This is a genomic window from Halobacillus sp. A1, assembly GCF_024189295.1.
Taxonomy (GTDB): domain Bacteria; phylum Bacillota; class Bacilli; order Bacillales; family Halobacillaceae; genus Halobacillus_A.
The window spans coordinates 1-54,004 of the sequence record NZ_JAIZEN010000019.1 but is presented as its reverse complement, the minus strand read 5'-3'; the positions used below and the strand labels follow the sequence as shown (position 1 = coordinate 54,004).

62 protein-coding genes and 2 pseudogenes are annotated in these 54,004 nt (G+C 40.9%); 44 read left to right on the top strand and 20 right to left on the bottom strand.

Annotated features, from left to right (window positions below):
* The first annotated feature begins 301 nt into the window (after positions 1 to 301).
* The 4 genes and pseudogenes from LF817_RS16300 (at position 302) to LF817_RS16285 (ending at position 2,374) form a co-directional block, all read left to right on the top strand.
* Positions 302 to 880 carry a transposase gene (locus LF817_RS16300; RefSeq protein WP_253936871.1) on the top strand — a complete coding sequence of 193 codons (579 nt, stop codon included), beginning with the start codon at positions 302 to 304 and terminating at the stop codon, positions 878 to 880.
* A gap of 19 nt (positions 881 to 899) precedes the next feature.
* Positions 900 to 1,424 carry a magnesium chelatase domain-containing protein gene (locus LF817_RS16295; RefSeq protein WP_253936870.1) on the top strand — a complete coding sequence of 175 codons (525 nt, stop codon included), beginning with the start codon at positions 900 to 902 and terminating at the stop codon, positions 1,422 to 1,424.
* A gap of 47 nt (positions 1,425 to 1,471) precedes the next feature.
* Positions 1,472 to 1,966 (top strand): annotated as a pseudogene (locus tag LF817_RS16290) (ATP-binding protein); the annotation flags it as partial.
* 30 nt (positions 1,967 to 1,996) lie between these two features.
* Positions 1,997 to 2,374, top strand: a complete 378-nt coding sequence (locus LF817_RS16285) for a magnesium chelatase subunit ChlI family protein (protein ID WP_371925081.1) — start codon at positions 1,997 to 1,999, stop codon at positions 2,372 to 2,374.
* Positions 2,375 to 2,542: 168 nt separating this feature from the next.
* On the opposite strand, the gene LF817_RS16280 is transcribed toward LF817_RS16285, so the two are convergent.
* The 3 genes from LF817_RS16280 to LF817_RS16270 form a co-directional block, all read right to left on the bottom strand.
* Positions 2,543 to 2,737, bottom strand: coding sequence for a hypothetical protein (locus LF817_RS16280; protein ID WP_253936869.1), 195 nt, complete (start codon positions 2,735 to 2,737; stop codon positions 2,543 to 2,545).
* 461 nt (positions 2,738 to 3,198) lie between these two features.
* Entirely contained in the window at positions 3,199 to 3,384 is a 186-nt protein-coding gene (locus LF817_RS16275; protein WP_253936868.1) for a hypothetical protein, read from the bottom strand.
* Between the two features lie 143 nt (positions 3,385 to 3,527).
* Positions 3,528 to 3,788, bottom strand: a complete 261-nt coding sequence (locus LF817_RS16270) for a helix-turn-helix domain-containing protein (RefSeq protein WP_253936867.1) — start codon at positions 3,786 to 3,788, stop codon at positions 3,528 to 3,530.
* Positions 3,789 to 4,051: 263 nt separating this feature from the next.
* On the opposite strand from LF817_RS16270, the gene LF817_RS16265 reads away from it, so the two are divergent.
* The gene (locus LF817_RS16265; protein WP_253936866.1) at positions 4,052 to 4,870 is read left to right on the top strand and encodes a DUF6597 domain-containing transcriptional factor; all 819 of its coding nucleotides are present in this window, start codon (positions 4,052 to 4,054) and stop codon (positions 4,868 to 4,870) included.
* Positions 4,871 to 4,953: 83 nt separating this feature from the next.
* Entirely contained in the window at positions 4,954 to 5,376 is a 423-nt protein-coding gene (locus LF817_RS16260) for a VOC family protein (protein WP_253936874.1), read from the top strand.
* Between the two features lie 407 nt (positions 5,377 to 5,783).
* Here the strand turns inward: LF817_RS16260 and LF817_RS16255 are convergent, their stop codons facing one another.
* Positions 5,784 to 5,957: a hypothetical protein gene (locus LF817_RS16255; protein WP_253936865.1), complete on the bottom strand. Its 174-nt coding sequence runs from the start codon at positions 5,955 to 5,957 to the stop codon at positions 5,784 to 5,786.
* Positions 5,958 to 6,521: 564 nt separating this feature from the next.
* On the opposite strand from LF817_RS16255, the gene LF817_RS16250 reads away from it, so the two are divergent.
* From LF817_RS16250 to LF817_RS16240, 3 genes are all read left to right on the top strand, one after another.
* Positions 6,522 to 6,677, top strand: a complete 156-nt coding sequence (locus tag LF817_RS16250) for an aspartyl-phosphate phosphatase Spo0E family protein (RefSeq protein ID WP_256558344.1) — start codon at positions 6,522 to 6,524, stop codon at positions 6,675 to 6,677.
* A gap of 335 nt (positions 6,678 to 7,012) precedes the next feature.
* Positions 7,013 to 7,156: a hypothetical protein gene (locus LF817_RS16245; protein WP_253936864.1), complete on the top strand. Its 144-nt coding sequence runs from the start codon at positions 7,013 to 7,015 to the stop codon at positions 7,154 to 7,156.
* Positions 7,157 to 7,279: 123 nt separating this feature from the next.
* Positions 7,280 to 7,456 (top strand): plasmid pRiA4b ORF-3 family protein, encoded by a 177-nt coding sequence (locus tag LF817_RS16240; RefSeq protein ID WP_253936863.1) that lies wholly within the window; start codon positions 7,280 to 7,282, stop codon positions 7,454 to 7,456.
* Positions 7,457 to 7,721: 265 nt separating this feature from the next.
* Here LF817_RS16240 and LF817_RS16235 read toward each other — a convergent pair whose 3' ends face one another.
* On the bottom strand, positions 7,722 to 8,198 hold the full coding sequence (locus LF817_RS16235; protein WP_253936862.1) for a hypothetical protein: 477 nt from the start codon (positions 8,196 to 8,198) through the stop codon (positions 7,722 to 7,724).
* Positions 8,199 to 8,648: 450 nt separating this feature from the next.
* Between LF817_RS16235 and LF817_RS16230 the strand changes: the two are divergent.
* Positions 8,649 to 9,077: pseudogene (locus LF817_RS16230) on the top strand (VOC family protein).
* Positions 9,078 to 9,516: 439 nt separating this feature from the next.
* Here the strand turns inward: LF817_RS16230 and LF817_RS16225 are convergent.
* Genes LF817_RS16225 through LF817_RS16215 form a run of 3 tightly spaced genes read right to left on the bottom strand, consistent with a single transcriptional unit; the run spans position 9,517 to position 13,375 of the window.
* Entirely contained in the window at positions 9,517 to 10,932 is a 1,416-nt protein-coding gene (locus tag LF817_RS16225) for an MATE family efflux transporter (protein WP_253936861.1), read from the bottom strand.
* Between the two features lie 58 nt (positions 10,933 to 10,990).
* Positions 10,991 to 11,887 (bottom strand): macrolide 2'-phosphotransferase, encoded by an 897-nt coding sequence (locus LF817_RS16220; protein WP_253936860.1) that lies wholly within the window; start codon positions 11,885 to 11,887, stop codon positions 10,991 to 10,993.
* A gap of 24 nt (positions 11,888 to 11,911) precedes the next feature.
* A complete protein-coding gene (locus LF817_RS16215) occupies positions 11,912 to 13,375 on the bottom strand; it encodes an Msr family ABC-F type ribosomal protection protein (RefSeq protein ID WP_253936859.1) in 1,464 nt (487 codons plus the stop codon).
* A 1,095-nt stretch (positions 13,376 to 14,470) separates the two neighbouring features.
* On the opposite strand from LF817_RS16215, the gene LF817_RS16210 reads away from it, so the two are divergent.
* The 6 genes from LF817_RS16210 (at position 14,471) to LF817_RS16185 (ending at position 18,582) form a co-directional block, all read left to right on the top strand.
* The gene (locus LF817_RS16210) at positions 14,471 to 14,626 is read left to right on the top strand and encodes an aspartyl-phosphate phosphatase Spo0E family protein (protein WP_256558343.1); all 156 of its coding nucleotides are present in this window, start codon (positions 14,471 to 14,473) and stop codon (positions 14,624 to 14,626) included.
* Positions 14,627 to 15,115: 489 nt separating this feature from the next.
* Positions 15,116 to 15,841 carry a DnaD domain protein gene (locus tag LF817_RS16205; protein WP_253936857.1) on the top strand — a complete coding sequence of 242 codons (726 nt, stop codon included), beginning with the start codon at positions 15,116 to 15,118 and terminating at the stop codon, positions 15,839 to 15,841.
* Positions 15,838 to 16,164, top strand: a complete 327-nt coding sequence (locus LF817_RS16200; RefSeq protein WP_253936856.1) for a hypothetical protein — start codon at positions 15,838 to 15,840, stop codon at positions 16,162 to 16,164. The genes LF817_RS16205 and LF817_RS16200 overlap by 4 nt, the downstream gene beginning before the upstream one ends.
* The gene (gene dnaB, locus LF817_RS16195; RefSeq protein WP_253936855.1) at positions 16,161 to 17,444 is read left to right on the top strand and encodes a replicative DNA helicase; all 1,284 of its coding nucleotides are present in this window, start codon (positions 16,161 to 16,163) and stop codon (positions 17,442 to 17,444) included. Before LF817_RS16200 ends, dnaB begins: the two co-directional genes overlap by 4 nt.
* A gap of 21 nt (positions 17,445 to 17,465) precedes the next feature.
* Positions 17,466 to 17,750 (top strand): hypothetical protein, encoded by a 285-nt coding sequence (locus LF817_RS16190; RefSeq protein ID WP_253936854.1) that lies wholly within the window; start codon positions 17,466 to 17,468, stop codon positions 17,748 to 17,750.
* A 622-nt stretch (positions 17,751 to 18,372) separates the two neighbouring features.
* Positions 18,373 to 18,582: a hypothetical protein gene (locus LF817_RS16185; protein ID WP_253936853.1), complete on the top strand. Its 210-nt coding sequence runs from the start codon at positions 18,373 to 18,375 to the stop codon at positions 18,580 to 18,582.
* A 115-nt stretch (positions 18,583 to 18,697) separates the two neighbouring features.
* Here LF817_RS16185 and LF817_RS16180 read toward each other — a convergent pair whose 3' ends face one another.
* Entirely contained in the window at positions 18,698 to 19,810 is a 1,113-nt protein-coding gene (locus tag LF817_RS16180) for an acyltransferase family protein (RefSeq protein ID WP_253936852.1), read from the bottom strand.
* 1,118 nt (positions 19,811 to 20,928) lie between these two features.
* Here LF817_RS16180 and LF817_RS16175 point away from each other — a divergent pair.
* The 14 genes from LF817_RS16175 (at position 20,929) to LF817_RS16110 (ending at position 29,718) form a co-directional block, all read left to right on the top strand.
* Positions 20,929 to 21,918 (top strand): hypothetical protein, encoded by a 990-nt coding sequence (locus LF817_RS16175; protein ID WP_253936851.1) that lies wholly within the window; start codon positions 20,929 to 20,931, stop codon positions 21,916 to 21,918.
* Positions 21,919 to 21,981: 63 nt separating this feature from the next.
* A complete protein-coding gene (locus LF817_RS16170; protein ID WP_253936850.1) occupies positions 21,982 to 22,575 on the top strand; it encodes a class D sortase in 594 nt (197 codons plus the stop codon).
* Between the two features lie 626 nt (positions 22,576 to 23,201).
* On the top strand, positions 23,202 to 23,366 hold the full coding sequence (locus LF817_RS16165) for a hypothetical protein (protein ID WP_008591718.1): 165 nt from the start codon (positions 23,202 to 23,204) through the stop codon (positions 23,364 to 23,366).
* A 101-nt stretch (positions 23,367 to 23,467) separates the two neighbouring features.
* Positions 23,468 to 23,752 (top strand): DNA-binding protein, encoded by a 285-nt coding sequence (locus LF817_RS16160; RefSeq protein WP_253936849.1) that lies wholly within the window; start codon positions 23,468 to 23,470, stop codon positions 23,750 to 23,752.
* Between the two features lie 128 nt (positions 23,753 to 23,880).
* Positions 23,881 to 24,249 (top strand): YobA family protein, encoded by a 369-nt coding sequence (locus LF817_RS16155; RefSeq protein WP_253936848.1) that lies wholly within the window; start codon positions 23,881 to 23,883, stop codon positions 24,247 to 24,249.
* 101 nt (positions 24,250 to 24,350) lie between these two features.
* Positions 24,351 to 24,662 (top strand): inner-membrane translocator, encoded by a 312-nt coding sequence (locus LF817_RS16150; protein WP_253936847.1) that lies wholly within the window; start codon positions 24,351 to 24,353, stop codon positions 24,660 to 24,662.
* A gap of 247 nt (positions 24,663 to 24,909) precedes the next feature.
* A complete protein-coding gene (locus tag LF817_RS16145) occupies positions 24,910 to 25,152 on the top strand; it encodes a hypothetical protein (protein ID WP_253936846.1) in 243 nt (80 codons plus the stop codon).
* 180 nt (positions 25,153 to 25,332) lie between these two features.
* Complete coding sequence (locus LF817_RS16140) at positions 25,333 to 25,767, top strand: hypothetical protein (protein ID WP_253936845.1); 435 nt, start codon at positions 25,333 to 25,335, stop codon at positions 25,765 to 25,767.
* 118 nt (positions 25,768 to 25,885) lie between these two features.
* Positions 25,886 to 26,890 carry a serine hydrolase domain-containing protein gene (locus LF817_RS16135; protein ID WP_253936844.1) on the top strand — a complete coding sequence of 335 codons (1,005 nt, stop codon included), beginning with the start codon at positions 25,886 to 25,888 and terminating at the stop codon, positions 26,888 to 26,890.
* A gap of 26 nt (positions 26,891 to 26,916) precedes the next feature.
* Positions 26,917 to 27,492 carry a hypothetical protein gene (locus LF817_RS16130; protein WP_253936843.1) on the top strand — a complete coding sequence of 192 codons (576 nt, stop codon included), beginning with the start codon at positions 26,917 to 26,919 and terminating at the stop codon, positions 27,490 to 27,492.
* A 119-nt stretch (positions 27,493 to 27,611) separates the two neighbouring features.
* On the top strand, positions 27,612 to 28,139 hold the full coding sequence (locus LF817_RS16125) for a hypothetical protein (protein WP_253936842.1): 528 nt from the start codon (positions 27,612 to 27,614) through the stop codon (positions 28,137 to 28,139).
* A 210-nt stretch (positions 28,140 to 28,349) separates the two neighbouring features.
* Positions 28,350 to 28,730 carry a hypothetical protein gene (locus LF817_RS16120; RefSeq protein ID WP_253936841.1) on the top strand — a complete coding sequence of 127 codons (381 nt, stop codon included), beginning with the start codon at positions 28,350 to 28,352 and terminating at the stop codon, positions 28,728 to 28,730.
* A gap of 91 nt (positions 28,731 to 28,821) precedes the next feature.
* Positions 28,822 to 29,073 carry a hypothetical protein gene (locus LF817_RS16115; protein WP_253936840.1) on the top strand — a complete coding sequence of 84 codons (252 nt, stop codon included), beginning with the start codon at positions 28,822 to 28,824 and terminating at the stop codon, positions 29,071 to 29,073.
* A 195-nt stretch (positions 29,074 to 29,268) separates the two neighbouring features.
* Positions 29,269 to 29,718 carry an RDD family protein gene (locus LF817_RS16110; protein ID WP_371925079.1) on the top strand — a complete coding sequence of 150 codons (450 nt, stop codon included), beginning with the start codon at positions 29,269 to 29,271 and terminating at the stop codon, positions 29,716 to 29,718.
* A 189-nt stretch (positions 29,719 to 29,907) separates the two neighbouring features.
* Here LF817_RS16110 and LF817_RS16105 read toward each other — a convergent pair whose 3' ends face one another.
* The gene (locus tag LF817_RS16105) at positions 29,908 to 30,147 is read right to left on the bottom strand and encodes a hypothetical protein (protein ID WP_253936838.1); all 240 of its coding nucleotides are present in this window, start codon (positions 30,145 to 30,147) and stop codon (positions 29,908 to 29,910) included.
* Between the two features lie 92 nt (positions 30,148 to 30,239).
* Positions 30,240 to 30,425: a hypothetical protein gene (locus LF817_RS16100; RefSeq protein WP_253936837.1), complete on the bottom strand. Its 186-nt coding sequence runs from the start codon at positions 30,423 to 30,425 to the stop codon at positions 30,240 to 30,242.
* A gap of 513 nt (positions 30,426 to 30,938) precedes the next feature.
* Here LF817_RS16100 and LF817_RS16095 point away from each other — a divergent pair.
* The 3 genes from LF817_RS16095 to LF817_RS16085 all read left to right on the top strand — a co-directional run bounded on the left by LF817_RS16095 (position 30,939) and on the right by LF817_RS16085 (position 34,446).
* On the top strand, positions 30,939 to 32,219 hold the full coding sequence (locus LF817_RS16095; RefSeq protein WP_253936836.1) for a lipopolysaccharide biosynthesis protein: 1,281 nt from the start codon (positions 30,939 to 30,941) through the stop codon (positions 32,217 to 32,219).
* Positions 32,220 to 32,235: 16 nt separating this feature from the next.
* On the top strand, positions 32,236 to 33,378 hold the full coding sequence (locus LF817_RS16090; protein ID WP_253936835.1) for a CapA family protein: 1,143 nt from the start codon (positions 32,236 to 32,238) through the stop codon (positions 33,376 to 33,378).
* A 198-nt stretch (positions 33,379 to 33,576) separates the two neighbouring features.
* Positions 33,577 to 34,446, top strand: a complete 870-nt coding sequence (locus LF817_RS16085) for an alpha/beta fold hydrolase (protein WP_253936834.1) — start codon at positions 33,577 to 33,579, stop codon at positions 34,444 to 34,446.
* Positions 34,447 to 34,637: 191 nt separating this feature from the next.
* Here LF817_RS16085 and LF817_RS16080 read toward each other — a convergent pair whose 3' ends face one another.
* The 4 genes from LF817_RS16080 to LF817_RS16065 are packed head-to-tail and all read right to left on the bottom strand — an operon-like array spanning position 34,638 to position 38,790.
* Positions 34,638 to 35,393, bottom strand: a complete 756-nt coding sequence (locus LF817_RS16080; RefSeq protein WP_253936833.1) for a PHP domain-containing protein — start codon at positions 35,391 to 35,393, stop codon at positions 34,638 to 34,640.
* A gap of 16 nt (positions 35,394 to 35,409) precedes the next feature.
* Positions 35,410 to 36,234 (bottom strand): energy-coupling factor transporter transmembrane component T family protein, encoded by an 825-nt coding sequence (locus LF817_RS16075; RefSeq protein WP_253936832.1) that lies wholly within the window; start codon positions 36,232 to 36,234, stop codon positions 35,410 to 35,412.
* The gene (locus LF817_RS16070) at positions 36,221 to 37,921 is read right to left on the bottom strand and encodes an ABC transporter ATP-binding protein (RefSeq protein ID WP_253936831.1); all 1,701 of its coding nucleotides are present in this window, start codon (positions 37,919 to 37,921) and stop codon (positions 36,221 to 36,223) included. The genes LF817_RS16075 and LF817_RS16070 overlap by 14 nt, the downstream gene beginning before the upstream one ends.
* Positions 37,918 to 38,790, bottom strand: a complete 873-nt coding sequence (locus tag LF817_RS16065; protein ID WP_253936830.1) for a DUF8171 family membrane protein — start codon at positions 38,788 to 38,790, stop codon at positions 37,918 to 37,920. The genes LF817_RS16070 and LF817_RS16065 overlap by 4 nt, the downstream gene beginning before the upstream one ends.
* A gap of 172 nt (positions 38,791 to 38,962) precedes the next feature.
* On the opposite strand from LF817_RS16065, the gene LF817_RS16060 reads away from it, so the two are divergent.
* Together LF817_RS16060 and LF817_RS16055 are read left to right on the top strand one after the other, a co-directional pair.
* The gene (locus LF817_RS16060; RefSeq protein WP_253936829.1) at positions 38,963 to 39,799 is read left to right on the top strand and encodes a MurR/RpiR family transcriptional regulator; all 837 of its coding nucleotides are present in this window, start codon (positions 38,963 to 38,965) and stop codon (positions 39,797 to 39,799) included.
* Positions 39,800 to 39,951: 152 nt separating this feature from the next.
* Positions 39,952 to 40,428 (top strand): SRPBCC domain-containing protein, encoded by a 477-nt coding sequence (locus LF817_RS16055; RefSeq protein WP_253936828.1) that lies wholly within the window; start codon positions 39,952 to 39,954, stop codon positions 40,426 to 40,428.
* Positions 40,429 to 41,396: 968 nt separating this feature from the next.
* Here the strand turns inward: LF817_RS16055 and LF817_RS16050 are convergent.
* From LF817_RS16050 to LF817_RS16040, 3 genes are all read right to left on the bottom strand, one after another.
* Positions 41,397 to 42,839, bottom strand: coding sequence for a carbon starvation CstA family protein (locus LF817_RS16050; RefSeq protein ID WP_253936827.1), 1,443 nt, complete (start codon positions 42,837 to 42,839; stop codon positions 41,397 to 41,399).
* A gap of 394 nt (positions 42,840 to 43,233) precedes the next feature.
* Entirely contained in the window at positions 43,234 to 43,950 is a 717-nt protein-coding gene (locus LF817_RS16045; RefSeq protein ID WP_371925077.1) for a LytR/AlgR family response regulator transcription factor, read from the bottom strand.
* On the bottom strand, positions 43,947 to 45,692 hold the full coding sequence (locus LF817_RS16040) for a sensor histidine kinase (protein ID WP_253936826.1): 1,746 nt from the start codon (positions 45,690 to 45,692) through the stop codon (positions 43,947 to 43,949). Before LF817_RS16040 ends, LF817_RS16045 begins: the two co-directional genes overlap by 4 nt.
* Before the next feature lie 347 nt (positions 45,693 to 46,039).
* Here LF817_RS16040 and LF817_RS16035 point away from each other — a divergent pair, with 347 nt between their 5' ends.
* From LF817_RS16035 to LF817_RS16025, 3 genes are all read left to right on the top strand, one after another.
* On the top strand, positions 46,040 to 46,810 hold the full coding sequence (locus LF817_RS16035) for a hypothetical protein (protein ID WP_253936825.1): 771 nt from the start codon (positions 46,040 to 46,042) through the stop codon (positions 46,808 to 46,810).
* A gap of 184 nt (positions 46,811 to 46,994) precedes the next feature.
* Positions 46,995 to 47,429, top strand: a complete 435-nt coding sequence (locus tag LF817_RS16030; RefSeq protein ID WP_253936824.1) for an RDD family protein — start codon at positions 46,995 to 46,997, stop codon at positions 47,427 to 47,429.
* A gap of 35 nt (positions 47,430 to 47,464) precedes the next feature.
* Entirely contained in the window at positions 47,465 to 47,947 is a 483-nt protein-coding gene (locus LF817_RS16025) for a hypothetical protein (protein WP_253936823.1), read from the top strand.
* Positions 47,948 to 48,214: 267 nt separating this feature from the next.
* On the opposite strand, the gene LF817_RS16020 is transcribed toward LF817_RS16025, so the two are convergent.
* On the bottom strand, positions 48,215 to 48,481 hold the full coding sequence (locus LF817_RS16020) for a hypothetical protein (RefSeq protein ID WP_253936822.1): 267 nt from the start codon (positions 48,479 to 48,481) through the stop codon (positions 48,215 to 48,217).
* Positions 48,482 to 48,741: 260 nt separating this feature from the next.
* On the opposite strand from LF817_RS16020, the gene LF817_RS16015 reads away from it, so the two are divergent.
* The 6 genes from LF817_RS16015 to LF817_RS15990 all read left to right on the top strand — a co-directional run bounded on the left by LF817_RS16015 (position 48,742) and on the right by LF817_RS15990 (position 53,153).
* Positions 48,742 to 49,395: a GntR family transcriptional regulator gene (locus tag LF817_RS16015; RefSeq protein ID WP_253936821.1), complete on the top strand. Its 654-nt coding sequence runs from the start codon at positions 48,742 to 48,744 to the stop codon at positions 49,393 to 49,395.
* Positions 49,396 to 49,406: 11 nt separating this feature from the next.
* Positions 49,407 to 50,426 (top strand): DctP family TRAP transporter solute-binding subunit, encoded by a 1,020-nt coding sequence (locus LF817_RS16010; protein ID WP_253936820.1) that lies wholly within the window; start codon positions 49,407 to 49,409, stop codon positions 50,424 to 50,426.
* Positions 50,427 to 50,484: 58 nt separating this feature from the next.
* Positions 50,485 to 50,979, top strand: a complete 495-nt coding sequence (locus LF817_RS16005; RefSeq protein ID WP_253936819.1) for a TRAP transporter small permease — start codon at positions 50,485 to 50,487, stop codon at positions 50,977 to 50,979.
* On the top strand, positions 50,976 to 52,259 hold the full coding sequence (locus LF817_RS16000; protein WP_253936818.1) for a TRAP transporter large permease: 1,284 nt from the start codon (positions 50,976 to 50,978) through the stop codon (positions 52,257 to 52,259). The genes LF817_RS16005 and LF817_RS16000 overlap by 4 nt, the downstream gene beginning before the upstream one ends.
* A 259-nt stretch (positions 52,260 to 52,518) precedes the next feature.
* Positions 52,519 to 52,758, top strand: coding sequence for a hypothetical protein (locus LF817_RS15995; protein ID WP_253936817.1), 240 nt, complete (start codon positions 52,519 to 52,521; stop codon positions 52,756 to 52,758).
* Between the two features lie 146 nt (positions 52,759 to 52,904).
* The gene (locus LF817_RS15990; protein WP_253936816.1) at positions 52,905 to 53,153 is read left to right on the top strand and encodes a hypothetical protein; all 249 of its coding nucleotides are present in this window, start codon (positions 52,905 to 52,907) and stop codon (positions 53,151 to 53,153) included.
* A gap of 187 nt (positions 53,154 to 53,340) precedes the next feature.
* On the opposite strand, the gene LF817_RS15985 is transcribed toward LF817_RS15990, so the two are convergent.
* Entirely contained in the window at positions 53,341 to 53,643 is a 303-nt protein-coding gene (locus LF817_RS15985; protein WP_253936815.1) for a hypothetical protein, read from the bottom strand.
* Between the last annotated feature and the right edge of the window lie 361 nt (positions 53,644 to 54,004).

Here is a 54,004-nt window from a genome sequence, read left to right as displayed (position 1 = left end):
TCTCCTCCAAAATCCCAACCTCCAGTAAAATAACGTCATCAACTATTTTACTAAAAGAATAGGCTGATAGAGCAAAAGTGTAAAATCTATTCAAGCGAAAACTGTCAACTTTATTCTAGCGTTTACAACTCCGTGAAACTGGTTCTATTTTTCCGCAAGGGCTGCACAATTTATCCGAGAAGGTGGCTCTTTTCAAACAAAATACTCATACTATGGAAAATCGAGAATTCCAGTTTTGCGGGCGTAGCTTTCTAAGCGTACACTAAATATACTGAAGGGCAGTGTTGGAGGAGGGGAAGGGATGGCGAGAAAACCACGGATTTGGTATCCGGGAGCGATATACCATGTGACGGCGCGGGGCAATCGAAGAGGGGACCTATTTTATGATGATGCAGATTTTGAGGAATATAAGAGTCTGCTGGTTTGGGGCCAGAAGGAATTCCCTTTTCGTCTCCATGCGTATTGTTTAATGACCAATCATGTCCATCTTTTGTTAGAAACCCTTCATCTTCCCCCTGGTGAAAGTATCAAAGCTATGCACACAAGATATGCGATTTACTTTAATAAAAGGCATAAGGTGAGTGGTCACTTGTTTCAAGGGAGGTATCACGCGACGTTAATTGATACGAAACAGTATTTCTTAGAAGCAAGCAAATATATTCATTTAAATCCACTAAAAGCGAACATGGTAGCATCAGCAGCTGCTTATCCCTTCAGCAGTTACGCTGCCTATTTGAATTCTTATGATGTGGAGGCGTGCGTATATACAGAGAAAATTCTCAGCTTATTTACGCACCCTGCGCACGAGAAGTATCAGGCGTATGTGAACGGAAAGGATGGGGGTACGTATCGCAACTATAGTAAAAAGCATTGGTCTTAAGGGACTGGAAGGATACGAGATGAGAGTAGAGGTCCAGTCGCTGGATGGCATCGAACAGATCTCTGTCATAGGATTGCCGGATGCATCGATTAAGGAATCGAAAGATCGGATTCGTGGTGCTATAAATTCGATTGATGCGGATATTTCCGGACGGCACTTGATCGTGCTGTTCTCGCCGGCCGAACAGAAGAAAAGCGGACCGATGGCGGATCTTGCTATGGCGATTGCCGTGTTAAAAGAGACCGGACAGCTTACCTGCGACATCCCCAAAAGTACTGCATTTATTGGCGCTTTGTCTTTAGATGGTTCAGTTCATGAAACGGAAGGGATGCTTGCAGCTGCTATGCAGGCGAAGCGAATGGGCTATGAAACGCTTTATGTCCCAAGCGATATGAAGGGAGCAGCCATTTTAAAGGATAAGGAATTCCTTATACCCGTTCAACACCTGCAAGATGTCATCGATCATCTGAGTGGTCAATCGCTGCTTCCTTTTGCAGAATCTCCACCTGTCGTCATGGAAGCACCCGTGCTTCACAAGCGCTGACCGATTTTTCGGACATTATCGGGCATGACATTCCTAAGCGTGCGTTAATGGTAGCTGCAGCCGGCGGGCATCATGTGCTGTTAAGGGGTCCGCCTGGATGCGGGAAAAGTATGCTCGATGCCGCTTTTCCCTCGGTCACCCCGGACATGCCAGAAGAAACGATGGTCGACAGCTTCAGCTTGTATCAATTAGCTCATGAAACGAGAGCGCTTACTCCTTTGCCTCCCTATCGTCATCCTCACCATTCCGCTTCCTCAATGTCTTTGATTGGCGGCGGCACCGTTCCAAAACCAGGAGAGGTGTCTCTTGCACACGGCGGTGTGCTTTTTCTTAATGAAATGGCGGAATTTTAGAAGAAAACGTTAGATATGTTAAGGCAGCCGCTCGAAGCAGGAAAAGTGACCATCAGCCGCGTAAGTGGAATGGTCACTTTTCCTGCCCGATTTATTATGATCGGGGCGACAAATCCTTGTCCCTGCGGCCACTACCGATCGACGAAAAAGTACTGCATCTGCACACCGAAGCAAGTTCATGCCTATCAACAGCGATTATCCGGCCCGATTCTAGATCGGATGGACATTCATCTTGAGCTGCGCCCTATTGATTTATCGCTCACCCCAGCGGAAAAATCAATGACTTCTGCTGAGCGAAAAGATATAGTGACCAAAGCTAGAAATAAACAATACCAGCGTTTTAGCCGTTCTGTGACCAACTCGATCGTTTCTCTCGAGGAGCTCTCGCTTACCTCACCCTTATCCCCTCCGCTTCAGCACCTTCTTCAGGAAAAAAGCATGGTCTATCATTGGAGTACCCGTGTCCAGGTCAATATTATCAGAACAGCAAGAACGATTGCTGACATTGATGGATCTGATCCAATTACCGAAGCCGCGTTGCTAGAAGCGATTCAATACCGAATGCAGACGGGAACCACACTTTCGAGTTCTATATAAATGGACTGAATAAATATTAGCTATCTCTGACTTATAATTAGGAATTGTTTTCTTAAAGATTTATAAGGATTCCATACAGATAGGCTTTCCTTATTACCTATAAGAAATTAAATGCCTGATTCCAACGCTGCATTCACACAGCTGGAACCAGGCTTATTTGAGTAACGATTATTGAAAAATATAATCTTCCTTCAGCATTTTCACCATTTCCTGCAAAGCTACTCCTTTATCTGCAGCTTCCACTGTATAGGATCGATCATTAAAATCGGCCAATACAATATATTTCGTAGCTTCGATGATCTCAATCATCACAGGCTTTCGCTCAATGTACATGCATAGTATTTCTTTACTTTCGTTGAACATGTCTCTCGGGTCCTCTCTGAGTTCATTATGATTACTAGGTTTTAATTTTTACAATGTGGTGTGTTTTTTGTATCCCCTTATATAGTACAAGTTTTCTCACCTGGCGCATGGAACTGCGGGACAAATAATACAATCTCTGCTTAATTGAAGTGAACACTTTTGCAACCCATGGCTCTTTTCTTCCTGTATATATTATTTTATTAGGCAAGAAAAGATCATTGGGAGAGTGGTGTGTTTAGAACACTTCTTTGTTTGCAGGTATAAGTTAACTCAAGGATTGATGGGTTACATAATAGTGGGGTTTTAAATCAGTTGGGTTGTATCTGTTTGGAAATGTTACTTGCAGCGTAAGTGATGTGGTTTATCTAGAGGAGTATGCAAGAGGTTTTTGGATTAGGAGGGACCGTGTCCTATGCCTTTTTTGTCGGTGATCATTAAATCTGGTGACCAGTTCTTACGGGTCAAGTATCATAATCTCCTTCGTTAATTCCTTTTAATTTTGTGAAAAGAAACTCTTGCAGTTGACGGTCTACATGTGAAATTTCTTCTGGATAATAGATGAGGGTCTGATCTTTTTTTACGTCGTGGATATGTATACTCCTGTGTCCGTCATCCTCAAGTTGAGTGTGTTTTAGAATATAATTCATCTGATTGTTCCTCCCATTTATGTAATGGTAAGGCAGCCTGCTGGATCTCTTGTGCCAGTGCACTGCCTTACAATACTTCTTCTTACAGTATACTAGGTTTCTTACTCTCCTCTCTAGTTTATTCCCTTGACCTATTCATTTCTTCATTCCGTGTAAAATTCTGGATCGCTGGGGAGCTCTATGGTGTCAAATAAGGTGGCGGGGTGGACGGGCAAAGCGAAAGCGATGGCGATGATCAGTTTCAAGCTTGGTTGTCTTTCTGCTCGTTCAATGTATCCGATATGGTTTGTCGACACGTTGGTCCGATTTCCGAGCTCTTCCTGACTGATGTTCAGTTCTGAACGGAGATGACGTATTTTTGTTCCGAATGCTACTGCTGCGTCTTCAATGTGTTTTTCATTCATACTTAAATTTTCATATGAAAGTGCGGTTTCCGCTATAAACTGAGGGTGATATATTTACATATAATGTAAAATAGTGTGGGAATTTTTAATTTATTGGCTGCACGGGTGATTTTTTTCCTGATTGAGATCTGCTTGTACTTCTTTTTTATAAAAAGATTCTTGAATCAGCCCACTGTGGGTCTGACCTCTGGTGTGATTTTTTTCACAGGAATGGTTAAAATAAACATGAATCTAAACTATAAGAGTCTGATGGAGGTGGAATGATGAATCTTTTCCTCCCGATACAATCCCCTTCTCTATCCAGTGAAAAAGATACAACGTATATCTATGAAGAACACAGGCCGAGCAAGACGCTTAGTCCATATGCAGCTTGTTATTGGAGTCTGGATTATTACGCATCAGACAATAGGAAAGATCATAGAATCCTGCCCGATGGCTGTGTCGATATTATATTGGACTTGACCGCTTCCTCTCTTTCCAAAGCAGCTTTCGTTACAGGCCTCATGACTCGTTTTGAAGTGTTGAATTTTACGAACGATCAGCATTTTTTTGGCATTCGTTTATTTTCCAGCCATGCCCGTTGTTTTGTAGATTATCCTCTCAAGGAATTCCTCGACGATCGTGTGTATCTTGAAGATATTTGGGGAGAGGAGGCTCTGCGATTCACTGAGGAAATGCAAGAAGCCCGGGGAGTTAAAGAAAGAATGGAGATAGTGGAAGCCAAACTCATTCACTTATTACAAAGAAAGCTTCATCCCTCCGTTTCTGAATTACTCCAGACGTCCCTTCAATACATTTACCACGATCACGGAATGAATTCCATTCAGTCTTTAGCACAACAAGTCAATTATAGTGAAAGAAATATGAGAAGAACCTTCAGAAACGAGTTAGGCATCTCTCCGAAGGAATACTCGCGTATTATCCGCTTCCAGAGTTTGTTGAAAGGAATTCTTCACCACCGCGATCCAGACCTGCAGGAAACAGCTTTGAAATACGGCTATTACGATCAAGCCCACTTTATCCATGAATTCAAACAATATTATGGATTGGTTCCGAGTGATGTGTTTCCAACCAGGAAATAAATTCGTCCGTTTTTTACAAGTGCATAATCATTTAAAAAGGTATGCTGGATAAGAAGCAGTCAGTAAACAAGGAGGAGATGACAATCAAACCACGAATTTCAGTACTAACGCTAGGAGTTAACGATTTGGAAAAGTCTCTGGAGTTTTACAAAAACGGTCTAGGTCTTCCGACAGAAGGGATACTGGGTCAGGAATTTGAAAATGGAGCTGTCGCTTTTTTCGAACTGCAGCATGGAATGAAACTGGCGATCTGGGAACGTAAAAGTGTAGCGGCTGAAGCCCATGTCGCCTTATCGCCCCCAAGCTCCTCGGAATTCACCATCGGCCACAATGTAAGCAGTAAAGCGGAAGTGGACCAGGTTATGCAAGAAGCAGAAGCAGCCGGGGCAACAATTACGGATCCAGCTAAAGATACATTCTGGGGAGGATATTCCGGTCACTTTCTCGATGTAGACGGTCATGTGTGGGAAGTGGTATGGAATCCAGAATGGGAAATCGAGGACTAAGGGTCCAATAGGAGAAGGAAAACTTTTAAGTGGCTGAAATCGGCTCTGTATGATGGGGCTGGTTTCAGCCATTTTTCTTACTACTCTTCCCATTCTTCAGAGTCAGGATCCTTTTAACAGGGGTGTTTTGTGAGTGCTTAGCTTGAATGTAAATTTTGGGGTCGGTCCCCCTGCAAATCATAAACGATTCTGTAGACATTAGTTCAGATGATGGATGTGAAAGAGAATGTACACCACTGCTCCGTTAAAGCACTTCGCTTTTCTGTAAGCAGTGTTTGGATGTAGTGGGGACTTGGGTGAAGGTTCATATATTTGGTGGACAGGATTGGTTCAAACGCTCATAACCGTAAGATAAAAACAATGGAAACAAGCAACCTTCCATTAGGTTTCCTTGTTTCCATTGTGATTTATTTAGAGGGAAGGCTTCCTTCTTCTTTATTGGTAGTGTAGAAAGGATTGGATGCGGTTTTAACTTTATCCTCTAATCTAGTCGCTTGCTCCTCGGTAATTTCAATTTCATGCCCCGGGGAAACGACTTTTCCGTCTTTTACTAAATAATCATTCGCTATAAACGTTGGCATTCGCTTATACTCTCCCTTGATATACTATCCTTAGAATGGACTGCTTTATATTATAATTATCATATTGATATTGCAAGTGGAAAGCTCGCTCTATGTGTTCCCATGGATAGAATGCGGGATTTTGGGTCAGTCACCCGATAAATAAATTAGATAGCATTCTCTTCATAATAAAATTTGAGGACGTATGAAAAGTGAATTTCTTATAAGGAATATAATGGAGCTCTTTCAAAGCATTGGTTTATAAAGGGGGAGATAGGGTAAAAATTAATGGGAATAGTATTTGTATGAAAACCGAGGACTAGTGAAACTAAACTACTTTACCATCTGTTAAGCTAATAAGTTCCTTGTTTATAGGCCTGTCTCAGCATGTAACATGAAGTATCTGTTTGAGTAAGTTAGTTGTGTTAGATGATTAAAACTGAGGGTTAATTGAATCAAGGTTAATTAAATAGTTTCACCAGTTGATAAATTTTGGTTTAGTTGCAAAGCAAATAGTTTGATCACTTCTTCATCAATACCTTGCAGATGCTTGCGGGGGGATGAAGTCTGTCAATAATCAATCGTTTGAATGAAGAAATTGAAGTGTTAAGAAAAAAGATGTATGAAACGTATGAAAATAACCCTAATGACTCACAAATACTAGTTATTTCCCAAGCGCTGGATAAGCTTTTAAATGAACTGGAACTTGCCGTGAAGAATAAAAAAGATTCTAAAGAATAATTAAAGTTATTCTTTGTTAGTTTTTTTATTAGCCTGAAGATGTTCAGTTCTAGTTTCCCCACTCGGTTTTCTTCTTGAGCAATAAGGTTATTTTTTTATGTTCGCCCAATACTTAAAAGGTATTGGGTTTTTTAGGCTTTACTGCATTACATGTTGGGCCCCTGGCACGAGCACATGCCATGCCACTCTCTTAACCAATACACAAAATATATTAGGGTCACCTATAGGGAACGTTTATTGGACCGAGATGTTTTCTTGCCAAGTGATAGTTTTTCACGTAGATGTTACAGGGAATACATAGGCAGGCAATGGTTTTACTGAAGGAGGGAGGACGGATGATACCTTTGGCAATTGTCAGGGATTTTCACATTTTTTTAGATTATGTCGATCAAGAAAAGGTGACTGTAACGAAAACGAAAGCCTACATACAGCGGAAGCATTGCTGGCAGTTGAACGAGAAGTTTGAAGTACAGGAGTAGAGTGTGACAGAGAAGAGTGATCAAATGAACTATCCCCGGATTCATCTGTTTTATCACCTTGCTTTAAACGGCAGCTTGATGGAGCGGAAATGAAACCGGATTGTTCTCTTGGAGAAGGCTCGGATGTCTGATATTCCGGCTGATGAGATTACGATCGGGGAGACTGGATTGGAAAAAGGAGATACGTTTCTTTATATCTATAATTATGGAGCGGAATGGCGAGTGGATTGTTGTAGAGGAGATGATGGAACAGTGAGATTTTTGAAGCAGTCCACCGGAAAAAATGGCCAATTCTTATGAACTGGCCAATCATAGGTGGTTTAATATAAATAAATAAACAATATTACAAGAATTAAGACCATGTAAGTTAGGATAACCACTTTCCTTTTTTTCTTATAAAAAAAGAAATAACTAACTAGCAAGTAAACTGAGTATAATAACATTCCCAATACAAAAGGTAAGTTGGTAATAATTATTAATAAAATTATTATTGAAAGGACTATTATATTTATAGTTTCTTTTCTTTTAACTTGTTTTTGAGTCATAGACAAATGTCCTATCTTTTTTAGTCTTCCCAGCAGTATGGATTATATGAACCGCAGCTAACACTTTCATTTCTTTCAGTAGTTTCTTGATAAGTGTTAAATTGGCTATCTTCATACCAAAGGTACTTTGATTTTAGAGTAGCTTTGTAAGCATTAGCCACAGATATTTTAGAATAAATTTTAGCATATGGTGTAGGTTCGTACCCTCCAGATAACCAATTCCAAAGAGATCCCCCTATACCGAATACTTGGGATAAAAGCCTTTCTGATGACCCAAATGCTATTGCAAAAGAAGAGGATGTAACAGTGTGTTCTATACTATGACCCTCTTGTTTACCCATATAAATATAGTCTGAACCTACTTCAGGTCCCGGTACAGCCATTGGTGAAACCTCATTATTCTCGATTTCAGTATCAGATTCTTCCGCCATAGCAACTGCAGGAATACCTATTATTAATAGTAGCATAGTGAAAAGTGTAACAATAATTTTTTTCATTAAATTTCGCTCCCTTCGAGTATAATGGTTATCAATACATTTTGTTACTAATTATGTAATATTGTAATATTAATGTAACACAGTGCCAATATGTTGTTAACGTATTATTAGATATTTCTGAAAAATAGATAATTGTGATTAATTAATAGAGTTTTATAAAGTTCAAAAATTTTATGTAATCTTAATTTTTGGGTCAACAAGACTGGTGATTAACTAAAATATGGAAATCAATAGTTTTAATGATTTTGTAATAGAAAAAAGTCACTGCGATCATAATGTTAAGTAACCACGCTGAACACCTAAGGAATAGACTTTTTTTGGGCAGTCCCAAGTGGGTTATCCATGAATGTAAACAATATTATGGATTGGTTCCAAGTGAAGTTTTTTTACAAGTGCATGATCTATTAAAAAGGTATGATGGATGAGAATGAGTCATTAGCCAAGGAGGAGATGACGATCAAACCACGAATTTAGGTAGTCACTCTAGGAGTTAACGATTTGGAAAAGTCTCTTGAGTTTTACAAAAACGGTCTAGGACTTACCACTGAAGGGATACTGGGGCAGGAGTTTGAAAACGGGGCTGTAGCCTTTTTCGAACTGCAGCATGGCATGAAACTGGCGATCTGGTAACGTAAAAGTCTAGCTGGAGAAGTCCATGTTCCATTATCTCCGCCTAGTTCCTCGGAATTTACCATCGGCCACAATGTAAGCAGTAAAGAGGAAGTGGATCAGGTTATGAAGGAAGCAGAAACAGCTGGGGCGACAATCACTGATCCAGCTAAAGATACATTCTGGGGTGGGTATTCCGGTCACTTTCTCGATTTAGACGGTCATGTGTGGGAAGTGGTATGGAATCCGGAATGGGAAGTAGAGGATTAAGGGACGAATAGGAGAAGGCTAACTTTTTAAATGGATGAATCGTGCTCCATATGATGGGGCTGTTTCAGTCATTTTCCTTTGTTGTTCTAACCTTTCTACAATGCTCATATCCTAGGAATGTCTTTTAGGTACACTGATTACGGCCACTAAAATGTACGACCTCTGACATACTTTTTACCACCGAGTGACAAAGATTGTACCAGTAAATGACAGAAGATTTACCACTGAATAATTTTGTGCACTTAATGCTATGCCTTCGATAGATTTAACCTAGTATTACGTAGTAGACGTATACTGCGAAGTAAAGATCTTCATTTTCAGGTCACTTTGTGAAAGAATTCACTTAAAAGAAATAAGTTAATGAACGAATGAAAACGCACAGAAGTGCAATCTGTGCGTTATACTTGATAAACTGTTGGACCACTATTTATCCTATAATTCACGTTACTTCCTTAATTGAATCCGGTAGATGGATGTCATCTTCTTTCTTTCCCCTTACCAAAATTGTATCTCGATCACGATACAATAGGTAGGATGAAAGGAGAAAGGATAAAAAGTCAGATATGGGAAAGGCGAGAAATACACCAGTAACGCCGAAAAAGCTTGGTAGAATGATTACTAATGGAATTAAAAAAATAACTTGTCTTGATAGTGAAAGGATTAAGGCAGGTTTAGGCTTGCCTAATGCTTGATAAATTCCTCCTGCAATAATTTGCACTCCTACTACAAAGAAACAAGCAAACATCACTTTCATAGCGTAAGAACCTATTTCAATAAAAGTAGGGTCATCAGTGAAGATCCGCATACCTTTCTCTGGGAATAAGAAGACGAGAATGACGACAATTATAGAGTTAATGGCAACTAATTTAAATGATAACCATATTGTTTCTCTCATCTTTTGAAATTGTTTTGCTCCATAGTTATATCCGACAATAGGTAACATCCCTTGCATCACACCAATCATCGGCATTACTGCAAATCCGATTAGACGCTGTACAATACCAAAGGCAGCTAAATACATATCGCCACCGTGTTGAATGAGCATGGCATTTATTGCAACCATAATAAGGCTGTTCGATGCAGATTGTACAAAGGCAGGGAATCCAATTGTCGTAATTTCTTTCGCTACAGAAACCCTAAACCGTACATTGCGTAACTGGAATGATAGTGAGCTTTTGCCTTTGTAGTAATAGAGGAAAATAAACACACTCACAATCCCTTGAGATACAACAGTTGCAATTCCTGCACCTAAAACGCCAAGTCCTAATCCAAAATCAAAGATGAAAACGGGGTCTAAAATCAAGTTTATTATGGCAGGGATAATGGTTGCTTTCATAGCAAACATTGCATTTCCTTCTGAACGTAAAAGGCTATTTGTTGCCATTGAGAATCCGATAAATAGAAACCCTAATAAAATAGGAAGCATATAGTCATAGGCGTAATCCATTATATTTTCTGTGGCTCCAAATAATAAGAGGATGTCTTCTAAGAGGAAAATCCCTAAGATCAAGCTAATAAAACTGATGATCAGGATTAGAAAAATGAATGTTCCAAAAACCATATTTGCATCTTCATCTCTTTTTTCTCCTAACCGTCTTGATATGATAGAAGCTGCACCGATACCAACAGCACTTGATAATGTCATGACAATCATCATGACTGGAAACGCTACAGTCAATCCTGCAACCGCATCTACCCCTTCTGCATATGAGATGAAGAAGATATCAACGACATTAAATAATGCTATAACAAATAGGCCGACCATCGCGGGAATCGATAAATTCCATAACAACTTCGAGGGTTTTTCTGTCCTAAGTTTCTCACTCGTATTTAAAGTTTGGTTATTACGTTTCAATTTTTATGCTCCTTATCAGACTGGTCGTCAAGCTTTGCCTAACGACCAGTCCGTTGCATTACATTTCGCTAGCAAGCATATGAGCAGCTGTTTCATGCATCTCTTGAAGGCCTGAGATTTCAGCAAATTCAGCTACACTGATGCCGCTTGTTGTTAGAAGTTCTACAATATGCTCATCCATTCTTGACCATGTTTTTCCACCGGCGTTGCCATAAGCGTCGATTAACTTTGTTAGTCCATCACTCCCAAAAAGGAGGTGATGGGCCATGAAATCGACAGATACATCTGCAACTCCAACTTCTGTCCAGTCAATTAAGCCAGTTACTTGATGTTTTTTATTAATGAGGATATGACCTGGATGTAAGTCGCCGTGTTTTACCCCTACATGGGAGGGCCAAAGCGAGTCTTCGGCAAGCCATGCTTGCCAGCGGTCCCATAAAGTTGGATTAATCTCATATTGTTTCTTTACCCGTTCCATTCGCTGTTTCATGGAAGTTCTTAACTCACTGGCAGGAAGAATTTCAACGCCAATATGTTTGAATTCTACGTGAGGCAATGAGTGTAAATCTGCTAGGGCTTTTCCTAATGATTGATAATACGCAGGTGGAACATTGGATTCATCAAAACTCCATACATAGTTCTGTTGCTCCACGTCAATCGTCGCTGCAGGAATGCCACTTAGTTGCTTATAAGCAATTAAATCTTCAGAGAAGATAGACCAATCTGGCACTTGAAAGCTTGCATGGTGGTGAATGATATCTAATGCTTTTTTCTCTTGGTGTGCATGTCTCATTGACTCTGGTCTACGTGGAATTCTTAGGATCCATTTATCATCATGTTGATCTTTGGCGTAGGCTACTTGAAAGTCAACACCAGACTCATTGATTTTGATGCTGTTTTCTACAATATCCAATCCTTTATTCGTTGCTAATTGTTTAAGTTTAAGTGTATTCATGTTTATTTCCTCCAAATGTTCATTCTAATAAATTTGTTTGATTCTTTTTTCTTGTATTTCATATCTATGATCTGCCACACGTTTGACAAACTCACGGTCATGGCTAACCAATAAAACGGTTCCTTCATAATTGAGCAGAAACGTCTCGAGTGCTTTCATGCTATGAATATCTAAAAAGTTTGTTGGTTCGTCTAATATGAGGACATTATAAGAGCCAAGAAACAGTTGGCAAAGTTTTAATCGTATAGCCTCACCGCCACTTAACTGAGAGGTATCTTTTTTTAGATCGTTTCCTGTAAAGTTCATCGCATGCAAAACAGCACGGATTTTGCTTTGTTCGTAGTGGCTGTTTTCTTTCATAAATTCTAGAACTGTTTTATCCTTACTAAATTGATAATCAAGTTGTTGATACACACCAAAAACGACTTTGGGAGAGAGGATAATGCCTTCTCCGTCATGAAGGATATGGTTTAATAACGTTGATTTTCCAGACCCATTTGAGCCAGTAATCGCAATGGTTTTGCCCAAGGGGAACTGAAAGCTTGCATGGTCAAACAATAGTGTATCCTTCATTTTAATGGTTAGTCGGTCTGCCATGATCGGAAACTTATTATGCAATTGAAGCAGTTTGGGTTGATGAAAGCGAATCGTCTTTTCCGTTTCTATCGCTTTTACCTCATCTAATTGTTCTACTCGTTTTTCTAATGCTTTTGCCGCTCGCTGAACCGACTTTTGACTAGTATCTTTTTGTTTAGTCATAAACATGCGGTTTGCAGGTGTATTTACTTCTTTTTTTGACATAGACTGGTTTGCTTGGGTGATTTTCTTTGCTTTTTTCATTTTTTCATCTGCAGCAGATAACAGCCTTTGTTTTTCCTTTACATATTTTTCATGTCGTTCTTGTTGTTGGGTACGTTCAAGTTCTTTTTGACGTTCATAATCAGAATAGTTACCTGTATATTCAATGATTTCGCCCTCATTTACTTCCCAGATCTTGGTCACGAGCTGATCAAGTAGGAAACGGTCGTGACTAACCAAAATGAGAGCTCCATAGTAGTACATTAATTCCTCGATCAAAAAGTCAACGCCCTTTGTATCAAGGTGAGTTGTCGGTTCGTCAATAAGCAGCCCTTCATGATAAGTAGAAAATAGCTGAGCTAGCTTCAACCGAGTTTGTTCTCCACCACTCATTTGTGTGGCATGACGATCGGGTACGTTTAAATGGCCAAGTAATTTAAAATCGGATACTTGATAAATAGGGGACTCGGTTTGTTTAAAATACCCAAAATCAATCAAACGGTTTACATGTCCTTTATTAGGTTGGAGATCTTGGTGTAAAAGCTGTAATAATGTGCTTTTTCCACTGCCGTTTTTCCCAACGACACCAATTCGATCAAATTGATGGACTTTCAGGTTATGAATCGTGAGAATGGTTCGGTCCAAAAATGAAACTTCTATATCTTTCAATTCCAAAACTAGTTTTTGCATTATTACACTCCCTTTTTTATGGAATTTAAAGGGATGTAATCATAAAAAAACCACAGACAGGCTACTGTCTGTGGTAAAGAGTAAACGAGGTATAGCAAAATAGACGTCTTCCTTCGTAAGAGCGAAAAAAACATACGAAAAAAAGACAGATGAATATCTGCCTTTCTTCACGTCAAAAGTGTATACTTCCCCGTCGAAGATTATTAAAAATGTGCAGATTACTCCCGTTTACTCTGTTTTATGAAAACAGAGCCTTTGAACATATTAAGTTACCTATTGTTCAAAGTTTGCTGGCGTAATCTTCCTGATGGCATCATTTTTAATAAACCTCCTTTTCGTAATATAACGAATACTATACATTTACTTTTGATTATTGTCAATAAAACATGAGAAAACAGCTCGTTTTACTGCGTAGTACAAACATCTTGGCCGTATTCAAACTAGATAGCATTCTCTCCACATATCCTCACGAACCAAAAAAGTGGATGGAGACTTAATATGAAATCGAATAATCGAGTGACCATGAAGTGGACTTCCCTTATGCTGCCGGAACATATGGAAATGGTCATGAAAAATAACTTATATAGTAGAACTGAAACTTTATAATGGATTGAATGACAGCTATTCAAAAGTAAAAACTCTTTCGATAGAAGCTGCTTTGCGAAAATCTGCAATTGAAGGAAAAAAATACTTAAATAACGTTGGAGGACGCATGAAATGTTATTTTCTTATGGGGAAATTAATGGAGGTCTTTCAATACTTTGGTTTATAAGGGGGGAGATAGGGTAAAAACTAGTGGGAATAGTATTTGTATGAAAACCGAGTATAAAATTGAAACTAAACAACTTTACCATCTATTAAGCTAATAAGTTCCTTGTTTATAGGCTATCTCAGCATGTAACATGAAGTATCTGTATGAGTAATTTAGTTGTGTTAGATGATTAAAACTGAGAAGGTTAATTGAATCAAGGTTAATTTAAAAGTTTAACCAGTGGATAATATTGGTTTAGTTGCACAGTAAAATAATTTAATCACTTCTTCGTCAATACCTTGCAGGTGCTTGCGGGGGGATGAAGACTGTCGCAAATCAATCGTTTGAATGAAGAAATTGAAGTGTTAAGAAAGAAAATGTATCAAACGTACGAAAATAATCCTTATGACTCACAAATACTAGTTATTTCCCAAACGCTGGATAAGCTTTTAAATGAACTGGAACTTGCCGTGAAGAATAAAAAAGATTCTAAAGAATAATGAACGTTATTCTTTGTTAGTTTTTTTATTAGCCTGAAGATGTTCAGTTCTAGTTTCCCACTCGGTTTTCTTTTTGAGGAATAAGGTTATTTTTTTATGTTAGCCCAATACTTAAAAGGTATTGGGTTTTTTAGGCATTGCTGAATTTCAATTTTCGGTTCATTCCCCCGAACACATTAAGTACTTTCAAAGCTGTGATACTTTTTGAAGGTATTTTTCTTATAAAAGTCCGTTTAGTCCTCTCGCTTTTCTATTACCCATTCTGCTAAAGTGCTAAGTTTAATGACTATAAAACATAGAACGTAATTTAGAAATTCACCTGGTAACGGGTGAATTTTTTTGTCGTGTGATCGTGATCAGGACAGTACTTATTCACTTTTTTAAAAGTTTTTCAAAAAAATATGAAATTCATGACACCTGACCTGGCCCTTCTTTCGATTATTACTATGAACAGGGTAAAAGAAGCAAAAACAAAAGGAGGTGGTTCATGTGAACTATTTGAAAGAGATCAATGCATTCTTTGATGAGAAGGATTTGAATTCTCTTTCGCTTTCGGCTTCGATGCTGTGGTATGTGCTGATTCAGTTCAACAACAAGACGGGATGGAAGGAAGAGTTTACCGTTCCGACGTCGTCGATCTTAGTGAAATCGGCTTTAAGCGAAAGCGCGTTTCTCCGGGCGCGTAAAGAATTAGCGGAGAAGGGGTACATTTTGTTCGAGGCGGGAAGGCGCCATCAGGCTCCGACGTACCAGATGATTACCCAGGTGAAAGAAGCTGGTGTGGTTGATGTGGCGGATACAGAGCAGCTTGAGGTGAAGGACAAGCTGGTGGATAAGCCGGGGGTCAGCCCGGAGGCATTATGTAAAAGAAAAGAAATGAAAGGAAAAGAAGAAGTAGGTGGCGCGCGTAAGCAGCCTCATACTTTTTACGTAGAGAACTTCGGCATGCTGAATCCTTTTATTGCGGAGAAGATTACCGATTGGTGTGAACAGCTCTCTGATGAGCTCGTCATGGAATCGATGAAAATTGCGGGGAAGCACAATAAGTGGTTTTTTCACTACTGTGAAGGAATTTTAAAACGCTGGGAAAAAGCTGGCGTGAAGTCGCTCGTTGATGTGGAGCGGATGGACAAGTCAACGTCGAATAAGAAGGACGATCGAAAATCAGTCGTAAAACGAATGTTTGAAGAATATAGAAGGGAGCGTCACGCATGACGTATGAAGAAGCAGTAGAAGTGTTGGAAACGATGGAGGATCTTTATCACGGAAAGTTCAAGCTTACGAAAAGGAGGGTGCAATTTCTTATTCCGCTGCTGGAAAAGATGGAATTTGACGGGGTGATGGGCAAACTGTTCAATCATGCCTCGGCTTATCCATTCCCTCCGACGATTGCGGATATCGCGCATCATCTTCCGGAACAAAATGAGAACTTGGAACAGGTGAAGCAGTGGGAAGAGGAAGCGGCCAAGGTGCCGGAAGAAGTGAAGCTTCGCTTTGAAGAAATGTTTGAAGAGCTCGTCAGGAAGGTGTCATCATGATTTATAACAGAGAAGCCGAGCAGTCCGTGATTGGATCGATTTTATTGGAAGAAGAGGTCGTAAAGGACGTGACGTTACGTGCGGATCATTTCAACGACCGCCGCCACCAGTTGATTTATGAGGCCGTCTGTAAAATTGATCAGGCGGGCGAACCGGTCAACCTGGTGACCGTAACGACCGAGCTGCAAAAAAATATCAACGAAGTCGGCGGGGTCAGCTATTTAAGCGGCATGGCCCAGTCGGTTCCGACGACTGCCAACATTAAGCATCATCAGCGGCTCATTCTCGATGCATACCGCAACCGCAAAACGAAGGAACAAGCGATTACGTACGCCAGTAATCCGAGCGAAGAAGCACTGGATGTGATGATGAGCCGGCTGGAGACGTATCGCGAGGAAGGCATGGTCGAGGAGGAACCGACGACCTATGACACGCTCCTGGAGATTGCCCGTGATATGGCCAACCCACCCGCCGACGGTCTGACCGGTTTCGCAACCGGCTACAGCGACGTGGACAGGATGACCGGAGGCACACAAGCCGGCGACTTGATCATTTTAGCGGGACGGCCGTCGATGGGGAAAACGGCGTTCGCCCTCAACCTCGCGGGTCATCACTGCAAGCAGGGAGGCCGCGTCCACATTTTCAGCCTGGAAATGGGACGCAAAGCTTTGATGAAACGCATGCTGTCCTGCGAAGCGGAAATCCATGGCCAGAAATGGCAGAAGGGCTGCTTTTCCCACAGTGATTACGAACGATGCATGGAATCGATGGGCGACATGTCGCAGTGGCAGCTCCACCTTCACGAACGCGATACAACCGTCGCCGAGATGAGAGCCCGCGTGCGTCATTCGATGCGAAAAGACAAACACACGAAACCGATGATCATCATCGACTACCTGCAGCTCATGACCTCCCCCGGCCGCCACGAACGCCGCGACCTCGAAATCGGAGCCATGACCCGCGAACTGAAACAACTCGCCCTTGAACTGAAAGTCCCCATCATTCTCCTATCCCAGCTCTCCCGCAGCGTCGAACAGCGAAAAGACAAACGCCCGCTCATGTCCGACCTGCGCGAGTCCGGTAACATCGAACAAGATGCCGATATGGTTGCCTTTTTATACAGAGATGACTACTACAATTGGACCGGCGGCAAAAAGGACGAAGTAGAATTTTTAATCAGCAAGCAGCGAAATGGCCCAGTAGGGAATGTCGGGCTGAGGTTCATGAAGGAGTATGGGAAGTTTGTCAGTAGAACAAAGACTGTTGAAAGTAACATTTAATTATAGAGGAGGAAGGTAAACATGGATTATATGAAAGAATTGGAAGCTTTTCATGATCAGGTGGATATGGATAAATTGTCTTCATCAACTATTGTATTGTGGTTTTCGTTAATGCAGATTAACAGCAGAAGGGGGTGGAAGAAGGAGTTCACGGTACCTGGTGAGGTGATTCGCTTGAAGTCCCGGCTGCCTTTAAGTTCGTATAAGCGGGCGCGGAAGCAGCTGGTGGAGAAGGGGTATATCAAGTATACGCCAGGGGATCAGTCTCGTCCGGCTGTGTTTGAGATGGTTTCGCGGGTGAGGTAGTTTTTTGTGAATCTGATCACTACTGTGGTTCATAGCCGCAGTGGTGATTGGTTGAGTTCTCCCCTTTTTCCATTACGAAAAAAACATGCTTGGAAAACCCAAGCACCATTAAATAAGTTTACCTATTAGATTTAACGCTAAGAGAATGAAGGGTATAGAAACTACAAGTATAGTAATATGTTTTCGGGATATGTCTTTTAGTATGATAGGCAAAATTAAAACGAAGTATATTCCTAGAGTTAGGAAGTCAAAAGTTACAATCTCAGTGTTTGGAAAGAAGTTGTCCAATACCGTTGATAGTAAGAGAATTAATAATATAGAGGTTAATAGTTTTCTATCTGACATATCGCAAAATCCTTTACTTCTTTATTTACTTTTACTTTCTCTGCAAAAGATACGTCTGGGTTTGCTGTCATTATACCAAAAGTAGATACAGCAACAACTATCATTATTAAAAATTCTTCATGTAACACTCGAGAGGATGAGTCTTGTCCAGCTGTGTTTGAGATGGTTTCGAGGGTGGGATATTTTTTTTACGGGAGCTGATCCCCACTAGTAATTTCGGAATTTGTAAGTTGTGTTATCATTTATTTTAAAAGGAAATATAAGGGAGGATCGTGCATTGTACAGTAAAAATCCTAAAGTCGCCTTGATTTCCATTATCATTTTTGCTGTATTAGGCGGTTTATTTGCCTACGCCACAATATTAGTTGACCCCGCAACCTGGGAAATTGTCCTTCTTGGTGTGATTTATCTTTATCTGTTCATACTGGCTGGATATCAAGTGAAAAAGTTAAAGAATCAAAGAAGTGAAAATCATATCAAGCAATAGAAAATAACCATTGCAGCGGTCCTTTTAGCTGCAATGGTTATTTTTCGGGGTCAGTCCCTTGCTAGGTTCTACTAGAATTTTTAGAACCTAAGCGCTTAATGGTTTAACCAGCATTTTAATAAGAGACGGGTTTTTTATAAACCTTTTCTTTAGGAAATTGTTTAGGACTAATGGAATTACTGCCAATCCCAACTTTACCTACGATGTAGGGACCAAATTTAAACTTATTAAAAATAATAATAGATAGAACCGGACCTATGAGTCCAATTACCGTAGCTGCGATTATGTAAATCACTAGACTTGTCAAAGAGTAGTTGTTAGGAAATAGGTTTTCTAAAAATAATTGAAAAAATGGATGTAATAAATATATCCCAAAGGAGTATTGGCTTATTTTAATGAGGATATTGGGTACTTTTTTAATTTGCATACCCACATAAAACAAGAAAAATGCTAATGAAATCGTATAGAATACTATATCCACTCTCTTAGATTGAATAAATGTTAAGAATCCGCTATAACAGAAGAATAATACAATCAGCCCAGTAAGTATTGGAGTAGCTAATATTATTTTTCGGTATTTGATGAGTTGCAGTTTGAATTTGTTAAAATTACTGCCGCAATAGAAAGCAATAGCAAAGTAACCTATCCAGGCTAAGAACAGCATGTGAAAAGGGAAGGTTGTAATAGGTTCAACAAAGTTATAGTATGCAAGGTAACAAGCGTTAATCATGATTGAAACCATTACTATGTATTTGGCTTGAAAACGCCCTTCTATATATTTTCTAAAGATAAAATGAAGGAAATAGAACTGAAAGATAATTAAAACAAAGTATCCGTGAAAATAACCTAATAAAAATTGTTCATAGATTGTAGTGAGAATAGTTCCAGTTGAAATGTAATCGTGTTGGAAAATAGCGATCAAGCTGCTGCACAGACCAATGACTAGGAAAGGGGTGAGGATGAATTTTATTCTTTTAAGAAAGAAGCCTTCGGGAGCTTTTTCTTTATAAGCGTTGGCAAGAATGAACTCCGAAATAAATACAAACATAGGGGTGCCAAACATTAGGAGAATTTGTATAACAAAGAGGACATTATTAATCTCCATATATTCTGGAACTTTTCGAATTCCGAAATTGGCAAATACTGAATTAATGGAATGAATAATCACAACTGCTAGGCATGCTAAGGACCTTAATAAGAATATTTCATTTACCAAATTTTTAGCCATAAGGCACCTCCATTATCAAGTCTTTCTGTTTTATAAAAAACAATTGGTTCTCAATAAAGAATAAATCAAATTGTTTGTGTTGTCTACATGTATAGCTTTTAATATACAAAATTTTCATACTAAAATAGAGCGCACCAATCCTGGTACACTCTTTTTAGTGTTTTATTAACTTACGAACTTCTGAAGGTACGGGTCTAAAGTTAAACTACACGATATTTCTTTTGGGGTGTGGAGCAGGGGAAAAGCCAGAGATAACCTCAAACTCTAATTTATTGCTAACATCTCATCGTAAGAAAGAGACGTCTCGGTTTACTGTCATTTTACCAAAGTAGATACAGTAACGACCATCATCAATAAAAACTTCTTTAAGTAACAATCTTCCTTCCTTCATTTATTGCTACTAGATATGTAGAATAATTACGCTAAGTCTAAAAGAGGAAGCGCTTTATTACAAGAGTGTTATAACGAACTCATACCATTGCTGAGGTCCTCCTACCTTCAATGGTTATTTTTTTATGTAAGAGAGTAAAGTTATTTAAACGAAATGATTAAAGCTTAGATGTTCATAAATGCCGACTCAACGCTTGTGGATACCAGGTCCTCGGTCTAAGTTTATTTAGGAAGGGAGCTCTCTTTCTATGTAACTTTTATAGAAACTTTGTTAAGAAAATAGAACCAGTAAAATTGTATGGTGATACTTCCTGAGAAACGGGCATTTAGTGCCGTATAGTGGACACTGATGAGTCTGGCAGCAAGCAGGTTTTCTTGAATAAGGTATTATATCCTGGACTAATTATACTTAATAATTGGTTTTTATAGTAAAATATGGGTTTACATGAATATTACTACCCTGTAACATGAGAACTAGATTCTTTATAAAGCTTACATAAATAAGGGCAGTTCACTCAAACATATATGTCAGATTGGTGCTTGCTCTTAGTATTTTCGTCGCAAGAGAATCGTGTGTTGAATGGAACTTCCTAAATTTTAGAGTACTTGGTTGTAAAAAAATTAGGTCTAGGAGAATGGATGCAGGCTGATTTCACAATATCACAGCATCATCGTCCTATCGTTTCCACACCAAAGTCTGAACAGATAAATTTTAGGAGGAGATAAGCATGGATAGTAAAAAAGTAATTGTATCTACAGCACTAACCGCATCACTTGCACTAGGTGGGACGTTTGCTGCACCTAACGTTATGAACACGAGTGTCGTACAAGCAGAGACATCCTTCGATATTACGCAGGATTATGCAAACCAATTAAATAGTGAGAATCCATCTTTTGATTCGGTAGTCGATGAATTAGGAGAACCGGACCAACAAGATGAAATTGAAGGCATTCAGTCTGCTACTTGGACAGATGAGGATGGCGATATGTTAGTCGTGTCTACTGATATAGATGGAGAGAACGTGGAATCCGTAGTATTCTCTGAGTCAGGAGATACTGATTTTCAAACCGTTGATGCTGATTTAGCAGCGGCTTTTGAAGAGATAGAAGCTGGCGATTCTTATGAAGACGCTGTCGATATTATCGGAGCAGAAGGGTCCAAAGGCGCAGCAAGTGAAGCGCAGTTGGGGGATATCAGTTCTACAGCATCGGTGTACACGTGGCAGACCGAAGAGTTAGACATCCTTTCGATCGCTTTTTCTGATGGCGGTATGGCTGCCATGACGTTATTCAGCGATGGAGAAACTCAAACGTTTGTCGATGACGACGCTGAAGTACCTGAAGAAGAGAACGATGATACCGACACTGATGCAGAAGATGAGCCTGCAGAAGAAGAAAATAACGGAGAAGATACCACTGATGAGGGTTCTGAAAGTGAAGAACAAGAAGATCAGTCTGATGATGAAAGCGAGCAAGAGGAACCTACTGATTCCGAAGAGGATAGTGAGTCTGAGGAAGAATCCGGCGACGACAATGAAGAAGAATCTTCAGATGATGAATCTTCTGACGATCAAGCCGTAGACGAAGAAGAGCAGAACACTGAAGAAAAAGAAGAGGGCGGCGAGCTGCCAAATACAGCTACTACCCTGCCGCTGGGAATATTAGCTGGTTTGGGCGCCACGATCTTAGGAGCACTAGGCATCCGCAAGAAAAAATAATCATCATAAAAAAGGCAGGCGATTCCCGCTTGCCTTTTTTAAGAATAAAAGGGTGGGAAACTGATGATCAGGAAGCTGGGCCTGTTGTTATTTATAATCGGAATCGTCACTCTTGGATATTCCGGCTGGCAATACTATCAATCTACTCAATCTGTGCAGGAAATCCCAAAGCCATCGCAAGCAAAGGCATCGCCTGCGGCAGCTGCTGACGATCGTGAGGAAGAAAATCATTCTACACTAGAGCGAGAACTTGAAACGGGAGAAGAAATTGCCTCTCTTGATATCCCCCAGCTGGATAAACGATTCGATACATTCTGGGGCACGGATGAAGATACCCTCGGTTCGGGCGTAGGGATGTATGTCAGTGAATGGACCACCGTACCTAATCGCGAAGAAGGACACACGGTACTTTCTGGACATCGGGATACCGTGTTTACCGGCCTTAAAGAATTAGGAGAAGGTGACACATTATCGATTCAATATGAAGGCGAAACCTATGAATATGAAATTACAAAAACCTGGATCACCGATGCAGACGACAGGTCGGTCATCGTTGAAAAAGAAGAACCCACGCTGACACTGACTACGTGTTATCCGTTCGATTTTATAGGTAATGCACCTGACCGCTATATCATAGAAGCGGAATTGGTCACGTAGGAATAGGTATCTACCCTCGTATATTAGTCAATACTTTTCAACAATTTGAGAAGACGGCATTTCGCCGTCTTCTTTTTTTATTAGTGGATCCCGCAACTTGAGAAATCGTCCTTCTTAGTATGATTTGTTTGAATCTGTTCATACCGGCTGGATGCAATCATACCAGGCAATCAATCGAACATTCGCTGCCTTCTTCGTACTGGTTATGATTCTTGTTCAATTCCTTTATATGAGGGTGATCTCTAAAAAGTACGGATTAACAACCACTACATTTACCATTTCAAAAGGATGGAGCAAGGTTCTTTTTTCTGTGTTTTCCCTTGCCTATTTGGCTTTGCTCATCTATTCAGTTGTCACCTACCAGGATTTAATGGAACAAGGTTGCTACTTGCTTGAAAATCTTCAATAAAAAAAGGCCAGTTCTCCTGGGCTTTTTTTATTGAGGTTGCTGCGGATGGCTCGTTCCCTATCGAAACGGAGTCTTGAAGGTAAGGGAGGTTAGTTGAAGACTCGAATTCTAGATAACTCTCTTTATTTTTTAAAAAATTAGAAACTATTTCTAATAAAAATCGTAATTATATTAGAGCAAGAACTATTATGTTGGATGATTATTTGGAGGAATGAAAATGAAGCAATTTGAGTACAGAGTGGAAGATATTCAATTTCAGTTAAAAGCAAATAATGATTTTAGTGCAGTGATGGAAGAAAAATTGAATTTTCTTGGTAAGGATGGTTGGGAACTAGCTGGAGTTAATGGGACAGTTTTTTACTTTAAAAAAGAAGTGAAATAATTACTTAATTATATTTTTCTATTTCGTAAAATATATATAGGTCCGTATTTGAAAGGAGCAAATTCGCTTTTTTCACCATTAGCTAATAAGGAGGAATTTGGATGATGTGGTTAGGATTGGGGATTGCCATAGCGGGATATTTAATTGGAGATGGATTAAAAAATTTTAAAAATCCAAACTCAAAAAATATTTTAGAATCTTTAGACGATAATGATGACCACGAACTAATAAAAGAGAATGAGGTTTATCATTTTATCGGTATTTCCAAGGAAGACGCCAAACATTTGATAGCCGAACACCCAAGCATTCCGCATATTGTCATTAACAATAAGGTGTATTATCAAAAAGCTAAATTACGTGAATGGTTAATGAAAATAGGAAGTTGACCATTTTTAGAAATACTATTGTTATTTCACTAGGTGGCGAGGGGGCGATGGCTGCACAACGGCTGTCGTTTAATGTACTAACGGAGTAGTGGAGTTGATTAAAGGAACTTCAGAATAGAGGGTGAATAATGAAAAGAATAGTAGTCCTTTCTGTCCTTTCTCTTTTTTTTATAGCAGGCTGTCATAGTGAAGAATACGATTATACAGGTGATCCAACGATCGAAGGTTATTTAGTTGAGGTTGAAGATAAAAGCATATTAGTAGTTGATGGGATTACAAAGGAACAAGCTGTTCATATGAGCTGGATTGAACTTTCTAAAGTAGATGGTAAGCAGTATGATGCTCATAGCTTTCATATCGACTCTAGTGTTTTTGGTTTCTTTGAATCATTTACGGATGTTAAAAAAGGGGACAAAGTAAAAGTATGGGGCAAGGGAGGAGCAAATGAATCTTATCCTCCTCAGTCCAAATTAGGTAAGATCGAACTTACAAAATAAATGAACACATTGTTTCAGTACCGTAGGCTATTGTTTAAAAGAGTACTCATCCTTTTATATGGATTATATAAATTATACGAATTTATTTTAGGAGGAATTGTATGGCTTATGATGTATTAATGTGGTTATTTCTTGCAGCATTGTTAATACCAGCAAACATATACGCAATCAAATGGCATAGAAGTGGGAATTTCCCCCTCTGGGCTTCCGGGCTTTTATTAGTAATTCTTGGCGTCGGACTTGGCTTTGCTGTTGGTGGAATCCTGGTAGGTCCTTCTAACGCGGGTCAAGGAGGAGCAATAATGGCAGCTTTTGTAGGTCTTGTTACAGTAGGTAATGGATTAATACATTTCTTCATAGGGCTTATATTGGCAATTGGAAAACTATTTACTAAAAAGGATACTCAAGTTTAAGAGAAATCAAGCCACACAGATTTAACATGTGACTTGGCAGTTACTTTCGAATAAGAGTGGAAGTATGTCAATCACTTACAGCGCTAAAAGTTGTGTTAGTTAATAATTTATACAAAATACCTTGAAACTAGCCTTACTGTATCGGAGGCAGTGTATGAATAGTGATTTGCTTACTTTCTACTTTTGGGTTGAAAAGTAATGAAGTCATGCAGCTTATTAAAAAAGGTTGGTTTTGTAAAAAAGAGTAATGAAAAGGGGATGCACTATCGAAAAAGAGAAGAATGGGAAAGTAATATTATTAACGATTGGTTGGTTATCAGCTTTATTAGCTTTAGGTTTTTTTCCAGTTTTTCTTGGAGCAGTTGCTATAAGTATGGGAGTGGTTTTGAAAAGGGATTATGATGTTGGTAAACAAGGGACTGGCTTAATTGTGGCAGGGATCATAGGTATGATTGTTGGTACGGCGATAGGGATCTTAGTGCCCTGGTGAGCGGTGCCTTGTTTCTAAAAAGAGTTATCTCGTTTTCAAGTTTTTCGCTAATTGTGGCGATTGCTTAAAAGTAGCCGCCTTATTTACATAAGCATAGGGGCTGTACACATATATCTTTTAAACTGACGAAGCAGGTTAATATAACAAGGTTTTATCTATTATTAGTCAGGTGGTGGAGATTTGAGTTATCTTGCAAAAACAAAAAGAGTTGTTCAACTTCTTTTCCTCATTTTTGCAGTACGGTCTATGTTTACTTATACAGATTATCCGGTAATGTATTATTTTCTAATACCTTTTTCTATATTTATTCTTGCAACAATCTTTATGAATTTTAAGTTAAAGATAGTAAACGGTTTCTTGACTTTTCAAATCCTTATATTTACATTCGCAGTTTACAAAAAACAAGTTAATCATAGCCAAATTGAAAGTATGAAATTTAAACGTATTGGCTGGGGAAAGAAACGAGTAATTGTGAAAAACAATCATGGCTTTAATTTTCGAATTTCTAATTTTTATCCAGAAGAAATTTATAAGGATTTAATGGACTTTGCTAACGAATACAATGTACCCATATCTAAAACAAAGGATTATTTAATATTAGAGAAGTTGAACTAACTGGTGCGTTAGTTGAAAATTTGCTTAATTAATAGAATTAAAGTCTTAAAGAATGGGGGCTTTTCTTTAATTAACTTTTTCGACTAATGGAGGCATCTAAATGACGGAGGGATTTAGGATGGTTTCAACCTACGATCATATGGTTTCTTGGGTAGAAGATATCAAAGAGAGAAATAAAAGCTCTGCTGCTGCACTCACAGTAATAAAAGATAATGAGATTGTTTTAGAACACTTTAGTGGGACTTATTCCAATACGACCAACTCCCTGCCTGTAGATGAAAATTCCAGATTCAATGTGGCGTCTGCTAGGAAGAGTTACTTAGGGTTATGCATCGCCTTTGCTTTATATGAAGGGAAAATACGTAGCCTTGATGATTATGCAAGTGAGTATTTTAAAGACCTCGACCCATACATACTTAGACACACCACAATACGTCATATGGTCACTCATACACATGGTTTAGATGAAAATGCGGAAAGGGAGATTATCAGAGAGTTCAATCCTGGAGAAAAATGGGCCTACCGAGGAATTAACATCAAACTAATGACTCAACTCATTCAAAAACTTTATGGTGTTCCTTTTCCTGAATTTTTGTATCTAAAAGTGTTCTTACCCATGGGGTGGAAGAAAACATGGTGGGAACCCCAAGACAGTGATGATTTAGTAAAAGTAATTATTGACCCTGATAAGAATGGAGAGGATACAACAGGATCTTCGGAAGATGGAATGGAATCCAACCTGTTTGTGTCTGCTCGTGAATTTGCTCTTTGGGGAAACCTTTTCCTAAATAATGGGGAAGTGAATGGTAAGCAAATTGTTCCTAAGGAAGTAATTGAAATAGCTATTAGCATACATACACCCGGACAACTTGCGAAAGAATTCCCACGTAACGGTATGTTTTGGTTTGTGCAGGATATTCCTAGAGAACAAAGTGAATTAGGTGAACGTGTACCAAGTGGATCTTTTCAAATCTTAGGAGTGACGGGACCGACTTTGTTAGTGATCCCAAAATACAAGGTTGTAGTTGCGAAAATGTACAACAAGAGGTACAACTACGGGAACGAAAACTATCTTTACTTTCTAAAAGAATTTAGCAATATAGTAGCTGATAATTTTAGGTAATGCTAAGTTTAAAGTTTTTTTAAAATATGAAAAATATCACTATTTCCTACATGGATTCAATGCCAAATACAATAAAAAGGATGATAAATATTAACATTTTAAAAAAACATCCTAAGGTCTTAATTGTATTATTATTGGTAGTTATTTTAGGAGTAATAGTAAAAATTACTGGGGTTACTCAAACGGAAGAAAAGTTAACAATAGAAAACAATTTGAGTCCATGGTTCACCATAAATGGCAATGAGTTACTTGGTGAAGAAAGAACATTTGGAATTCTTGACCATCCGTCTCTGGAATTAAAAGAAGAAGGGTTTAGAGCTGATGGTGAATCAAACGTATTTGAATTTTATTTCTGGGGTAGTGAAGGGGAGCTAATTGGTGAGAAATATAGATTGGTCGCTACAAAAGAAAGTAGTAACGAAGAAAAAACCATGTACGAACAAATGATCACCTCTAACTACAGTTACGAAGAAATACCGTCCGCTCAGGCTCAAAGTGGCGGCAGAATTGCGTTTGATCAGTCGGATGCTGGAATATGGTTAATGGAGGTATATATAGACGGGAGGGTATTTTCGAGCTTTAGTATAGAAGTAAAGGACTAGGAGTACATCGTAAAATCTATCGCTTATTGTACTAATGGAGCAGGATTGTTTAATACCAATTAATGTGTACTGTACCACCGCTCTCTTATACCTATCGTCTAAATAGTAAGGAGGAGATTATGAGGAATTTCAGATTTTTATTTTTGGCTTTAACTCTTATATGTCTTTTATCACTAATGGGTTGTTCTGGCATAAATGATACGAAAGAAAAAACTGATAGTGACAGTGAGGGTAAAGAGGTTAATAACAATGAAGAGTTGGATGGTACTTCAGAAGAGGCTGTTCCTGAGCCGCCAAGTCTAACCGTTTCTGTTGAAGAAGAGACGATTAGACCATCGCTTGGTACATATAGTTGGAGTGTAGACAATGGAGACGGAACAGAAAGTTTAATAGAGTCGGGTTCTTTTGCCCCACCAGAACTGGTTAAAGGTAGTAATCCAATGCAGGTATCAGCCAATACCGATGTTGAATTAGACTTCGAAGAACAGCCGGAAAGATATTCCGTGAGAATTTGGGGCGACGACAACAATGTTGTAAACAATTCCGATGAGGTCGTTCTGTCTGACAAAGGAAAAAATGTTTACGAGGTGCTAGCCCATTGGGATCAAGGTACTGCAAGTTATGCTTTTTCTTTAGATGTTGAATAACAGAAAGACAAGTTGTTATCAGATGGCAATTACTAAAATACGTTATTGATGGGGAGATCGAACGGGTGATAAGGGAATTTATCGAGGATATCTTGACATCGAGTCTTCAGGAGCAGGGGGAATGGTTTAACATTGCTCGATAGAGAAATCATCACCTCTTCCTCTAAATCCAGCGAATATTAAAAGATAAAAAGGATGAGATGATAATGGATGCCTAAATCAAAGAGACCAGCGAACAAAAACATCATGGTTTGCCCAATACACATCCACATCATTAAAGCTGTGTGTTTTTCATTGTTTCTTTTAAATTCAAAAGCAAGAGAAAAACTCGTTGCGGCTAATGCTAGGAGAAAGTACCCTATTGGTATAATATCTATACCGAAAAATGATAAAATTTCAGGAATAACTAGTAAGATGCTTATACCAATTAAAACTTTCGTAGTTGTAGTTAAGTGTAAAATAAAACCAACCCCTTTCTTAATATTCTTTAGGATATCAAGAATAAAGGTTAATTGGAAGAATGTGGCGTTTATGTCAGCCGATATGGCATGGCTGATTTGGCAACCCTATATCGGTGGCCGCTATGCTTAAAGTTACTCCACACCCTTCAGCAGATGACTATATAAATAATGAGTATTATCGAATATATTGGAGTAATTCACATAATGAGGAGGGAGATGATGTGAGAAGGAAGTTAGGAATAATTTCTACTCTGTTATTTTTAGCAAGCTTAGCCGCATACATAACGATGCTGTCAGGTAATGACGCTTATCTTTTTGCGGGAGTGGTTATTTCTTTAGTAGGAGTGGTATTCGCCATATTCTCTGAAAAAGGAACTTACAGAAAGGTCGGATTCATTGGCAATGGATTGATCCTCATAGTGACCATAATGATTTCATTAATAGTTACTACATTTTTCTGGAATACTCCGTAATTATGAAGGGAAAGAGGTTGCTGTTTCGATATCGAGTTTCAAGAGCTTAAAATTAAAGAAATGAGAGTTGAAGACGAATATTTTATTTCCTTTGACAGTAACTTTTTCTCTATTATTATTGGTTTGGAAATTCGGAAATGCGAAACAAGAAAAGTAATCTTATTGAAGAAGATATAAATAAGAGGGGGGGTTATCATACCTGATAATCCAGCTGGATTTTGGCCTAGACTAGGTGCTAGAGTTATAGATATATTGATTTTTTCATTAGTAATCGGTTTTATATCCATTCCTTTGTACGGAGAGTTCTTATTTTTTACCGATACATCAGATTTTAAAGTTATTGATTTTACTGGATTCTTATACAGCTTATTTCTTCCTTTAATATGGAATGGTTACACAATAGGTAAGAAGGCTCTTGGGAACCGTATCGTTAAGAAAGGCGGAGGAGAAGTAGACTTTAAAACAATGTTTTTAAGAGCAATTGTTTCTTCTGTTGTTTATGTTCTTACATTAGGTATAGGGATTATTATAAGTGCCTTTATGATAGGTTTAAGAGATGACAAACGCTCTATTCACGACTTTATTGCTGGTACTTATGTGACAAAAAATTCTTATCGAAAGTCTCTACCGGAGCACTACAACTAAGGGAGGCATAGTTTAAGAAATTCTTTAAGACAACTTTTCCTATATAGGGGGCAAATGTCCAATATGTGGTTATGGCACCTTTTTTACTTGTAGATCAGTGAGACTATAGCAAGTCCATTCTTATGAATAGTAAAAGGTGCCTATAATCGAAATATAGCGTGGGCAATCCTTCCTCTGCTTTCCTTTTTTCTATAACACCCCTAAAATTATAAAAAGCACACCCACACTGCATACAATCCCGCCAAATATTTTTTTGCCATCTAAGTAAGATTGAACTCCGCGTAATAACATCAACATAAATAATAGTGGCGTTATGGTCGTTGAAAAATTCAACTCTGTTAAAGCCACTAACATAAAGTAGGCTCCGCCTATAATCAAAGTTAATAACTCAATATTTTTAACTACACTCATCCAATCCTTACTTTTCACAACTCCACCTCCAGGCTGAGAAAAATTCTTACGTAAAATACACAGTAATTGTTCAGATTACTTCCTCCTGCAGTATTACAATAACGCCATGTTTAATGGCTTTGATTTTTGTAATATAAGAAGACACATACGAAATAAATAGGAGCAGCTAATACAGCAAAAACCACACCCGAAATCATTTCATCTTGTGTATATTTTCCGGAATAAAGTAAGAAATATAATAGCGTAGAAACGATATAGGTCCATCCAAAAACGAACATAATTTTCTTATCACTCAATCTCATCACACCTTTACCATAGGTTAGTTTAATCTAATAGGTTCTATCCATTATATCTTTTATAGGATTTGGTGACTAATGATGGTGCTTATCAAAATCATGCAAACAAAATCGCCTGACTGCTGCAGTAAACAGGGTCAGGCGATTTATTTATAGTTCTTGTGGAAGATTACCATAATCCATTAAATATAAGAACATGACGCCCATCAAAGATGCTGTGTTCTCAAGCTGTCTATTTGTGTAGGTTTTCACCTTTTTGATTGAAAGGATATCTGATATAATCAATCTGTTCTATTGTTGTCCAAAAAGTGTAAGTTACACCATACTCAATTTGATAGTTTGATTACTTAATCACTTAATTACTGCTGAATAACAAGAGTTTCTAGTGAATGAGTCGATACCCAACTATTAAATACGTAATAAAATCAGACAAACAGAAGAGAAAGGGCACAGTTAAAATAACGTAGTCAATGAAGTAAGAATAAGGTAACTAGGTTAAGGAGTTTGAAATAAATGGTTAATAAATTAAAAAAATTATTAAAGACCCCGTTTGTCCGGAACGTAATGATCATGGCAACGGGGACAGCTGCTGCTCAGCTCGTTAATATTCTGCTGCAGCCCGTCATTACTCGTTTATATGGACCGGAAGCTTATGGTCTAATGGGCACATTTATGGCTATTGTTGCTATTATTGGTCCTGTCGCAGCTTTTGCGTACCCTATTGCCATTGTGCTTCCTAAGAGTGATAAGGACGCAAAAGGACTCATCCGGCTTTCATTGTATATTACGACAGCCGTAGCGGTTATTGTAGGCCTTATTTTGCTTTTTCTGCATCAGCCGATTGTTAATATTTTCAATATGGAAAGCATAGCGCCATACTTGTTCTTAATTCCTATCGTTATTATATTTGCAGGTCTTCTGCAAGTTTCTGAGCAGTGGTTTATACGTACGAACCAATTTGCTGTTAATGCCAATGCCACCTTTTTTCAAGCTATTCTACTAAATGGAAGTAAAGCAGGGATTGGTTTCTTTTATCCAGTGGCCCCTGTGCTCATTGTACTTTCATCTTTGAATAATGGAGTCAAAGCGTTGTTCATGATTTTGTTTGCAAGGAAGTCCAGTTATAAGAGTTCTAGTGAAGAAGATGACAAACCCGTATCTCTTAAAGAGCTTGCGAAGCGTCACAATGACTTTCCGATGTTTAGAGCTCCGCAGGTATTTATCAATGCTATTTCTCAGAACCTTCCTATTATTCTATTAACCAGTTTGTTTGGCCCTGCTGCGGCGGGATTTTATTCTATATGTAAGACGGTGTTAGCTATGCCGTCCCAGCTGATCGGTAAATCGGTAGGGGATGTTTTTTATCCACGTATCACGGAAGCTGCTCATAAAGGCGAGAGCATTACGCACTTGGTGAAAAAAGCAACGCTTGCTTTAGCTGCCGTTGGTTTTCTTCCCTATTTAATTGTCATTTTATTTGGTCCCTGGCTGTTCAGCTTCGTATTCGGTGCAGACTGGGTGACGGCAGGGGAATATGCCAGGTGGATAGCTCTATGGATGTTCTTTATGTTCATTAATCAGCCAAGTGTGAAATCACTGCCTGTCATGGGAGCACAAGCCTTTCACTTGAGGTTTACTATTTTCAATCTAGTCATAAGAATGGGGCTGTTGGCTGTTGGATATTATGTATTCTCAAGCGATGTAGTCGCTGTAGCATTATTCGGAATTTCCGGTGCTGTACTGAACATTATTTTAATTCTGCTTACTTTAAGAATGACGAAGAGATTCGACTAAAGGAGGGATGAACAATATGGTAAAGATGTTTGTAAGCGGCGATATTGTGAATTATGAACATAATGACGGTTTGATATGCTCAGAGGGACTAGCTGATGTGATCTCTGCTGCAGATTATTCGGTTTGTAATTTTGAAGCACCTATTGAGAAACACGGCAGCCCCATCCCTAAATCCGGTCCTCACCATTTCCAGCGCAAGGGGACAATCGAGGGCATAAAGCAACAAGGGATTAATATGATGTGCCTGGCTAATAACCATATTATGGACTATGGATCAGAAGCTTTAAAGGCAACCATAGATGAAGCTAGGTCTCTTAAATTAGATACCATTGGTGCTGGGCTTACCTTTGATGAAGCTTACAAACCTGTCATAAAGACAGTGAATGACCTTACTTTTGGATTCATTAATGCTAGTGAAGCGCAGTTTGGGGTGAAAGACTATTATTCAGATGATGACCAGCCCGGCTATGCATGGATTAATCATAAAGAAATAGACAGGCAGATTACTATATTAAACGAGGAATGTGATTTTGTTATTGTTTTATCCCATGCTGGTTTGGAAAATTATAGTATCCCACAAAAAGAATGGCGCAACCGTTATAAACATTTTTGTGATTTAGGAGCAGATGTGATTGTGGGATCTCATCCCCACGTCCCACAAGGGTACGAGCATTACAATGATTCCTTAATTTTTTATAGTTTAGGAAACTTTTATTTTGACTCAAAAAACTATCGGTCGAAAGAAGATCGTTCTTATTCCGTCATGCTGAAATTCGATAAAAATGAGAAGGTGAGCTTTGAACCTGTATTTCATCATAAGGAAGATGGTCACGTGCAGCTGTCTCCTAAAGAAAAACAAGTCAATTTAGAGGAACTGAACTCTAAATTAGGTGATGGTTATGAAAAGCTGCATGAAGAAATGTCATTACAGATTTACAATAAAACGATAAAAAAGAATCTGATTTATTCCCTGGTGCCATTTACTTATGATGGAAGTCTCAAATCATCCGTTAAAAGAGGATTAGGTTTTCTACTCAAAAGAAGAAAGAAACCAGATAAGACATTACTTTCCGTCCATCTACTCCGTAATGAAGCTTATTATTACGCGACAAAGCATGCGATGGAAATCATCGCTAGAGAGAAATATGGAAGACGATAATGTTATGGTGCATCACGAGCGAGTAATTACTCAGCTCATGATGCACCTTTTTTTTATTTGGCCATTCTAGGAGCATTGCTTTTGTTAGGTTATTTTCCCTAATTATCCAAAAAATGATACTTTGTAATTGCCCTTTTTTGTGGAGAGGAGTAAAGTGGCTTGATATTAAGAGTATTAATAGGAAAGGTGGTATGGACTATGCAAGAGGGTTATGTGAAGGTCAATGACGTCAATCTTCATTACGTCACAGAAGGAGAAGGCGAACTGATGCTGTTTCTCCATGGGTTCCCTTATTTCTGGTACAACTGGCATCACCAAATGGAAGAATTCTCAAAGGATTATCGTGTCGTCGCTGTTGATATGAGAGGGTATAACCTTTCCGATAAGCCGGAAGAAGTGTCTTCCTATAAGATGTCGATTCTGGTCGAGGACGTGAAGCAGCTGATTGAAGCTTTTGGGGAGAAGGACTGTATTTTAGTCGCCCACGACTGGGGCGGTGCCATTGCATGGACGCTTGCATATACGGAGCCTGACTATGTGAAGCAGCTGATCATGTTTGATGCGCCTCATCCGTATACATTCAGGCGTGAACTAAAAGAGAATCCCGGGCAGCGGGAAGCGAGCAGCTATATGGGGTTTTTCCAGCGGTCTGACGCTCATGAAAAGCTGTTGGAAAATGATGCAGAGCGGTTGAGAAAGATGATGACGGAACCTGGAAAGGAAAAAGGATACTTGACTGAAGCGGAGGAGCAGAAGTACGTCGAAGCGTGGATGCAGCCGGATGCGATGAAATCGATGCTTCATTATTATCGTGCGATTTCCTTCTATCCGTTCGAAAAGCACGTTCAACAGCCGCTCGATCTGCCTTATCAAATGTTCGAGTCGCCGACGTTGATCATTTGGGGCGATGCGGATCCAGCTTTTGAAAACAGTAATTTGGACGGAGTGGAAGATTACGTGCGTGACCTTACGATTCATCGTATGGAAGGGGTAAGCCACGCCCCGCATCATGAACAGCCGGAAACGGTCAATCGTTATATGCGAGAGTTTTTAAGAGAAAAGAAATAAAATGTGGGGCTAGCCACGCTACCTTAGAGGGCTAAAGTGTGGCGTGACGCTAATTGGTTTGTTGGCTGGTTTAGACTCGTTTAACAAAATCGCCTAGCTCCTGATGATCAGGGGCCAGGCGATTTTTTATAATTATTAATACATAGAATCGGAAAAAAACACTACGCCCATCCAGTCAGCGTATTCCCATCCTATATCGTTACAAAATCCTTCTCTTTAAGAATCTTCTTCACAAACTTCGCTGCTCTCACTTTCAAACGCAGTGCCGGAGACAGCTGAACCTCGTAATCTTTGTTTTTGATAACGTTACGAAGTTCTTCAATCGTTTGACACTCAGGGAAGTGATTGACGACGGCACCGTACTGAAAGAACTGGTGGGTGTCACTGCCTGCGACAGCTGAAATGTCATACTTTGCTGCGAGCGCATCGACTTTCTCTTTCATTTCTGTTCCGTATTTGTATAAGTCTTTTCCGTTAATATCGAACGCATCAAAGCTGGCCAGTGTTTCTTCGTTATGGTGGACCCATGGTGTGGATTCTCTATAAGGGTGTGCGCCGATCTTTAAAACGTTCAATCCTTTGAGAAGTTCGTTCAGATCGTTGACTTTGATGAAGTTATTTTCTTCCGTATGTTCTCTTAATTGATGACTGATGCCTTTAATCGTTTCTCGTTCGGCAACGACGAGGAAATGGCCGGTTTCATAGACGTCGATTTCGATTCCTGGAAAGACTTTGACGCCGTCTACGTCGTAGTAGTTATGTTGATATGGGAAGTGGGTATCCAGCATCTCATAAATTTCAATGAAATTCGGTGCGTTAAAATGCTCCGTGAGTGCCAGAGCGTCCAGCCCGCTTTCTTTCGCTTCTTTCATTTTGCTGCGGAATTCTTCTGGTGTTACTGCGAGTGCTTTCGATAGATTGGCGTGGGTGTGAAAATCGATTTTCATGTAGTCATCTCCTGTTTTAAATATAATACAAATGTCCTGCGACATGGATAATCGTTAGGATAACACAGCTGGACGCTATGAATTGGTATTCTTTCCCTTTAATTTTCAAGTGGGATAATTTCTGCTTTTTCGCTTCTTCACTATGAAGGGAGTAAGAAAATCCTCGTACTTCCAGTGCTTCTACGGTGGTTCTCGTACGTTTTGCGGTATTCAACATCATCGGGTAGAACGCTTTAATGACGATGACGACGTAATAATAAACTAACTTCCATTTTAAAAATCCGGCTTTCTCAGGTGCTTTTCCTCTTAGTCGGAAAGACTGGATGATCTGCTGGTACTCATCCATCAAAATCGGCAGCATGCGGTACCCGTAGGAAACAGCGAAGCTGAACTGAGCAGGTACGCCGAAGCTCAACAAGGCATCACTGAGCTTCTCAGGATCCATGCTGGCGAAAGCGGCAATACTCGCAATCGACATAATAATGATTTTCAGAGTGAGGGTGATTAAGGAAGCATAAGCTTCAAAATCTCCTCCCATGAAAAAGACGACGAGAAAGATATAGCCTAATTCCCCGATCACACCGATCGCTAGTAAAAAGATGATCAGCGGGCTGACTCTTGTAATTAAAGCAAGGACCGACGTGTAGATGGCAAGACCGATTAAAATGACGAAGTTGAAGGTGAACCAGGGCAGCAGGCTGACGATCAAGTACCAGATCATGATGACTCTCGGATCTAACTGTCCCATGTACGTTTCTTTTTTTCCGTAAGCTGTTTTTAAGAGCTCAAGTTTCACCCATTCAATATTAAAAGACTTTTTAAAACGTTCAACAAACTCCATGAGGGATGCCCTCCTTGATCCGGCTTGTAAACTCGTCCACCGATAAAGCAGCCGGGCGCATGCCAAGTTCAATAGAAAGCTGAACGATCTGGGGCGGGACGAGCCCTGCTCTTTTCCATACGTGTCCATATTCGAACATCTCCCGCGGCGTTCCATCAAACGTCACTTCGCCTTGGTCCATGACGATGACGCGTGTCGCCCATTCGGCTACCAGCTGCATATCGTGGGTAGCGACCAACACGGTGGCAACGGAATCCATATCCTGCAAAATTTCTATCAATTCTTTACGGCTCTGCACATCGAGGCTCGCTGTTGGTTCATCCAGCATAAGCAGCGTGGGGTTCGTGGCTAAGCCGATCGCCATCGATGCCCGTCGCTGCTGCCCTCCGCTTAGCAGCCGGCCGTCTTTCTCAAGCACTTCTTCTAAGCGAAAGGATTGGATTAATTTTTCTATAAAAGAGGAGTCATCCTGCTCTCGTGAGTGCGAAAAGAAGGTCAAATCATTTTTAATAGAATCCTGAATGAACATTTCTTCGGGATTTTGAAAGATATACGAAACTTCTTTCGATAGTCCTTCTAGCGATCCCTTTTTAAAAGAGTGCTCCCCGATAAAACCGCCGCCTGAGGTCGGTTTGCTCATTCCGGTCAAACACTTCATAAGAGAGGTCTTCCCTGCACCATTTGTTCCGACGAGGGCAATCCGTTCCCCAGAATGAAAGGACGTGGATATTTTATTTAAAATGGTTTTTCTTTCGTTGGACAGCGTTTTTGCAGAGAACGAGAGATCCTCAAGCGAAGCTATGGCTTCTTTTTCTTGAGTATGGCTCTCTGATTCACGCTCTCTTTTCATGAAATCAAGACCTTTAAAATATGTTTGGCCGTCTTCTATCGTGATCGGGAAGTTATGGGCATCGAGTGCCAGGTCACAATTCAGGGCAGCCTGCGTGACTTGTGGCGGGAAGATGTCTCTTTTTAATAAATCATCGATTTGTAAAAGTCCCTGGCGCACGGGATGCTTCCATAACACTTGTCCTTGATCGACTAACAAAACGTCAGTACAGAAATCTGCGATGAATTCGGTATGGTGTTCAATGACGATGATCGTTTTACCGTAGTCCTCTTGAAGGACTTTCAACCGTTTATAAATTTCCTTCGCATGGTGCGGGTCGAGCTGAGCGACGGGTTCATCAATAATCAGTATTTGAGGATCTAAAGCGAGTACGCCGGCGATCGCGGCTAAATGCTTCTGCCCGCCGCTTAACTGCCAAATACTTTGATCCTTCAAATGTTCAATGCCCAATGTCTCAAGAGCCCAAAGTGCTTTTTCCATAAAGTCCGGATCCCCGAAGTTTAAAGGAGCGAAGGAGACGTCATCGAGCACAGTCGGTCTCATCAACTGGTTCTCATAATCCTGGTACACGTACCCCACACGGAAACTCATCTCAGAAACTGTAGCTTGCGATACATCGGCTCCGCCGACCATGACGCTCCCGGAAAAATCTCCGGTATAATAATTCGGGATCAGCCCGTTGAATGTTTTACAAAGGGTCGTTTTCCCGCTGCCATTTCCACCGATGACGGCTAGAAATTCACCCTGTTCAATAGAAAGCGTCGCGCCGTTTAGCACATGCTCTTTCGTCCCTGGATATCTAAAGTGAACATCGTTCAGTTCGATGATCGGTTTCATGCCGATTTCCTACTCTTCGTACTGTTACGGGACTTACTGAATTTCACAGCGGCAATAACGACAGTAACAAAAATCACAGCAGCAGCAGAGATCGGCAGCCAAATGTACCCTTCCCCGAACTGTTCCAAAAATTCAGGCTCCCACACGGCAAAGTTGATATCCATCGTAGCCATGAACTCGGAAATCATCGCAACGAACATGAGAAATACGGCAATAATGACAAATCGGACGGACACCCACTCGGTCATCGAAGCTTTCACGCGTCCTTCTCTTGGTTCAATGCCTAACAGCGGCTCAATTTTTCCATAAAGTTTAGGAATGAGATAAAGAGCAGGAATGAGACCGAAGAGCACGCCTGAGATCACCATTTCTGTCACAAAACTTACCCCTTCAATCGCCAGAATCGAAGCAGGAAGACCAGGTACGGCTTCAAGCTCTTCAATACCGAACCAAACTTTACCTACATCAACGACAGTACTTAACATCTGATCAATCATAACGCCGACAATCGCCGCAATCGCGATTTGCTTCCTGCTGTTTAAGTTCGTAACTAGAAGTCCGGCAATGTACATCGCCATTGTAAACTCGATAAATCCTTCAAGCTCCCCAAGACCTCCGAAATCACCTAACAGAAGATCACCAAATATAATTTCACCGACAGAAGCACCAAAAGCTGCGTACCACGGGTTAAACAACATAACTAAAGTTAACGGAATAAAAGCTAAGTAAGAAATAGATAACTCCACTGGACCAATCGTAAATTCCGGCAGCAATTCAGTAAATAAATTCGCTAGACCGAACAGCGACATCGATAAAATAAATACCATCATTTTCTGTGACTGTGTGTACTCGTTTCTCTGCATCCCCATTTTGTAATTCCTCCTTAATGTAAGTTCAATTTGATTGTAAAGCTTCAAGGTTAAGCAGGAATGCAGGAAATGTATAGTTCACGTAAAGTAATTAATCTTTGTGTTAAAAATGAAAGTTTTTTTTCATAGGAGGAGGAAAAGCCTATATACTAAGCCCTGAGGAGGGATGACATTGAATAGTTTAATCACGATAGACGACAAGCAGTTAACTAGAAAACAGCGGCAAATCGCCGACGTCATTCAAAAAAGAGGAACAGCCGTAGCCTATATGACCGAACAGGAAGTAGCCGACCAGGCGCGGGTGAGCATCGCTTCCGTCTCAAGATTCTGGATGATGATCGGCTTTAAGAACTTCAAAGATTATAAAAATGAGATTAAAAAGAAAATAGAAATCACCCCCGAGAATAAAATGAAAAATTTCGTAGAACAAATTGACGATGGAGAATTGTTCAGCCAGTTGATCGAACAGCACTTCAAAAACCTCGTCCTGACGAATAATCATTTTAACAACCGGGAATTCAACGAAGCGATACACACGATCGCATCATCTTCCACCGTCTTCATCCACGCGCCCGCTTCCTCAGAGGGACTCGGCGGTTTACTAGACTTCCGGTTAAAAAGATTCGGCATCCATACCGAACGAATGGCTAAAAGCGGCCACGAAATCTATGAATCGCTTCTACACGTGGACTCTAGCTCTGCGATCATCATCTTCCAGTTCGTCGACATCCTGCCCGAAACAAAAGTGACCCTCGAACACGCGCGGGAATGCAACGCCAAAACCATTCTCATCACCGACCGCTTAGTATCGGAAATGGGAGACGCCGCTGACTTTGTTTTATACGCCCACCGAGGCGAAATGTGGGAATTCCACACGATGGTCTCTCCCGTCGCGTTGCTTGAGGCGCTTGTCATGGGCGTGGGGATGGCGATGAAAGAGGAATCGCTGGAGAAGTTGAGGGTGTTGAATGAGGTGCGGAAGAAGTATAGGCATATTGTGCCGAAGTGAGGGGGAGGGGGGTTTTGGCGGTAATGTAAGAATTATGGCTGTGCTGGTCCACAAACCTCAAATTAAACGGAGCAAAATTTTGGTAAAATGAAAGTGCCCAATATGATGTATAGGCGATTATACTTTAAACCACTAAAAAAGGAGAAAATAACATGAGTGAATACGGGCAGCTTTTTGAAACAGATGGACGCTATGCTTTACAGTTTGAACGTTATTTTCCCTGCACCCCGGAAGAAGTCTTCCGTGTGCTTACGGATCCTGAAGCTTTTGTGCAGTGGTATCCCTTCGCCAATGGAGAAATGGACTTACGAGCCGGCGGAGAAATAACATTCGATGATGAGGAAGGGTGGACCTATGAAGGGGTGATCTTAAAACTGGATGAACCCCACACCTTCAGCTTTCAGGAGCTCGATGACCGAATCGACATGCACGTATATGAGAAAAGTGAAGGTTCCCGGCTCGTTTTCATTCATACATTTGATCGTAAGGAACTGGCAAATTATACAGCGGCAGGCTGGCATGGGTCTCTGGATGTTCTGAGTCAGCTCGTTCGAGGGGAGCCGGTGGATCGGGAGAATGATGATGGTGTGGAGTTGCCGGAGATTTATAGTGAAAGGTTCAAAGACTAATAGGGTAAAGGTCTTGAGTCTTTCTATCAATTCATCTGCAAAGACTACTGTATCGATGTGCCCATAACTATTGTATTCCCCTCCAACTAGAAGGAGATAAAGCAACAGAAACCATTTAAAACCACTACCCTTCCATTGGTAGTGGTTTTAAATTTTTCCTAAAAATTGTTATATTGTGTAAGAATAGGTCATCAAAGGAGGGTTTGAAATAAACCTTAAAAAACAAACGACCATTGCGCAAATTGTAGTCATTACTCTTTCGGTAATATTACTGATCGTTAATAACCTCTTCGCTTATCATGGTGGTTTTACCTTCGTCGTATTTTCAATGATCATAGCGACCTTATTATATTCGATTTACATTGATTACAAAATAAAAAAACAACAATCAATGAATGATAAAAAGCCAAACAACCCTTAAAAACCAAGGTCCCGCGGGACCTTGGTTTTTATTTATCCACGTATGTATACACCTCATTTTCCAAACAGACGAGCTATCCACCCCTTCTTCGGTGGCTCCACTTCTTGATCCGACGATGTCTCCTGGTTTTCCTCATTATCCGACTTTTTACAATGGTTCATATCTTGGTTTTTTTCGTTATCCACCTCTCCCTTCTCGCCCGTTGCCTGGCTTGAGGCGCGGGTGGGGGGATCGCGATGAAAGAGGAGTCGCTGGAGAAGTTGAGGGTGTTGAATGAGGTGCGGAAGAAGTATAGGCATATTGTGCCGAAGTGAGGGGGGGGAGGGGGAGTTTTGGTGGCAAATGTAAGAGTTATGGGCTGAAATGTCAGAATAAACGCAGCAAATGTTAGAAAAAAGCCGCGAAATGTAAGAATAAGTGCGCCAAATGTAAGAAAAACGTCTTCAAATGTAAGAATTACAACTACGCTCATAAAAAGCATAGAACTAAAACACGTCCACCAGAACTTGTTCTGGTGGACGTTTTACCTTACACACAAAGGATTTTCTTAAGCACTCGGCCTCAACTCTTCTTCAAGCGGAATATCCTTATTCAGCCCGCGGCGTGCCGCAACAAAGAAGGTGGTGACGACAGCTATCGTAATAATGGCAGCTGCCACATACGAAACGTTTAACGATAAACCGAAACCAATCGGCGCGTTTAGAATATAGGTGAACGTCGCCATCGTCATAAACGTTGCTGGAATCGCAGCGATCCAGTAATTTTTTCTCGATAGGAACAAGTACATGGCTCCCACCCATAGGGCGATAACAGCTGTGGACTGGTTGGCCCAGGAGAAATATCTCCATAGTAAGGTGAAATCAATGTTTGTCAGTACGAATGAGATCACAAACAACGGTGCGGCGATCCAAATGCGACTCGCGATTTTCTTTTGAGATACATTAATATAGTCGGCAATAATCATACGAGCACTTCGGAAGGCAGTATCTCCAGAAGTAATCGGCAGTACGATAACTCCAAGAACGGCAAGCGTTCCTCCGACAGCTCCAAGCATCGCAATGGAAACTTCACTCACTACAGCGGCAGGACCTCCGCTGGCAAGCACTTCGTTAAGACCGGCAGAACCGTTGAATACACTCATGGCAGCGGCTGCCCAGATCATTGCGATAATCCCTTCAGCGATCATCATGCCGTAGAAAATGCGGCGGCCTTGTTTTTCTTTTTGAGTCGTTCTAGAAATAATCGGCGTTTGTGTCGCATGGAAACCAGACAGCGCTCCACAGGAAATCGTTAGGAATAACAGTGGGAAAATCGGCGCGTTATCCGGGTGCATGTTCGTTAATGTAAGCTCTGGAATCGGCGCTCCTGTGATGACAAGAGAAGCTCCGACACCAATGGCACTGATTAAAAGCAGCGCTCCGAAAACCGGATAGAAACGCCCGATGATTTTATCAATCGGAAGCATCGTAGCCAGAATGTAATAAACAAAAATCGCTCCGATAATGATCGGCAGGGCGAGCCAACTGCTCGTCATATTGTGCAGGAGGTCAGCGGGTGCAGAAACAAAAACCGTTCCTACAAGGACTAGCAGTAAAATCGCAAACGCGTTCACGACGTGCTTCATCACTTTTCCTAAAAACTTACCGGCTAGCTCAGGCAGGTGCGCTCCGCGGTTGCGGATCGAAATCATCCCTGTCAGGTAATCGTGAACCGCTCCGGCAAAGATACAGCCGAAGACAATCCACAAAAAGGCTACAGGTCCATAAAGTGCGCCAAGTATCGGGCCGAAAATCGGACCAACACCGGCTATATTTAACAGCTGAATTAATGAATTTCTTTTTTCTCCCATTGGCAGGTAATCGACACCATCGCCGTTCGTATAAGCGGGTGTCTGGCGGTCTGTATTGACCCCGAACGTTTTCTCGACATATTTTCCATAAGTAAAATAACCTACAATTAAAAGTGCAATACTTGCAAGAAACGTAATCATTGCGGCTTCCTCCCTCGAATCTCTGTAATCGCTTACAAAGATCGTAACAAAACAGCGCTTACATTGGAGGGGTTCGTGTCTATCATGTCGAAATATCTGTCTGACATGCAAAAAAACCGCCCTCAAAAAAGGACGGTTAGATTGTTTATATAGTGCTATGGATTGTATGTACCTGGTCGCCGGCGGGGCGGGGACTTCAATTTGGACGCCCTGCATCGCAATTTCCACTTTTATCGAAAAAGGGTTTTAGGAAACATCGAGACTCCTGTGGGAGATGCGGATAAGGGGTGACCCCACAGGGCTGAATAGCGCGAGGAGGCACGCCATTCGCCCACGGAAAGCGAGTTGTTTCCTAAAAACCTTTCGCTTTTACGAACATGTGAAGGGGACGGTCTTACAATTCAAGCTGCTTTCTTAACCCTTTAACGTAGTTACGGCTCACAGAAAGCGTGTCCTTACTGCCTCTAAGCTCCAGCTGGTAGGCGCCGTTGAACCATGGGATTAAGCGATCGACATAATCCAGGTTCACAAGGTAGCTTTTATGAATGCGGAAGAATGAAAATCCTTTCAGGCGCTCTTCCATTTCCTTTAACGTTCCCTTCGTTTCGTACATTTGAGTTTTCGCAACAATTTTTGTCAGACGGTCTTCCCTGTACACATACATAATATCAGAAGGGGTGAGGTAATGGATTTCATCATCACCCTCAATGGCCAGGCGCGTGGGACGCGACGTTGCAGCTTCAATCGGCTGCAGCTTCTTCTCTAACCGGGCAATCGCATCGCGGAGCTGCTCCTCATCAAACGGCTTTAATAAATAATCAACGGCTTCATGACGAAAAGCTTCCACGGCAAAATCAGGATACGCGGTCGCAAAGACGATGGCCGGTACTTTTTTCAATTCCTGAACAGCTGCTGCGACCTCCATGCCGTCCATTTTGGGCATTTCTATATCTAAGAAAATGACATCGGGCTGCAGCTGGATCGCTTTCATAATCGCTGCATCTCCAGAATCTGCTTCTCCTACAATATCGATGGAATCATAGGACTTCAGCAAATAGATTAACTCTTCCCGGCTGAAGCGTTCATCATCGACGATCAGTGCCTTGATCACAAGGATACCTCCTTTCCATTATGAGGAATATCAAATGATATGGTTGTTCCTTCCCCAGGCGTACTTTGAATGCGAAGCTTCGATTGTTCACCGTGCATATGGACTAACCGTTTATTAACGTTCATTAGCCCTAGCCCTGTACCTTTTTCGGAGTGGACTTCTTTTTCTCCAAGGGTGGCTAAACGCTCAGGTGTCATCCCGCTGCCGTTATCGTTGAGCGTGATTCTGACCGATTCGCCAAAATCACGGACTTGTATCGTAATTTCGCAGTCGTCTTCCTTATCTTTGATTCCATGCTTAATGCAGTTTTCGACGAGAGGCTGCAGCGTAAGCGGTGCTATTTTTACTGAGAGAGCGGAATCATCCACTTCGTAGTTCACGCGTAACTTATCGACAAAACGCGTCTCTTCAATAAGCAGATAGGCTTTGACATGCTTCAATTCTTCATCCAATGACGTCCACGTCTTCGTCGTAGCTCCAAGATTTTGTCGGAAAAACTTCGATAAAGCAATCAGAAGCGAACGGGCACGGTCCGGTTTTGTGCGGATCAGCGACACGATCACATTTAAGGAATTGAATAAAAAATGCGGATTGATTTGCGCCTGCAATGCTCTAACTTCGGCTTCCCTTGCTAGCTCCTGGGCTTTTTCAGCCTCGGCAATTTCGAGTTGCTGGCCAAGCAGGGCACTCAGCCCTTGAATCAGCTCCAGCAACACGTTGGATATTTCTTTTTCCGAGCGCACATAGAATTTCAGCGTGCCGACCACTTCCTGTCGTTTCTTCAACGGAGCGATCACAGCGGCTCCAAGCGGACAGTCCGAATGGCTGCACTGGATGTCGTCGTGCGTCGCCACAATCAACGTCCCCTTTTGAATGACTTCTCTTGTGGCGTCGGTCTGAATGTTCTCCCCGGAGCGGTGGTGATCGTCCGCCTCACCGACGTGAGCCAGAATCTTCTCCTGGTCAGTCATCGAAATCGCACTCACGTCCACTTCGTCATAAATGATCTGGCAGGCTTTTTGAGACGAATCCTTCGTTAATCCTTTTCTTAAGTAAGCGACCGTTGACTCCGCAAGCTTCAACGCTTTCTGAGCCTGCAGCGCTCCCGCTTTTTCTTCCTCATTTAAAACATTTCGAATGATAAGCAAAAAGAGGGCCGCCCCCACGCCATTCGCGATAATCATCGGAAGCCCGATATCCTGCACAAGCTCCCACGCACGGGGAAAAGGCTGGGCGACGGCTAAAATAATGCCCATCTGCACAGTCTCAGCCAGCCCGCCGATCAGAAGAGCCGTCTTCAGCTTCAGCGGCTTATCTTTTTTATGAAAAAAACCAGCAAGCACTCCGGCCACAACTGCCGAAATTCCACAAGCAAAGCCTGTAAAACCTCCGAGAGAAAAGCGGTGGATGCCGGCAATCAGACCGGCCCCGATCCCGATCCGGTATCCGCCGAACAAACCAGCAGCCACAACCCCGATTACCCTCGAGTTCGCAATCGCTTCACTCTCTACTAAATCCATCGCCCATCTTCCGAATTCAAGAGAGCTTGTATCATACGTAATGCCTGTATACGTACCAATAATCCCGAACAATCCGAAAAAACCAATCGCCATCATCTGCTGTCCCGGGTTCAAAGACTTACGGTCGATCAACTCCCGGAAAAAACGGAACCTCGTTATAATGAAAGCCACCGTCACGATGATGCCGAGCCGCTCCAGCATCGGGAGAAGTAATTCAAACATCTGACTCGTCCTTCCCAGTCGTTTTGCTTCTATTGTAGCATGCTTGAAAACGTTTCATACAAATGGGGAATTCTTCAGTTAGTTGTGTAAATATTTGAGGAGAGGGTGGTGAAAGGATTTAGACTTCGTTACATAGCCGCCACAGTATTATTTTGTAGGATTAAAATAAACATGCTTAAGTCAGGCTCCCGCAGGTTCACTTAGCATTCATTTAGAGAAATACTTTCCCAATACGAAATTGGAAACAGACATGTTACATTGATAGTACTATCGATCGTAAATACTCCATGCAAACTATAATTGGAGAAACGACAAATTAAAAAATATAAGATTTAAGGGTGACATGCATGAAACGATTAACGATGTTACTCATGCTCGCTTCCCTTATTACTTTACTATCTGGATGTAACATATCTGATGGGGAAGAGGAGCAGGAAGTAACCAAAGAACAAGAAGAAACCAAAGAACAAGAAGAAACTAAAACTGAGCAAGAAGACAAACCCCATGTGGAAGATGTCATTATTCACAGTGCTACTGAAGAACAAGAAACGCCAGGCGAAGCCGTCCAGGAACAATACGAAGTTGTTTTCAGCGATGAAAAGAGTGAATTTCCTAAAGAGTCTTCCATCCTTCATGAAGCATCTTTGGAGGACCGAAGCATCGTTACTATCCGTTCACCTGAAGGGGAAAACAACTATAGTGTTTTTCTATACGAACGAGAAAATGTGTGGAAAATTAGATGTTTCCTGCGCATCGATGCGAATCAAGGGGAAAGCTTTACGGATGCTGAAGGATTGGCTTTACCTATGGACCACTTCAGAACGACTGACTTACATGTAGATGATACAGAGAGTGATATGTGGACGTTTGTAAACGATGAAAAAGTAGTCAATATAACGATGTTCGAGGAATTTCCACTAAGACAAGAAGCAGGGGAAGTAGAGCTTGCGGATGGACGAAAAGGATATGTCCAGGAGGATTCCTATGGCAGCAGTTCCATCTACTATTATGATAGAGGAAAAGTAGTCGTTGTATCGGGAACCCTTACGGAAAAAGAAGCGACTGACTTAGCGAAATCGTTACCTCCATCCAGTTCCTCTGATTTCCCTAAACAATAGCTCAATAGTGCGTCAAAAAAGCAGCAGCCAGCAAGGCTGCTGTAAAACTCCTGCAAATGTAAGAATTCTAATTCACGCCTTGCATTCATCTCCTTATTTCATTAATTTTCCATACATTCCTTTTCTTGCATAGGACCATCGACCCGAGTACAATGAGTCGTAGAATGATAGAAAGGATGTTTTTATGGGAATCTCTGTCGGATTTACTAAAAGATTTGCCGCCTCACTATTGGACGGGCTGGTCGTTTTCTTACCGATCGCTCTCCTATCGTTTCTTCTATTTCAAGAAGGGCCCGGTGATATTTTAACGAGCCTTACGCAGTCGCTGTATATGCTGATTTTGCCTGTCGTGTGGCACGGGTACGTCGTCGGCAAGAAAATGATGGGCATCCGCATAGTGAAAAAAGATGGAAGCGATGTCGGTATAGGAGCGATGCTGCTGCGCGTATTTGTAGCTGGACTGGTTTATGCCCTGACGGTTGGCATCGGATATATCGTCAGTGCGTTTATGGTCTTCATTCGAGAGGACCATCGCGCAATCCACGACTTTATCGCTGGTACTTATGTAACGAATGCAGGGCCGGTGCAAGTGATTCCTTTAGAAGAGGCTCTTGATTAAGGGGGATAAATATTAAAAAGTGTGCGCTGCTCATATTGCTTTTAATGATGAGCGGCTGTCAGAATCAGGAAGAAGAGCCTTCAGAAGACGATCAAGAAACAATGGATAAGAAGCCGGTCGTCTCTATCACCTATGATGGTCGTGAAATAGAAACGAATGAAATCCGCAGCTGTTTTGAACCTGAATGTTCAAAAGAGAGTGCTGAACCAGATTCTATTGACCACCAAGAATTCACTGAAGGTGTGAATCCAACTGAAGTTAAAGACGGAGAAAGCATTACGATAGAAGTGGACGGGGAAGAGCCATCACAAATCTATTACTCTCAGTATTTTGAGCGAGGGCAATCTACTATCGAAGAAACCACTTTAGATAAAGGGAATGAAATCAATATAAATGGCGAAAATAAAGAAGATGGGAAAGAACGCTATTATGTCGTGCTGGAATGGCGAAATGACAATGATGAATTTCTAGGTTCTTTATCAAAAGCTTTTTCTATAGAAATAGAAGAAACTTCTTAATGTACGCATGAGGACATGTCTGAAAAGTCAGGTTGATCGGGACAATTATTATAATTAGCTTCAAAAAAAAACCTCTTTCCATTTAGGAAAGAGGTTTTTTAGTTGTTGTACATAATATATCGAGCAGGGACTATAGTGGAAGTAAGTGTTGATTAATAATCAAATCTATCAAATACCGCTAGTCTTTGATTAACCATAAAACGTTTTTTAATTAACAAAAGCCACCAGGCAGTAGAAAAACATAATCGAACGATCCCCGCCGCTCGATTATATCTTCGACAGTTCCTTCAACTCAAAATGATCAGCCACCATATCGAAATCCCTCACTACATTAAACAAATGCCATTCAGAGAAATTATTGACGCTTTCCCACACTTGAGGGCCGATCTTGAATGTGTAATATTCTCCTTCTGTAAAAAAGCAGTGATGGGGCGCGTCCAACACTTTTTGGAAGGCTTCTTCATTTTTCGCTTCGTTCAAAAGCAGTGGCTTTTTGCTGATAATGCTTCGTTTACATTTCGCTTTAATTTTCATAGGAAGCAGCTCCTTTTTTAATAGATTCTTGTATGATTATTCTATCCAAGAAGTCTGAAAATTATAACAATAAAATCGGACAATCTTTATCAGCTGATTTAAAGCCCCGGCTGTTCTTTGGAGTAGCGGGGTTTGTTTGCTTTTTTTCTTATTTTAATTTCCATTTTTTTAATTTTGTAAAAATTCAGTTTACAAAACTATGAATCTCTTATACAATTTTCAGTATACTGTATACAGAAAATTTGTAGGTGGAGTGATTCATGAAAAGGGTCAATAAGAAGATGTCGATATCGGATCAAACGTATGATTTGCTGCGTCAGTCTATTGTTTCTGGTGAGTTTTCTCCTGATCAAGAATTACGGGAAGAGAAAATCGCTAAGCAGATCGGTGTCAGTCGAACGCCGCTGCGTGATGCTTTGCGCCGCCTCTCTATGGATGGACTCGTTGTCCTTAGAAATGGTAAACCGGCCAAGGTGGCTACGTTTACGATTGAAGGTTCATTGCACCTGATGGAAGTGCGCTCGCTGCTGGAAATGCACAACCTCCGAACAATCACCCCTATTTTATCTAACGAAATCATTGAACAACTGCGGGATAATGTAACCCATCAGCGGAAAGCGATTACAAAGGAAGATTACGAGGCCTTTGTCGAGCTCGACCGTGATTTTCATTTATTGCTGACAGAAGCCAATGAGAACAAGAAGCTGCAGGAGTTAATTCTACAAATGAATTCAGGGGATTATCGCGCATTTATCATCTTATCGAACACGCTGCCCCAAAGCGCCGAAGCTGCTTGCGATGAGCATGAAGGCATTTTGGAAGCGGTAGAGGAAGGAGATGTGGAGCGAGCCGTCGAAGCGATGGATGTACATATGAACAATATTGTTAAACGAATTACACAATATCACACATAGGAGGAGTACATATGAAAAAGGTAATGGTTCTATTCGCGGCACTCGTCATGTTAGCCGCTTGCGGACGCCCGGATTCTGGCGGTAGTGGTGATTCAGAGGATGGCGGCGGAGAAAGTCATACGATCAGTATCGCTCACTTAGTTTCTGAAGATCAGTCATCTCATATCGCAGCTGAATCTTTTAAAGAGAAGGTGGAAGAAGAATCGGATGGGCAGATTACGGTCGAGCTTCACCCGAATGGTGAGCTGTATCCATCTGATCGAGAAGCGATTGAAGCCGTGCAGCAAGGTAATGTGGAAATGACGATTCCAGCGGTTGCGTCGGTTTCTTCTTTTAATGAAGATTTTATGGTATTTGATCTTCCTTTCTTATTTGAAGACTACGACGACGCGTATGAAGTGTTAGATGGTGAAATCGGACAGGGATTACTTGATGACCTGTCGGAACAAAACATCAAAGGGCTTGTATATGCAGAGAATGGTTTCCGTCACCTGTCGAATAACGAAGGTCCGGTTGAATCCCTGGAAGATATTAAAGGACTGAAAATGCGTACACTGGAAAGCCCGGTTCACACGGCAACCTTCGACGCTCTTGGTATGAATGCTTCTCCGTTCGCTTTCGGCGAGCTTTATACAGCCCTTCAGCAAGGAACGTATGATGCGATGGAAGCGCCCGTGTCCTTGTTTTATACGAACAAGTTTTATGAAGTACAGGACTATTTGACTGAAACAGGTCACGTGTATGCGCCGACGGCTCTTCTGATGAACAACGAATTTTACGAAGGGTTACCATCTGACTTGCAGGATTTAGTAGTGGAAGCCTCTGAAGAATACCGCGAAGAACAAAGAGAACTGGCTCAACAGCAGGATAGTGAGTTCTTAGAAGAATTAAAAGCAGAAGGCATGGAAGTCAATGAGCCTTCCGAGGAATTGATGGAATCCTTCCGTGATGAAGTGGAATCAGTTTACGACGAATTTGAAGATGAGATCGGTGCCGATCTTGTCGAAGACGTTCAAAACGCCAGTGAATAACGACAGGAAAAAGGAAGGCGGCTGCCTTCCTTTTAATACATAATAGGGTGGGACAGTCATGGCGAAGATTTTCGCAAACTTTGAAAAAGGAATACTCGTGTCAACACTCGTCCTGATGGTCGTTCTTATCTTCGGCCAAGTGGTTGGACGGTACATTTTCCAATCGGCTCCAAGCTGGACAGAAGAAATCGCCCGCTATTTACACATTTTCCAAGTGTGGGTCGGTGCAAGCTATGCCGTGAAAATGAGAGAACACATCCGTGTCGATGCTTTTATTACCCTGTTTTATGGAACCGTGAGAAAAATATTAGAGTCGATCAGCGTCATTTTGTGGTTTTCGCTCGTCTTATTTTTAGCGATATTCGGAACCGCTCTCGTGATGGATACGATCAGCTACGGCCAGCGCTCCCCGGCTATGCAGATTCCGATGTGGATTCCTATGGTCGCCGTACCGATCGGGTCTGTTGGGATGGCCGTCCGATTAATCTTCCAGCTCATCGAGATTTGGAAAGGAAATTATGAGAGACGGAAAAGTGAGGGGATTGCCACATGAGTGTTCTCCTCTTATTTGGTACGCTGTTCGTCTGTCTGCTTATCGGAGTTCCCATTGCGATTTCGCTGGGTGTATCGGCTTTAACAGCCATTTACTTCGGAACGACGCTCCCTCTTGATATCATCGTGCAAAAAGCTTTTACTTCATTAGATTCGTTCCCGCTGTTAGCGATCCCGTTCTTCATGCTGGCCGGCATATTGATGGGGAAAGGCGGCGTTTCTAAACGACTGCTTCACTTAGCAACCTCCATGGTGGGCTGGATGACCGGCGGCTTGTCGATGGTCACAATCGTCGCCTGTATGTTTTTCGCAGCCATTTCAGGGTCAGGACCCGCAACCGTTGCAGCCATCGGCGGATTCATGATTCCAGCGATGATCGCCAAAAATTATAAACCCGGCTTTGCCGCCAGTGTACCGGCAGCAGCTGGTTCCATCGGGGTCATCATCCCGCCGAGTATCCCATTTGTCATCTACGGCGTCACCGCCAACGTATCCGTCGGCGACATGTTTATCGCCGGCATTATCCCGGGGATGCTCATTGCCGTCCTATTAATGGTCACCGCGTATATTATTTCTGTGAAAAATAACTACCGGCCGGAAGACGGCTCTAAGACGACCGGAAAAGAAGTGTTTCGCGCATTCAACGATGCAAAATGGGCGCTGTTCATTCCAGTTATCATACTAGGCGGAATTTATGGCGGTATCTTCTCCCCGACAGAAGCGGCCGTCGTGTCTGTAGTTTACGCGCTTATTATCGGAGCTTTCATCTATAAGGAACTGACATGGAAGACGGTCTATGATTCGTTTCTGCAGACCATCATCATCAATTCGACGACGATGATCATTATCTGCCTGTCCGTTTCCTTTGCGTATTTCATGACACTCGTCCACATACCCGATCAAATATCAAGCTCCCTGACAGGACTGACGACGAACCCGATTGTCATATTACTTGTCATTAACCTGCTGCTTCTCTTTGTCGGTATGTTCATAGACACCATATCAGCAGTCGTTATTTTAACGCCTGTCCTGCTGCCGATCGTCACAGAGTTCGGCATCGATCCCGTTCACTTCGGCGTCATTTTAGTCGCGAACCTGGCCATCGGATTTGTCACCCCGCCCGTAGGCGTCAACTTATTCGTTGCCTCCACCGTCGGAAAAGTCAAATTCGAAAAAATCGTCGTAGGCGTCATTCCGTTTTTAGTGGCCATGATTTTCGCTTTGCTTATTATTACGTATGTTCCAGCGTTGTCGATGTGGCTGACGGAAATGTATCGATAGTCTTTTGGAAGAGTCTTGCGGTGGATTAATTCTCTGCAGGGCTTTTTCATTTTTGGGTTTTGATGGTCTATCTTCACGATAAAAGCATCCTTTTCAATTATCAAAACTGTGGCTTAAAGAAATGGGCAGGATTGTGAAAGACTCAGTTTCTACATAATGGGGGAAAGCTTTCTAACATGAATAATGAAAGAAATTCAATTTCGATGAAACTATGAACACTCTCAACCGTAATGATAGATAAGGGAAAGGATGGGAAGTTGTGAAGAAATATTTAATTTTTATAGTAAGTTTCATTTTATTATATTTAGTTTATCAAATGGCATCGGGTATGCTTTTAACTATGAATTATACTCCGGACCTTTCTTCAGTAGGAGGGATTACACCTCAAGAAGTGAGTTTTGGAAATAGAAGCTTTCCTTTGGTGGTCTTAATATGTATCGCTAGCTTCGCCTATATCATTTCACAATTATTAAAACCAAAAAAGAATGAAACTTTGTAAAACAATGAAAGGGAAAGAAAAGGGTCCATTCTGAAACACCATAAGATTTAAGGGGGGAATAGTTAAATTGAAATAAATGAGTCTTTCCACAAAGTCTGCATTTTTCTGCTCATTTATATGGTGATTTCATCCAGGGAGGTGTGCATATGAAAAAGGCAGCAAAATACATTAGTAATAGTTTCTTAGTAATCGCAGTTCTACTGTTTTTGGTGGGCTTGTTTACTGATTTTACCTATGCATGGTTGTATCCATGGTTGTTCTTAGCTCCATCTCTCGTAATCCAAGAGATCTTACAGATGCCTGCAAAGGGAAAAAGAAGGATATACTCCTTCGTTTATATCAGTGTTGTTTCTATTATGTTTGGAATCGCAGTGTTGGAATTAATCACCGGCTGAGGGGGATTCAGGTTGGAAGAAGAATAAAGAAAAGACGGTTGGGGTATCTGAAATTGGGGTTTTACATAAACGTAGGCGTGAGTTGAACAATAGTTTTTGCTTGGCTGCCGTTGTTGAATACTTCCACTGATGAATTTTGTCATATTCAACTAAAGCCCCAGTTAGCATAAGACTTGAATTCGAGAATTTACATCCCAAAAAACGATAGGATTTTACTGAACCCGTATGACAAATCTGTGGTTAGGAAATAAAAATGAATCCCGAACAGCACGGTCAAACCAAGATACACAGGGAGAGTGAAAGATGCATTCTCTTTCTTTTTCTGCGACAGAACCAGCAAAGCAATCCAGATGATTAACGGAATTATTCCCAACATGAGAATGGCTATTATATGCTCGCCGCCCATCATAATACCACCAATAGATATGATAAAGTTTTGGAATATCAGCAGTCCCGATAGGATTATAAAAACCACATTCGCTTTTTTCATACTCATACTCCTAACTTAATAGTTTGCCCGAATTGTATACATATATCCCAACATACAAAGGAGCATTTTTCCATCATAACAAAATGTATTCTAATTTGGTGTTTCGCTCATTTCGGCTTACCACCAGCAAAACGCGGATAGAGTACGCTAAGGATAAAAACCTTATCTTACAGGCTTTTCTATGATTTCCTCCTCACTGAACTATACCAAGCAAAGATTCATTGTTTAAGATTTGCCCCATTATCTGGAAGACTCAGTATCGAGATAATCCTCTTTTAAAAGTCCAAAAACATCAACATCTACATATTCATCCCATCTTAGAATATCTTGTTTTAATGTCCCTTCATATTGTAGCCCTACT

Coding starts and splice junctions, on each gene's coding strand:
- LF817_RS16300 (WP_253936871.1), top strand. CDS start 302: ATGGCGAGAAAACCACGGATTTGGTATCCGGGAGCGATATACCATGTG.
- LF817_RS16295 (WP_253936870.1), top strand. CDS start 900: ATGAGAGTAGAGGTCCAGTCGCTGGATGGCATCGAACAGATCTCTGTC.
- LF817_RS16285 (WP_371925081.1), top strand. CDS start 1,997: ATGGACATTCATCTTGAGCTGCGCCCTATTGATTTATCGCTCACCCCA.
- LF817_RS16280 (WP_253936869.1), bottom strand. CDS start 2,737: ATGTTCAACGAAAGTAAAGAAATACTATGCATGTACATTGAGCGAAAG.
- LF817_RS16275 (WP_253936868.1), bottom strand. CDS start 3,384: ATGAATTATATTCTAAAACACACTCAACTTGAGGATGACGGACACAGG.
- LF817_RS16270 (WP_253936867.1), bottom strand. CDS start 3,788: ATGAATGAAAAACACATTGAAGACGCAGCAGTAGCATTCGGAACAAAA.
- LF817_RS16265 (WP_253936866.1), top strand. CDS start 4,052: ATGAATCTTTTCCTCCCGATACAATCCCCTTCTCTATCCAGTGAAAAA.
- LF817_RS16255 (WP_253936865.1), bottom strand. CDS start 5,957: ATGCCAACGTTTATAGCGAATGATTATTTAGTAAAAGACGGAAAAGTC.
- LF817_RS16245 (WP_253936864.1), top strand. CDS start 7,013: ATGATACCTTTGGCAATTGTCAGGGATTTTCACATTTTTTTAGATTAT.
- LF817_RS16240 (WP_253936863.1), top strand. CDS start 7,280: ATGTCTGATATTCCGGCTGATGAGATTACGATCGGGGAGACTGGATTG.
- LF817_RS16235 (WP_253936862.1), bottom strand. CDS start 8,198: ATGAAAAAAATTATTGTTACACTTTTCACTATGCTACTATTAATAATA.
- LF817_RS16220 (WP_253936860.1), bottom strand. CDS start 11,887: ATGAATACACTTAAACTTAAACAATTAGCAACGAATAAAGGATTGGAT.
- LF817_RS16215 (WP_253936859.1), bottom strand. CDS start 13,375: ATGCAAAAACTAGTTTTGGAATTGAAAGATATAGAAGTTTCATTTTTG.
- LF817_RS16200 (WP_253936856.1), top strand. CDS start 15,838: ATGACGTATGAAGAAGCAGTAGAAGTGTTGGAAACGATGGAGGATCTT.
- dnaB (WP_253936855.1), top strand. CDS start 16,161: ATGATTTATAACAGAGAAGCCGAGCAGTCCGTGATTGGATCGATTTTA.
- LF817_RS16190 (WP_253936854.1), top strand. CDS start 17,466: ATGGATTATATGAAAGAATTGGAAGCTTTTCATGATCAGGTGGATATG.
- LF817_RS16180 (WP_253936852.1), bottom strand. CDS start 19,810: ATGGCTAAAAATTTGGTAAATGAAATATTCTTATTAAGGTCCTTAGCA.
- LF817_RS16175 (WP_253936851.1), top strand. CDS start 20,929: ATGGATAGTAAAAAAGTAATTGTATCTACAGCACTAACCGCATCACTT.
- LF817_RS16170 (WP_253936850.1), top strand. CDS start 21,982: ATGATCAGGAAGCTGGGCCTGTTGTTATTTATAATCGGAATCGTCACT.
- LF817_RS16165 (WP_008591718.1), top strand. CDS start 23,202: ATGAAGCAATTTGAGTACAGAGTGGAAGATATTCAATTTCAGTTAAAA.
- LF817_RS16160 (WP_253936849.1), top strand. CDS start 23,468: ATGATGTGGTTAGGATTGGGGATTGCCATAGCGGGATATTTAATTGGA.
- LF817_RS16155 (WP_253936848.1), top strand. CDS start 23,881: ATGAAAAGAATAGTAGTCCTTTCTGTCCTTTCTCTTTTTTTTATAGCA.
- LF817_RS16150 (WP_253936847.1), top strand. CDS start 24,351: ATGGCTTATGATGTATTAATGTGGTTATTTCTTGCAGCATTGTTAATA.
- LF817_RS16145 (WP_253936846.1), top strand. CDS start 24,910: ATGAAAAGGGGATGCACTATCGAAAAAGAGAAGAATGGGAAAGTAATA.
- LF817_RS16135 (WP_253936844.1), top strand. CDS start 25,886: ATGGTTTCAACCTACGATCATATGGTTTCTTGGGTAGAAGATATCAAA.
- LF817_RS16130 (WP_253936843.1), top strand. CDS start 26,917: ATGAAAAATATCACTATTTCCTACATGGATTCAATGCCAAATACAATA.
- LF817_RS16125 (WP_253936842.1), top strand. CDS start 27,612: ATGAGGAATTTCAGATTTTTATTTTTGGCTTTAACTCTTATATGTCTT.
- LF817_RS16120 (WP_253936841.1), top strand. CDS start 28,350: ATGCCTAAATCAAAGAGACCAGCGAACAAAAACATCATGGTTTGCCCA.
- LF817_RS16095 (WP_253936836.1), top strand. CDS start 30,939: ATGGTTAATAAATTAAAAAAATTATTAAAGACCCCGTTTGTCCGGAAC.
- LF817_RS16090 (WP_253936835.1), top strand. CDS start 32,236: ATGGTAAAGATGTTTGTAAGCGGCGATATTGTGAATTATGAACATAAT.
- LF817_RS16085 (WP_253936834.1), top strand. CDS start 33,577: ATGCAAGAGGGTTATGTGAAGGTCAATGACGTCAATCTTCATTACGTC.
- LF817_RS16080 (WP_253936833.1), bottom strand. CDS start 35,393: ATGAAAATCGATTTTCACACCCACGCCAATCTATCGAAAGCACTCGCA.
- LF817_RS16075 (WP_253936832.1), bottom strand. CDS start 36,234: ATGGAGTTTGTTGAACGTTTTAAAAAGTCTTTTAATATTGAATGGGTG.
- LF817_RS16070 (WP_253936831.1), bottom strand. CDS start 37,921: ATGAAACCGATCATCGAACTGAACGATGTTCACTTTAGATATCCAGGG.
- LF817_RS16065 (WP_253936830.1), bottom strand. CDS start 38,790: ATGGGGATGCAGAGAAACGAGTACACACAGTCACAGAAAATGATGGTA.
- LF817_RS16055 (WP_253936828.1), top strand. CDS start 39,952: ATGAGTGAATACGGGCAGCTTTTTGAAACAGATGGACGCTATGCTTTA.
- LF817_RS16050 (WP_253936827.1), bottom strand. CDS start 42,839: ATGATTACGTTTCTTGCAAGTATTGCACTTTTAATTGTAGGTTATTTT.
- LF817_RS16040 (WP_253936826.1), bottom strand. CDS start 45,692: ATGTTTGAATTACTTCTCCCGATGCTGGAGCGGCTCGGCATCATCGTG.
- LF817_RS16035 (WP_253936825.1), top strand. CDS start 46,040: ATGAAACGATTAACGATGTTACTCATGCTCGCTTCCCTTATTACTTTA.
- LF817_RS16030 (WP_253936824.1), top strand. CDS start 46,995: ATGGGAATCTCTGTCGGATTTACTAAAAGATTTGCCGCCTCACTATTG.
- LF817_RS16020 (WP_253936822.1), bottom strand. CDS start 48,481: ATGAAAATTAAAGCGAAATGTAAACGAAGCATTATCAGCAAAAAGCCA.
- LF817_RS16015 (WP_253936821.1), top strand. CDS start 48,742: ATGAAAAGGGTCAATAAGAAGATGTCGATATCGGATCAAACGTATGAT.
- LF817_RS16010 (WP_253936820.1), top strand. CDS start 49,407: ATGAAAAAGGTAATGGTTCTATTCGCGGCACTCGTCATGTTAGCCGCT.
- LF817_RS16005 (WP_253936819.1), top strand. CDS start 50,485: ATGGCGAAGATTTTCGCAAACTTTGAAAAAGGAATACTCGTGTCAACA.
- LF817_RS16000 (WP_253936818.1), top strand. CDS start 50,976: ATGAGTGTTCTCCTCTTATTTGGTACGCTGTTCGTCTGTCTGCTTATC.
- LF817_RS15990 (WP_253936816.1), top strand. CDS start 52,905: ATGAAAAAGGCAGCAAAATACATTAGTAATAGTTTCTTAGTAATCGCA.
- LF817_RS15985 (WP_253936815.1), bottom strand. CDS start 53,643: ATGAAAAAAGCGAATGTGGTTTTTATAATCCTATCGGGACTGCTGATA.